Source organism: Stenotrophomonas sp. STEN083, assembly GCF_056759195.1.
In genome coordinates, this window is sequence record NZ_JBRRCU010000027.1 from 1 (window position 1) to 51,094 (window position 51,094).

General features: G+C 62.4%; 49 protein-coding genes. 29 read left to right on the forward strand and 20 right to left on the reverse strand.

Annotated elements, in window-relative coordinates:
• The first annotated feature begins 150 nt into the window (after positions 1-150).
• The 3 genes from ACVOK8_RS09995 (at position 151) to ACVOK8_RS10005 (ending at position 3,398) form a co-directional block, all read left to right on the forward strand.
• On the forward strand, positions 151-990 hold the full coding sequence (locus ACVOK8_RS09995; protein ID WP_481566670.1) for a TSCPD domain-containing protein: 840 nt from the start codon (positions 151-153) through the stop codon (positions 988-990).
• A gap of 62 nt (positions 991-1,052) precedes the next feature.
• Positions 1,053-2,462, forward strand: a complete 1,410-nt coding sequence (locus ACVOK8_RS10000; protein ID WP_481566671.1) for a hypothetical protein — start codon at positions 1,053-1,055, stop codon at positions 2,460-2,462.
• A 357-nt stretch (positions 2,463-2,819) separates the two neighbouring features.
• Complete coding sequence (locus ACVOK8_RS10005; RefSeq protein WP_481566672.1) at positions 2,820-3,398, forward strand: hypothetical protein; 579 nt, start codon at positions 2,820-2,822, stop codon at positions 3,396-3,398.
• A 169-nt stretch (positions 3,399-3,567) separates the two neighbouring features.
• On the opposite strand, the gene ACVOK8_RS10010 is transcribed toward ACVOK8_RS10005, so the two are convergent.
• Positions 3,568-4,308 carry a hypothetical protein gene (locus ACVOK8_RS10010; protein ID WP_481566673.1) on the reverse strand — a complete coding sequence of 247 codons (741 nt, stop codon included), beginning with the start codon at positions 4,306-4,308 and terminating at the stop codon, positions 3,568-3,570.
• 827 nt (positions 4,309-5,135) lie between these two features.
• Entirely contained in the window at positions 5,136-5,375 is a 240-nt protein-coding gene (locus ACVOK8_RS10015) for a hypothetical protein (protein WP_481566714.1), read from the reverse strand.
• On the opposite strand from ACVOK8_RS10015, the gene ACVOK8_RS10020 reads away from it, so the two are divergent.
• Together ACVOK8_RS10020 and yjjJ are read left to right on the forward strand one after the other, a co-directional pair.
• Positions 5,338-5,601 (forward strand): TFIIB-type zinc ribbon-containing protein, encoded by a 264-nt coding sequence (locus ACVOK8_RS10020; protein ID WP_481566674.1) that lies wholly within the window; start codon positions 5,338-5,340, stop codon positions 5,599-5,601. The two genes, ACVOK8_RS10015 and ACVOK8_RS10020, sit on opposite strands and share 38 nt — an antisense overlap.
• 238 nt (positions 5,602-5,839) lie before the next feature.
• Positions 5,840-7,231, forward strand: a complete 1,392-nt coding sequence (yjjJ, locus tag ACVOK8_RS10025) for a type II toxin-antitoxin system HipA family toxin YjjJ (RefSeq protein ID WP_481566675.1) — start codon at positions 5,840-5,842, stop codon at positions 7,229-7,231.
• Between the two features lie 69 nt (positions 7,232-7,300).
• Here the strand turns inward: yjjJ and ACVOK8_RS10030 are convergent, their stop codons facing one another.
• The gene (locus ACVOK8_RS10030; protein WP_481566676.1) at positions 7,301-7,747 is read right to left on the reverse strand and encodes a winged helix-turn-helix transcriptional regulator; all 447 of its coding nucleotides are present in this window, start codon (positions 7,745-7,747) and stop codon (positions 7,301-7,303) included.
• A gap of 96 nt (positions 7,748-7,843) precedes the next feature.
• On the opposite strand from ACVOK8_RS10030, the gene ACVOK8_RS10035 reads away from it, so the two are divergent.
• Entirely contained in the window at positions 7,844-9,082 is a 1,239-nt protein-coding gene (locus tag ACVOK8_RS10035; RefSeq protein ID WP_481566677.1) for an MFS transporter, read from the forward strand.
• A 114-nt stretch (positions 9,083-9,196) separates the two neighbouring features.
• Here ACVOK8_RS10035 and ACVOK8_RS10040 read toward each other — a convergent pair whose 3' ends face one another.
• Positions 9,197-9,643 (reverse strand): ester cyclase, encoded by a 447-nt coding sequence (locus ACVOK8_RS10040; RefSeq protein WP_481566678.1) that lies wholly within the window; start codon positions 9,641-9,643, stop codon positions 9,197-9,199.
• A 448-nt stretch (positions 9,644-10,091) separates the two neighbouring features.
• On the opposite strand from ACVOK8_RS10040, the gene ACVOK8_RS10045 reads away from it, so the two are divergent.
• Both ACVOK8_RS10045 and ACVOK8_RS10050 read left to right on the forward strand, forming a co-directional pair.
• Entirely contained in the window at positions 10,092-10,745 is a 654-nt protein-coding gene (locus tag ACVOK8_RS10045; protein WP_481566679.1) for an Ivy family c-type lysozyme inhibitor, read from the forward strand.
• Between the two features lie 30 nt (positions 10,746-10,775).
• Entirely contained in the window at positions 10,776-11,912 is a 1,137-nt protein-coding gene (locus tag ACVOK8_RS10050) for a hypothetical protein (RefSeq protein ID WP_481566680.1), read from the forward strand.
• Between the two features lie 175 nt (positions 11,913-12,087).
• On the opposite strand, the gene ACVOK8_RS10055 is transcribed toward ACVOK8_RS10050, so the two are convergent.
• Positions 12,088-13,206, reverse strand: a complete 1,119-nt coding sequence (locus ACVOK8_RS10055) for an alkene reductase (protein ID WP_481566681.1) — start codon at positions 13,204-13,206, stop codon at positions 12,088-12,090.
• 451 nt (positions 13,207-13,657) lie between these two features.
• On the opposite strand from ACVOK8_RS10055, the gene ACVOK8_RS10060 reads away from it, so the two are divergent.
• From ACVOK8_RS10060 to ACVOK8_RS10070, 3 genes are all read left to right on the forward strand, one after another.
• Positions 13,658-14,800 (forward strand): lipase family protein, encoded by a 1,143-nt coding sequence (locus ACVOK8_RS10060; protein ID WP_481566682.1) that lies wholly within the window; start codon positions 13,658-13,660, stop codon positions 14,798-14,800.
• A 76-nt stretch (positions 14,801-14,876) separates the two neighbouring features.
• Positions 14,877-15,536 carry a glutathione S-transferase family protein gene (locus tag ACVOK8_RS10065; RefSeq protein WP_481566683.1) on the forward strand — a complete coding sequence of 220 codons (660 nt, stop codon included), beginning with the start codon at positions 14,877-14,879 and terminating at the stop codon, positions 15,534-15,536.
• Positions 15,529-15,927, forward strand: coding sequence for a hypothetical protein (locus ACVOK8_RS10070; protein ID WP_481566684.1), 399 nt, complete (start codon positions 15,529-15,531; stop codon positions 15,925-15,927). Before ACVOK8_RS10065 ends, ACVOK8_RS10070 begins: the two co-directional genes overlap by 8 nt.
• Before the next feature lie 36 nt (positions 15,928-15,963).
• Here ACVOK8_RS10070 and ACVOK8_RS10075 read toward each other — a convergent pair whose 3' ends face one another.
• Positions 15,964-16,941, reverse strand: a complete 978-nt coding sequence (locus ACVOK8_RS10075; protein ID WP_481566685.1) for an HPP family protein — start codon at positions 16,939-16,941, stop codon at positions 15,964-15,966.
• 164 nt (positions 16,942-17,105) lie between these two features.
• Between ACVOK8_RS10075 and ACVOK8_RS10080 the strand changes: the two genes are divergently transcribed.
• Positions 17,106-17,909, forward strand: a complete 804-nt coding sequence (locus ACVOK8_RS10080; RefSeq protein WP_481566686.1) for a hypothetical protein — start codon at positions 17,106-17,108, stop codon at positions 17,907-17,909.
• 120 nt (positions 17,910-18,029) lie between these two features.
• Positions 18,030-18,725, forward strand: coding sequence for a TorF family putative porin (locus ACVOK8_RS10085; RefSeq protein WP_481566687.1), 696 nt, complete (start codon positions 18,030-18,032; stop codon positions 18,723-18,725).
• Between the two features lie 152 nt (positions 18,726-18,877).
• Here ACVOK8_RS10085 and ACVOK8_RS10090 read toward each other — a convergent pair whose 3' ends face one another.
• Positions 18,878-19,384, reverse strand: coding sequence for a hypothetical protein (locus ACVOK8_RS10090; protein WP_481566715.1), 507 nt, complete (start codon positions 19,382-19,384; stop codon positions 18,878-18,880).
• Between ACVOK8_RS10090 and ACVOK8_RS10095 the strand changes: the two genes are divergently transcribed.
• Genes ACVOK8_RS10095 through bioD form a run of 3 tightly spaced genes read left to right on the forward strand, consistent with a single transcriptional unit; the run spans position 19,275 to position 21,896 of the window.
• On the forward strand, positions 19,275-19,907 hold the full coding sequence (locus tag ACVOK8_RS10095) for a M23 family metallopeptidase (RefSeq protein ID WP_481566713.1): 633 nt from the start codon (positions 19,275-19,277) through the stop codon (positions 19,905-19,907). The two genes, ACVOK8_RS10090 and ACVOK8_RS10095, sit on opposite strands and share 110 nt — an antisense overlap.
• Positions 19,908-19,956: 49 nt before the next feature.
• Complete coding sequence (bioA, locus tag ACVOK8_RS10100; RefSeq protein ID WP_481566688.1) at positions 19,957-21,249, forward strand: adenosylmethionine--8-amino-7-oxononanoate transaminase; 1,293 nt, start codon at positions 19,957-19,959, stop codon at positions 21,247-21,249.
• The gene (gene bioD / locus ACVOK8_RS10105; protein ID WP_481566689.1) at positions 21,246-21,896 is read left to right on the forward strand and encodes a dethiobiotin synthase; all 651 of its coding nucleotides are present in this window, start codon (positions 21,246-21,248) and stop codon (positions 21,894-21,896) included. Before bioA ends, bioD begins: the two co-directional genes overlap by 4 nt.
• A gap of 256 nt (positions 21,897-22,152) precedes the next feature.
• Here bioD and ACVOK8_RS10110 read toward each other — a convergent pair whose 3' ends face one another.
• Entirely contained in the window at positions 22,153-24,501 is a 2,349-nt protein-coding gene (locus ACVOK8_RS10110; protein ID WP_481566690.1) for a membrane-bound PQQ-dependent dehydrogenase, glucose/quinate/shikimate family, read from the reverse strand.
• A 120-nt stretch (positions 24,502-24,621) separates the two neighbouring features.
• Between ACVOK8_RS10110 and ACVOK8_RS10115 the strand changes: the two genes are divergently transcribed.
• A complete protein-coding gene (locus ACVOK8_RS10115; protein WP_481566691.1) occupies positions 24,622-25,698 on the forward strand; it encodes an SPFH domain-containing protein in 1,077 nt (358 codons plus the stop codon).
• Positions 25,698-26,897: a TFIIB-type zinc ribbon-containing protein gene (locus ACVOK8_RS10120; protein ID WP_481566692.1), complete on the forward strand. Its 1,200-nt coding sequence runs from the start codon at positions 25,698-25,700 to the stop codon at positions 26,895-26,897. Before ACVOK8_RS10115 ends, ACVOK8_RS10120 begins: the two co-directional genes overlap by 1 nt.
• Before the next feature lie 263 nt (positions 26,898-27,160).
• Here the strand turns inward: ACVOK8_RS10120 and ACVOK8_RS10125 are convergent, their stop codons facing one another.
• Positions 27,161-27,520: a DUF1428 domain-containing protein gene (locus tag ACVOK8_RS10125; protein WP_481566693.1), complete on the reverse strand. Its 360-nt coding sequence runs from the start codon at positions 27,518-27,520 to the stop codon at positions 27,161-27,163.
• 631 nt (positions 27,521-28,151) lie between these two features.
• Between ACVOK8_RS10125 and ACVOK8_RS10130 the strand changes: the two genes are divergently transcribed.
• Entirely contained in the window at positions 28,152-29,168 is a 1,017-nt protein-coding gene (locus ACVOK8_RS10130) for a hypothetical protein (RefSeq protein ID WP_481566694.1), read from the forward strand.
• Positions 29,169-29,327: 159 nt separating this feature from the next.
• Here ACVOK8_RS10130 and ACVOK8_RS10135 read toward each other — a convergent pair whose 3' ends face one another.
• The gene (locus ACVOK8_RS10135; RefSeq protein ID WP_481566695.1) at positions 29,328-29,717 is read right to left on the reverse strand and encodes a DUF6165 family protein; all 390 of its coding nucleotides are present in this window, start codon (positions 29,715-29,717) and stop codon (positions 29,328-29,330) included.
• 131 nt (positions 29,718-29,848) lie between these two features.
• Between ACVOK8_RS10135 and ACVOK8_RS10140 the strand changes: the two genes are divergently transcribed.
• Complete coding sequence (locus ACVOK8_RS10140; protein ID WP_481566696.1) at positions 29,849-30,253, forward strand: hypothetical protein; 405 nt, start codon at positions 29,849-29,851, stop codon at positions 30,251-30,253.
• A gap of 146 nt (positions 30,254-30,399) precedes the next feature.
• Here the strand turns inward: ACVOK8_RS10140 and ACVOK8_RS10145 are convergent, their stop codons facing one another.
• Entirely contained in the window at positions 30,400-30,588 is a 189-nt protein-coding gene (locus ACVOK8_RS10145) for a heavy-metal-associated domain-containing protein (RefSeq protein ID WP_481545804.1), read from the reverse strand.
• A gap of 131 nt (positions 30,589-30,719) precedes the next feature.
• Here ACVOK8_RS10145 and ACVOK8_RS10150 point away from each other — a divergent pair, with 131 nt between their 5' ends.
• From ACVOK8_RS10150 to ACVOK8_RS10165, 4 genes are all read left to right on the forward strand, one after another.
• Complete coding sequence (locus ACVOK8_RS10150; RefSeq protein WP_481566697.1) at positions 30,720-33,212, forward strand: heavy metal translocating P-type ATPase; 2,493 nt, start codon at positions 30,720-30,722, stop codon at positions 33,210-33,212.
• 24 nt (positions 33,213-33,236) lie between these two features.
• Complete coding sequence (gene cueR, locus ACVOK8_RS10155; protein ID WP_481566698.1) at positions 33,237-33,692, forward strand: Cu(I)-responsive transcriptional regulator; 456 nt, start codon at positions 33,237-33,239, stop codon at positions 33,690-33,692.
• A gap of 211 nt (positions 33,693-33,903) precedes the next feature.
• Positions 33,904-34,476 carry an OmpO family porin gene (locus ACVOK8_RS10160; RefSeq protein WP_481566699.1) on the forward strand — a complete coding sequence of 191 codons (573 nt, stop codon included), beginning with the start codon at positions 33,904-33,906 and terminating at the stop codon, positions 34,474-34,476.
• A gap of 308 nt (positions 34,477-34,784) precedes the next feature.
• Positions 34,785-35,246, forward strand: a complete 462-nt coding sequence (locus ACVOK8_RS10165) for a hypothetical protein (protein ID WP_481566700.1) — start codon at positions 34,785-34,787, stop codon at positions 35,244-35,246.
• A 196-nt stretch (positions 35,247-35,442) separates the two neighbouring features.
• On the opposite strand, the gene ACVOK8_RS10170 is transcribed toward ACVOK8_RS10165, so the two are convergent.
• Positions 35,443-35,913 (reverse strand): YehS family protein, encoded by a 471-nt coding sequence (locus ACVOK8_RS10170; RefSeq protein WP_481510903.1) that lies wholly within the window; start codon positions 35,911-35,913, stop codon positions 35,443-35,445.
• A gap of 185 nt (positions 35,914-36,098) precedes the next feature.
• On the opposite strand from ACVOK8_RS10170, the gene ACVOK8_RS10175 reads away from it, so the two are divergent.
• Positions 36,099-36,422, forward strand: a complete 324-nt coding sequence (locus ACVOK8_RS10175) for a DUF6122 family protein (RefSeq protein WP_282271453.1) — start codon at positions 36,099-36,101, stop codon at positions 36,420-36,422.
• An 81-nt stretch (positions 36,423-36,503) separates the two neighbouring features.
• Here ACVOK8_RS10175 and ACVOK8_RS10180 read toward each other — a convergent pair whose 3' ends face one another.
• The 3 genes from ACVOK8_RS10180 to ACVOK8_RS10190 all read right to left on the reverse strand — a co-directional run bounded on the left by ACVOK8_RS10180 (position 36,504) and on the right by ACVOK8_RS10190 (position 38,819).
• Complete coding sequence (locus ACVOK8_RS10180; protein ID WP_481566701.1) at positions 36,504-36,968, reverse strand: hypothetical protein; 465 nt, start codon at positions 36,966-36,968, stop codon at positions 36,504-36,506.
• 110 nt (positions 36,969-37,078) lie between these two features.
• Positions 37,079-38,290 carry an NAD(P)/FAD-dependent oxidoreductase gene (locus ACVOK8_RS10185; protein WP_481566702.1) on the reverse strand — a complete coding sequence of 404 codons (1,212 nt, stop codon included), beginning with the start codon at positions 38,288-38,290 and terminating at the stop codon, positions 37,079-37,081.
• Positions 38,291-38,321: 31 nt separating this feature from the next.
• The gene (locus tag ACVOK8_RS10190) at positions 38,322-38,819 is read right to left on the reverse strand and encodes a lipocalin family protein (protein ID WP_481566703.1); all 498 of its coding nucleotides are present in this window, start codon (positions 38,817-38,819) and stop codon (positions 38,322-38,324) included.
• A 190-nt stretch (positions 38,820-39,009) separates the two neighbouring features.
• On the opposite strand from ACVOK8_RS10190, the gene ACVOK8_RS10195 reads away from it, so the two are divergent.
• Together ACVOK8_RS10195 and ACVOK8_RS10200 are read left to right on the forward strand one after the other, a co-directional pair.
• Entirely contained in the window at positions 39,010-39,258 is a 249-nt protein-coding gene (locus ACVOK8_RS10195; protein WP_481566704.1) for a hypothetical protein, read from the forward strand.
• Between the two features lie 88 nt (positions 39,259-39,346).
• Complete coding sequence (locus tag ACVOK8_RS10200; protein WP_481566705.1) at positions 39,347-41,767, forward strand: DUF3772 domain-containing protein; 2,421 nt, start codon at positions 39,347-39,349, stop codon at positions 41,765-41,767.
• A gap of 159 nt (positions 41,768-41,926) precedes the next feature.
• On the opposite strand, the gene ACVOK8_RS10205 is transcribed toward ACVOK8_RS10200, so the two are convergent.
• Positions 41,927-44,026, reverse strand: coding sequence for a phosphoglycerol transferase I (locus tag ACVOK8_RS10205; protein ID WP_481566706.1), 2,100 nt, complete (start codon positions 44,024-44,026; stop codon positions 41,927-41,929).
• Positions 44,027-44,467: 441 nt separating this feature from the next.
• Positions 44,468-46,162: an ABC1 kinase family protein gene (locus ACVOK8_RS10210; RefSeq protein WP_481566707.1), complete on the reverse strand. Its 1,695-nt coding sequence runs from the start codon at positions 46,160-46,162 to the stop codon at positions 44,468-44,470.
• 144 nt (positions 46,163-46,306) lie between these two features.
• On the opposite strand from ACVOK8_RS10210, the gene ACVOK8_RS10215 reads away from it, so the two are divergent.
• Positions 46,307-47,215 carry a DUF808 domain-containing protein gene (locus ACVOK8_RS10215; protein ID WP_481566708.1) on the forward strand — a complete coding sequence of 303 codons (909 nt, stop codon included), beginning with the start codon at positions 46,307-46,309 and terminating at the stop codon, positions 47,213-47,215.
• Between the two features lie 179 nt (positions 47,216-47,394).
• Here the strand turns inward: ACVOK8_RS10215 and ACVOK8_RS10220 are convergent, their stop codons facing one another.
• The 3 genes from ACVOK8_RS10220 to ACVOK8_RS10230 form a co-directional block, all read right to left on the reverse strand.
• Positions 47,395-48,057 carry a hypothetical protein gene (locus tag ACVOK8_RS10220; RefSeq protein ID WP_481566709.1) on the reverse strand — a complete coding sequence of 221 codons (663 nt, stop codon included), beginning with the start codon at positions 48,055-48,057 and terminating at the stop codon, positions 47,395-47,397.
• A gap of 4 nt (positions 48,058-48,061) precedes the next feature.
• Positions 48,062-48,616: an RNA polymerase sigma factor gene (locus ACVOK8_RS10225; RefSeq protein WP_481566710.1), complete on the reverse strand. Its 555-nt coding sequence runs from the start codon at positions 48,614-48,616 to the stop codon at positions 48,062-48,064.
• Between the two features lie 67 nt (positions 48,617-48,683).
• The gene (locus ACVOK8_RS10230; protein WP_481566711.1) at positions 48,684-50,225 is read right to left on the reverse strand and encodes a GGDEF domain-containing protein; all 1,542 of its coding nucleotides are present in this window, start codon (positions 50,223-50,225) and stop codon (positions 48,684-48,686) included.
• A 118-nt stretch (positions 50,226-50,343) separates the two neighbouring features.
• Between ACVOK8_RS10230 and ACVOK8_RS10235 the strand changes: the two genes are divergently transcribed.
• The gene (locus ACVOK8_RS10235; protein ID WP_481566712.1) at positions 50,344-50,976 is read left to right on the forward strand and encodes an NAD-dependent epimerase/dehydratase family protein; all 633 of its coding nucleotides are present in this window, start codon (positions 50,344-50,346) and stop codon (positions 50,974-50,976) included.
• Positions 50,977-51,094 lie beyond the last annotated feature (118 nt).

A 51,094-nucleotide genomic window follows, 5' to 3' on the forward strand; every position in this document is an offset into this window, starting at 1 on the left:
AAACATCGGGGATCCAAGACGCCCCCGCGCTGTAAAGTGGCGGCACAAGACCCCCCCCCCAAAGCCCGCCCCCGCGCGCCCCCGCGCCCCCCGGGGGGGGGCGCCGCCACCTGCATCGCAGCACCACAACGTATAACCAGGATTCGTACCATGGCCGTCAAGATCGACAAGAAAATCAAGGGTTACTCCGTCGTCACTCCGGACGACAAAGCCCGTGAAGCAGCAGCGGCCAAGGCCCCGGTCACGGTGGCCCAGGACGAATCCCCGATCGACAACATCGTGCATATGCACGAGCGCATCGAGCGCCCGGAAGTGCTGATCGGCAGCACCTACAAGATCAAATCGCCGCTGGTGGAGCACGCCTTCTACGTGACCATCAACGACATCGTGCTCAACCAGGACACCGAGCACGAACTGCGCCGCCCGTTCGAGATCTTCATCAACTCCAAGTCGATGGAGCATTTCCAGTGGATCGTGGCGCTGACCCGCATCATGTCCGCCGTGTTCCGCAAGGGCGGCGACGTCACCTTCATCGTTGACGAAATGAAGGCCGTGTTCGACCCGAAGGGCGGCTACTTCAAGGCCGGCGGCGTGTACATGCCGTCGCTGGTCGCCGAGCTCGGCTCCATCGTCGAAGAGCACATGAAGTCGATCGGCCTGCTGCACGACCCGGAAATGAGCGCCCACCAGCGCGCCCTCATCGCCGAGAAGCGCAAGCAGTTCGAAGAACGCTCAAAAAAAAACAGTGAAGTAAACGCAGCGCCGGCGCAAAGCGCGGCTGTAGCCCCCTCCCTTTCGCAAAGCGAAGGGGAGGGCCGGGGAGGGGTAGCTCTTGATGTTGCTGCTGACTCCGAAGCCAACCCCGAAAGCGCCGACAACGGCAGCTTCCCCGCCGCCGCCACCATGTGCCACAAGTGCAGCACCAAGGCGCTGGTGATCATGGACGGCTGCCAGACTTGCTTGAATTGTGGGTATAGCAAGTGCGGTTGATTTAAGTTCGTGATGATGTGATAAAGGCCCGGCGAGAGTCGGGTCTTTTTTTGGGGGGAGACATGGATCGTTGGAATGATAGGTTCGATAAGGCATTTTCCGGAGCCTCTTGGGATAGGTTCTTGGGTGCCCTTGAGAAGGTAAACGAGAATTACGCGGACAATGACGCCGATGCTATAGAGTTTGCTCGGATAAGAAAGGTAAAAACATACTTCGAGCAATTGGTTGCATCCATAGATCCTCAGTTGATGCCAGGGGCTTCACTTGAGCTTGTTGCGTCAAAGTTGGATAGATGTGCAGATTTGTTGTTGACCTACTATGAGAGCTCGTCGAGTTCGACGCTTGGAATGGTTAATGATGATCTCGATGAAGTTCTCACTCTGCTGCTGCCATATGCGACATTCAAGGTTCAATCAAAAAGCAAGTTAAAGGCGATTGCTAAGGAGTACGCAAGCTCCCTTTTCGAAGATCTTTCGAAGCTTCGTGCAGGGGCACAAGAGCAGGCGCAGAAGGTTGCTCTTGATGTAAAGAATGCGCAAATTGTGGTGGATGATATTACGAAGACTTTAGCGGCGATTAGGGGCGCTGAAGTTGAGGTTCTAAGTGGAGATGAATCGCTTGTTTTGAAGACCCGTACGGCCGCTTTGGAGATAAAGGAGAAGGCTGAGCTTGTCAGTCAAGAGCATGATCGTATATTCGTGCCTGACGTTGAATCTGGCGTATCAATCAAAGACGAGATTGATGGCGTCTTCAGTGATTTAAAGAGCAAGTCGGTTGAGGCGATTCGCGTTGCGGAGAGCGCTGGCTCTACGGTTGAAAAAATAAGTAAGTTTGAATTTTCAATATTTTCGGGAAGCGACGAATCACCTGGTCTTCTGAAAAGACTGGAGAAGTTTGAGAATGATCAAGTAGCGAAGTTCACTGCGCTATCTTTGAGAATCGAAGGTCTCCTGCCTGGTGCGGCAAGTGCGGGTCTTGCTAGCGCCTATCATGCGGCTAGATTGTCTTTTGACAAGCCGATAAGAAATGCATCTTTGCTGTTCTATGGTGCCATCACAGTGCTCGTTGTAGGGTCACTGGTCTATGTTGTGCAAGATGTATCGTGGGGTGCGATAAAATTTGTTCCAGTAGGTGATTGGGAAAGTGTTCTCCGAGGGCTTGTTAATAAGCTCCCGTTCTATGCGCCAGCTGTCTGGCTTGCATATTATGCGAGTAAGAGGCGCAGTGAGGCACAGAGGCTGCAGCAAGAGTATGCGCATAAAGAAGCGCTTGCTATGTCCTTTGATAGCTATAAACAGCAAATCAGTGAGCTGCAGCTAAAAAATGACGAGCTTATGGCTCTGCTTCTGAAAAGCTCCATTGAGGCTATTTCTTACAATGCATCGGCTACATTGGATGCGAACCATGGAGATAAGATGCCGCTGCAGAGCGCTCTGGATACGATTTTGGATCGACTTCCGGTGAAACCTTAATCTACCGCCGGAAATAGCGGTCAGAGAGAAGCAGGGGTCAGAGTCGGGTTTCTCGCTCTGGCCCTTTGTGGTTGTTGGCGACGACGTAGTCTAGGTGTCGACTCCCCGTGAACTAGGTCCATCGACTCTTACGGTCCTGGGTGCGTCGAGTTTTCCCGGGCTACAACGGTGCATTTCTCCGGGGCAAATATTGGATATGATCCAGCGCCGGGCACATCTCCAGATCCTTGGGGAAGGGGCGATGGAGCGCCGGCATTCCATTTCAACCACGGGGGATGTATGCGGCATGTTCTTATCGCGCTGTTCGTAGTTTGTATGTTGCCTGCCTGTGTCAGCACAAAAACTGTAAAAGCCGACATGCCAACGCTGCAGCAGGCGGGGCATCAGACGGTGATCGTCAGCAAGCGGGAGTTGCCATCGTTTGGTGCGGTGACTGCCGGCAAGGCGGGGTTTGGCTTGATCGGTGCTGCCGCCATCATTTCTGCTGGCAATACGATTGTCAGAGAGAACCAGATCGAAGATCCGGCCGTGGCGATTGCCGATGGGCTCAGTCGGGCGCTGGCGGAGAAATTGTCCGTGCCAGTACGCTTGGCGGATGGCCTGCTGGACTCGACCAATCCTGCTGCAATGGCCAAGCAGTACCCCGGCGCGGGTCTGCTGTTGGATGTCCAGACCGTCAACTGGAGCTTTGCGTACTTCCCGGCCGATTGGAACAACTATCGGGTCATCTACAGCGTGAAACTGCGTTTGATCGACACGCGCACGGGCAAGCTTGTGGCCGAGGGCTTCTGCGCGCGGGTCCCGGAGTACAGCGATGATGCACCCAGCCACGAGCAGTTGCTTGGAAACAGCGCCGCCGAGCTCAAGGCGCGCTTGAAGCGTTCTGGTGAGCAATGCCAGGAAGAGCTGAAGTCGCAAACTCTTGGCTTGACCTGATCAAGATTGATCAGCCGCGGCAATCTGATGCCAGGGAGAAAACAGGGGTCGAAAACAGGGGGCAGAGTCGGATTTACACTCTGACCCCTTTCTGCTTTTAATGGAGCCGACAGACGCGTGTTGGCCAAGGCCCTTTGGATCATCCGCAAGAATGATCAGCAGTACAGGACTATCTCCAGATCTCGGTTGTGATGTAGCTGTAGTCTCTGTTGTTGCAGGCCTCTATGGTTGCAGTCCCGTCGTGCATGCCGAGCGACAGCGATCTCGTGCCGCAGGTGACAGCACGAGATGCCCAAAGCCATCTTTGGTGGTGAGCAGATTCGCCCAAGCTGCAGCCAGGAAGAAAGTTGGCGTTCCAAGTGACAATGGAACCACTGACCCCTTCCCACTCCGCGTCCGCATGTACGGCGAATCCACCCGGATCTCCACGATAGACGGAGCCAGGGCCATCCATGACGATGCTCATGGTTGCATCGCAGAAGGCGCGTGAGGCGCTGGCGGAGGATTTGCTGCTGGATCCCGTTGTATTTGGCCGCGGGCCGCTTCCACCGCAGGAAAGCAGCGTTTGTGTCTCCTTGGTAAGAATTGATACCCCGGTGCGGGCTACTTGTCCTCCATATCTGGCGCAGTACTTGTCGAGTTTGGAGAGCGCATCCTTGGATTGGCGGGATGCGTCCAGCTCCAGTTTTCCGTCGGCCTCCACGGTATGTATGAGCTCCACGTAATCACCCGTATACAGGCGATATGTTCGCAATAGAACTGCCGATGTCCTTGTCAATGAGACATCGCGTGAAGTCGACTCCGACACCAGGGTGAAAGAATCCGCGATGTGTCGCTGCCCATGTTGCGCTGCGGATGCTTGGGCAATGGAGAACGCGAGGGCTAATGAAATTCCGATCTTGAAATTCAACCTACTCTCTCCTTGAGCTGCTGATTCGAGTCTTATGAAGGTGTGCTGGTGCGCCCTTGTTAGGTGTATTGAGCAAGCATCCCGAGTCCCGATGGACGCAAGAACGCCACCGGCAAGTTGATGCGCGTCGTCGTCACGCAATGAGACACAGCCGGCTTCCTACTGTGATCGAGGACAGGGGGCGAGAACAGGCGGTACAGTCGGATTCTCGCTCTGATTCCGCTTCATTTCAGTGTAGTGAAAACCTGAAAGCCAGCAAAAACCGGAGTCAAGGTCGGGTTTTGCGACTCGCATCTTCGCTCACAGTTCCAGTGAGTTGAAAGGTGAGTCGAACGGGGTCAGGTTCACTTCCGAGCCGGTAATTTGAACTGTGTATCTGCCCTTTGAGGCGATGCGGCCAAGCCGTAGGGAGTAGTCGCAATGACGATGAAAACCGGGGTCAGAGTCGGATTCGGGAAACAGGGGGCAGCGGGAAACAGGGGTCAGAGTCGGGTTTCCGCTCTGGCCTTTTGAATTGCTGCCAGTGACGTAGTCCGCGTGTCGGACTGAAAAACCGGGGTCAGAGTCGAGTTTCCCGCCCATGCGCTCTGTTCAGTAGAGCGGCCCTGACTCTGCGAGCTGATCGGTGCTGTTCTACAAGGTGCAGGCACGCAGGCAGGCGCTTTTGCGCTCGTAACATGAACGCTTCGCTTTCGAAATCACGCCGGTGGAACATCACCGTGGCACTATTCTCGAGCGACATGATTTGCCGCTGTGAATGGCAAGAAGGAGGTGTCTCAGTTGAGCGGGATGCACGCTCTCTTCTTCTCAGATGAGCGGCAATCTGATCATTGTGTAGTCGCAGGGATGATCAGAACTTGCTGCTCCCAATCGCTGGACAAAGCCATTTCACCGAGCAGCCTGGCTGAAGCGTTGAAGGGCTGCGTGACGTCCTTGAGACCTCCGGTACGCGGTTGCCAATCGTCGCCGGCATTGATCTGCAGCTGCGCCGTACCATTGTTTTCACTTATGCCCCGAAAGGAAGAAATGATGAAGTGCCCCATCTGCACGGACGTGAACTTGACCATGTCGGACCGGCAAGGAATTGAAATCGACTACTGCCCACAATGCCGCGGGGTTTGGCTGGACCGGGGTGAGCTGGACAAGTTGATCGAGCGATCCGTTGCCGACGCGCCACAGGCCCGCCCGCCAGAGCCGCGCAACGTCAGGCCGCCTCAATACGATTCGCGTGACAGTGGCTATTACAAGCACAAGAAAAAGAAAGGTCTGCTCGGCGAGCTTTTCGACTTCTAGCTGGAAAACCGGGGTCAGAGTCGGGTTTCCGCTCTGGCCTTGGTTCGTTAGGTGGTCTTGGGTTTCCCCAGATCAACTGGATCTGCAGCAGAGAGCACGCAGTATCGGGATTAAATCGTAAAGAAATAAGCCGGTCATGGCGTTCAAGTTTTGAACAATACGCATTTAAATCAGTGTATTGCAGTGCCAATTGTCATCTAGTATCGTTTCTTGAATCGTAAAGAAATGAGCGCTGATCATGGCCCGTCCTTCCTCCGTTAGCGTCCTGCAGCTGCTTGATCTGCTTCAGAGCGGCTATCCGGTGCCGGCCGGCGAGTTGGTCGAGAAGCTGGCCGTCTCCCGTCCCGTGCTGTCGCGGTTGGTGGCCGAAGCCGGTGATCAGGTACGCCGTGTTGGCAAGGCACGCGCCACCGCCTACGTGGCTACAGCTCTGGTCCGGCCCAACACGTGGCCGCTTTACCGGATGGGCCCGGATGCCAACATGGAAGAGCTGGGCAGCTTGCACGCGCTGCGTGGAGACGGCTTCCTTTTTGAACCTACGGGTGATCATCCGAACCTCATGCGCCAAGTGGATGGCCAGGCGGGCTACTTTCCGGGCCTGCCCTGGTTTCTGGATGACGTGCGCCCGCAAGGCTTTCTCGGCCGTTCCATGGCCCATCGATTGGGCCGGGCATTGGGTGTGCCGGTGGACCTGAAGAGCTGGCAGTCGCGCGACAACCTGCTCGGCATCCTGCATGGCGGCACCAGTATCGGTGACCTGCTGTTGGGGCAGGCCTCCATCGACCGTGCGCTGCTGGATGTGGATGCGCCACCTGACCGGGTGGACATGGACAGCCGGCAAGAGGTCTACGCCATACGCGCCAGGGAAGCCCTCGATGGCGAGGACGTGGGCTCATCTCCAGGCGGTGAGCAGCCCAAGTTCACTGCCACCGTGGTTACCGCTACTGGTCGTTACGCTGCCTTGGTCAAGTTCGCGCTGCCATCGCAGAGCCCGCTGGGCGCACGTTGGGCGGATCTGCTTACCTGCGAACACCTGGCACTGACCACGCTGCGCGAGGCAGGCTTTCAGGCTGCCCGCACGCAGTTGCTGCGCAGCGACGAGCACCTATTCCTTGAAGTGGAAAGGTTTGATCGCACTGCGGACGTATTGGGCAGGCGCGGCTTCGTTTCGTTGTTGGCGTTGGATGCGGCCTTCACCGGTGAGGGACCGCGCGACTGGGGTCTGGCTGGGGAGCAGCTCAATGGCGAGCGACTGATCAGCCGCGATACCGCCGAGAACATGGCACGGCTGCATTGGTTCGGCAGATTCATCGGTAATACGGACATGCATCTGGGCAACATCGGTTTCGAGCTGATCGACAGCGGTCCGCTTCCCCTGTGCCCGGCTTACGACATGCTGCCGATGTATATGGCTCCATCCGCACAAACCGGAAATATTCGTGCGCTCGCACCGATAAGCGTCCATGCGCCCAGCAGGGCCGGGCAAGCGGCATTCATTGCGTGGGCCGCACAGCTGGCTGTGCAGTTCTGGCAGCAGGTAGCGGAATCAGAGATTGCCCCGGACATTCGGGCCGTGGCGCAGCAGAACATCGACGTCGTCAGCCGCTACGCCCAGCGTTTCGGTAGCTGAAAGAAAACCGGGGTCAGAGTCGGGTTTTGGATGTTGCGTAGTTGGCAATGCGAAGTGCATCCACGCTCATCAACTCAACTTGCGCACCCGTGTGTCCGCAGGTGCCAACAACGCTCCATCAGCACCTTGCAACCGCATCAGCGGAACCGGCTTGCCGGTGCGCTTGTCCAGCAGCTGCGAATGCCGTTCGCCGCGCTGGTAGAGATGTTGTTCGCCCCACTGGCGCAGGGCAACCAGAATGGGGAACAGGCTCTCGCCCTTGGGTGTAAGCACGTACTCCTGATAGGCCGTGCCGTCCGATGCGGCATGCAGCTGCAGGATGTCCGCGTCCACCAGCTTGCGTAGCCGGTCGGTGAGGATGTTGCGGGCGACCCCCAGGCCGCGCTGGAAGTCGCCAAAGCGGCGCACGCCGTCGAATGCGTCGCGCAGGATCAACAGTGACCAGCGGTCGCCGACAAGGTCGAGGCTACGTGCCACCGGGCAAGGGGACTCATTTTCTGGGCTGCGGCGGGACATGGTGGCTCCTGTGGATGCGCTCATTGTAGTTGCATTTTAAAACCACTGTCCGCTAGCATCTATCTGGTTGCTATTTGCAACTGGATTGGGGCCGTCGTGAATTTGCCTTTTGAAAGCTCCCTGGAACACCGCGAGGCCACCACGCAGCTGCCTGGTGATGCGCTGCCGGCAGGTCTGGTATGGCTGTTCGCGATCGCCAGCGGGCTGTGCGTGGCCAATGTGTATTACGCGCAGCCCTTGTTGGACCTGCTGGCGGCATCACTGGGCATCAGCCTGGCCGCTGTCGGCAGCGTGGTGACTGCAACCCAGATTGGTAGCGCCTTGGCCTTGCTGCTGCTGGTGCCACTGGGTGACAGGATGGAGCGGCGCCGCTTGATGCTGGCTCAACTACTGGCCTTGGTGGTTGCGCTGCTGTGGGTGGGCTGGGCGCAATCGCCGTGGCTGTTGTTGGCGGGCATGTTGGCGATTGGTTTGCTTGGCACTGCGATGACGCAGGGGCTGATCGCCTATGCCGCGAGTGTTGCTGGCGACAACGAACGTGGGCGGGTGGTTGGTGCGGCGCAGGCGGGGGTTTTCATTGGCTTGCTGATGGCGCGGGTGGTCGCTGGCGGTGTCGCCGATCTTGGCGGATGGCGTAGCGTCTATGTCGTTTCCGCACTGGTGATGTTGCTGCTGGCAGGCTTCCTCCATCGCAGGCTACCGCGCTTGCCAGCGACCGAGGAGGCAATGCGTTACGTGCAGCTGATTGCTTCCATGGCTCGGCTATTGCGGCAGGATCGGGTGCTGAAGATCCGTGGAGTATTGGCATTGCTGATGTTCGCGGCGTTCAACATCTTCTGGAGTGCGCTGGTGTTGCCGCTGAGTGCGCCGCCCTATGGATACTCGCATACGGCTATTGGTGCATTCGGGCTGGTTGGCGTGATCGGTGCGCTGGGTGCCACTGGCGCGGGCCGATGGGTCGATCGCGGGCGAGGTCAAACCGTCACCGCGATGGCATTGTTTGTGCTGCTGCTGGCGTGGTGGCCGCTGTCGTTGATGCCAGTATCACTGTGGGCACTAGCCGCCGGCATCGTGCTGCTGGATCTGGGCGGGCAGGCGCTGCACGTGAGCAACCAGAGCATGATCCTCCGCGAGCAGTCGCAGGCACATAGCCGACTGGTCGGGCTGTACATGCTGTTCTATGCGATAGGTAGCGGGGCGGGTGCGATTGCCACCACGGCAACCTACGCACGAGCAGGCTGGAGTGGTGTCTGCCTGCTGGGTGCGGTGACCTGTGGCGTTGCGGGAGTGTTCTGGCTTGTTACCCGGCGCTACATGCCTGAGCAGCTGCGGTAGCGAGCAGCATCACCCGATGGCTGGTTGCAGTGGCCCGGTTGCGCGACGCCTACCCGGGCCACAAGAGCGAAGCTTCGGACACAAAGCGGTGTGTTGGACTGAGTGATATGAACCTCAGTTGCCAACGCCGATCTGCTTCATGAAAGCGGCGTTGTCCCAGTACAGGAATTCCTCCGTCATCTGCCCCTGTGCGTTCCAGTGCCCAATGGTGACCATTGGCAGGCGGTACTTCTTGTTGGTGGGTTGGATCACGGTGCCGTCGGCAAGAACCATCGGTTTGCTGAAGGTGCCTTCGATGAAGCCGGCGACTGCCGTCCATTCGGCATTGGCTGAGCCGAAGCGCACCGGGTGCTCGGTGATACGGTTGTCGGGCGCGAAGGTCCACATGAAGTCCAGTTCCTTGATGTGGTCGGGCAAGCCGGTGGTGGTGTGGCCGTCCGGGTAGTGCACGACGATGTCCTTGGCATGGCTCAGGTGCAGGTCATCCCATTGCTGCTTTGTGTAGACGCGGAAATCCAGGTCATCGAAGGTGGCGAGGTTCCTGGCCAGGGCCGACGGCATTCCCTGCACTGCGGGTGTTGCCTCGCCCACCCTGCTGGCAGGCCAGCTATTGGTTGGTGGCTCCGTAGCATGCGCGGCGACAACAGTGGTGAGTGCAACGGAAACTGCGAACGCGATTCGTTTCACGGCATTCATTGAACGACTCCTGCAGGGTGTGTGCTGAGGTAACGACGTTCGTGGTGTTCCAACCACTGCCGCAAAAAGTCGACCGGCCAGGCTGGAAGCAGAGGAAGAATGAGCCGCACCTGGTTTTGAGTGTGTGAAGCGGGCGCGGCGCTGGATTTCGCCTCATCGCCACTTCAAGTATCGGGATGGATGCCAGCCAGCCCCCCATTCAATTTCAGGACCCAGAAGCTACAATCGGCCGATTCCCACTGCGTGACCGGGAACTACATGGATGCAACGAATTGATTACTTGGGGTGGAACATGAAAGTCCGGATTTTTGGAGTGTCGTTGCTTGTGGGCCTGCTGCTGGGTTGCAAGCAGGTGCCGGCAGGTGAAGCGGAAGACATCGCTACTGTAGCTACGGTGCCCGAGTCGCCCGCCAAGGCCGGTGCAGATCCTGCCGGTGAAATCGTGGACACCGAGTCCTCACCTTATGAAGAGGGCGACCCCGAGGGTGATGCCTCGACACAGGCGGCTTTCGATCACGAACCCAGCTGCGAGGAAAACCCGCTGGCGACGCATTTCTTTACCCTTGTGGGTGGCAATACCGTGGACAACTGCGGACGTGCCGATCCCAAGGTGACTGCAGCATTCGATGAGCTGCTGAAAGAGGCTGCACAGGGCGACATCGCCGATCCGCATGTCCCACCGCAGCGCGAACGGCTGCTCAGTGGCCCCAGCGCACCCGGTATGCCAAAGACCCTGGGTAGCGAGACATGGTGGTTCTATACGGCGTGCCAGGCGCATCAGTGCGATACGCAGCAGCTGGCAATGCTCTACCAACCCGATCACGGCAAGATGGTTGGCCGCTTGGTTTCGCGTTGCAAAGTGTGGTGGGTGGGCAGCCCGACAGCCGAGCAGCGTGCGCTTATTGATGAAACCAAGCCGGTGGATCCTGCGCTACTGAATGATGAACCATGCGACGAAGAGATCTGAGTTCGACCGCAACTACCGGAGCGTCGCCCCATGAAGTTGCCATCCATGCTTTTCTTTGTGCTGATACAGGGCGCTGGCAGCGCGCTTGCCGCCGCGCCTGACCCACAGATAGAAGCCGGAAACAACGCTCTGTACTCGGTCGCGTTCTTCCTGCTGTTGTTCATCCTGATTGCTTGGCTGGCAACCCATCTTTCAAGGGGGAAAAAGCCGAAGCAAGCGCCGGCGCTGCCACGTGTTCCGGTGCGGATGCATTGGTATGACGGTACCCAGCTGCCAATCGCTGACTGGGAGCGGATTGGTGAGGACGCGCCGACGCTTATGGATGCCGAGGCCGTGCATATCCATCGCACCTCGGCGGCGAAGGAGTGGCTGGAGGCGCTGAACCATCAGCTTGGCGAGCACTATCGGATCACCGAGTCCACTGACTTCCTGTTGCTTTCAAACCTGATGGATCGGCCTGGCGAGGTCTTCCTCGCCAGCTGCCAGCGCCTGCTGTCGCGTATCAATCGCAGTTTGGGCGAGCTTGCCGTCCCACAGAACCAGGGCAAGCTCGTGGTGATGGTGTTTGCAGACGAGGAGGATTATTACGCCTACGTCTCGCACTACTATCCGGATGGCGGCGAGTACGCGATGTCCTCGGGCATGTTCATCAAGGCGGGATACGGCCACTTCGTGATGCCCTTGGAGATCCTCGATTCGATGGAGCCGGTGATCGCCCATGAGCTAACGCACTGCCTGCTGCAACACCTGCCGATTCCGGCGTGGTTGAACGAGGGCCTGGCAGTGAATACCGAGCACACCTTGTATCCACAGCTGGCCGCACCCGGCGCACAGATGTACTTTCCGCACGAGATCGCTGCGCAACACGCGGCTTACTGGAACGAAGAGAGCATCCAGGCGTTCTGGTCCGGGAAGTCATTCCTGGCTGCGGATGATGGCAACCGGCTCTCCTACGATCTGGCCAAGAAGATCACCGCGCTGGCGGCACGCGATGAGCGTGCATTCCGCAAGTTCGTGGCCGCCGCGCAGATGAGCGACGGCGGTTTGGGAGCGGCGCAGCACCTGGGCTATCCCATCCAGAACCTGCTCGAGGCGGTACTGGGTGAAGGTGAGTGGACACCGCGGCCTGAATCATGGAAACAAGGTGTGGAGCGAGGGCAGTTCTAGCTTGGCTGGGTAACCGGCCAAGCAATCGCACAAGGTGATGCACGCTTTGTAGGAGCGACGTCAGTCGCGAAGCTTGGTACCGTTGCGCGCCCGTGCACCATGCAATTGCATGGACTTGGCGGCCTTTGGATTTCCAGCTTCGCGGCTTACGCCGCTGCCACAGAAAGAGGGCGGATCAGGCTGCGGCGTTGTACGGTGGGTAGTCGATGTAGCCCTTGCTGGTGCCGCCGTAGAACGTGGTCGGATCGGCCTTGGCCAGCGGGTGGCCGTTACGTAGGCGCTCGACCAGATCCGGGTTGCTGATGAACGGTACGCCGAAGCCGGCCATATCGATCAAACCCTCATCGATCAGCGTCTCCGCTGATTCGCGGTCCAGTCCGCCGGCCAGGATCAAGGTAGTTTCCGGGAGCTTGCCGCGGATGGTCTTGAGCAGGTTGTTGAAGCCGGCTTGGCTTGGCGCGCTGCTTGAGTAGCCGGCCTGGTTCATCAGGTGCACGAAGCTCAACCTGCGCTTGCCGATGGCGTCGGCGAGCGCGGTGTAGGTTTCATCGGTCTGCGGGTATGCCGGCATGTCGAAGATGTTGCCGTACGGCGAAAGGCGGATGCCGGTGCGGTCCGCACCGATGCGCGCGACGATGGCGTCGATCACTTCCAGGGTGAAGCGGATGCGGTTCTCCAGCGTGGCGGCCGAGTACTGATCGCTGCGGTCATTGACCAGCGGGTTGAGGAACTGCTCGTGCAGGTAGCCGTTGGCGCCATGGATTTCCACGCCGTCAAAGCCCGCATCAATCGCGTTCTGCGCGGCCTGCGCAAAGTCGTTGACCACGCGCGCGACTTCCTCGGTGCTCAGCTGGCGCGGCGCGGGTGCATCGACCATGCCGGGCTGACCTTCTTCGTTGTAGCCGAAGGCTTTGGCGTTCGCAGGCTGCTTGCTGCTGGCGCTGACCGGCGTGCGGCCGTCGTGCTGGATCGAGGGATGCGACATGCGGCCGACGTGCCACAGCTGGGCGACGATCTTGCCGCCCAGCGCGTGCACCGAGTTGGTGGTCAGGCGCCAGCCTTCGATCTGCTCGGGAGTGTAGATGCCCGGGTTGAAAAGATATCCCTGGCCTTCGCGCGAGATCGGCGTGCCTTCGCTGACGATCAGACCAGCTGTGGCGCGCTGCGCGTAATAGAGTGCAACGCGTTCGTCTGCGATATCGTCCGGCGCGCGCGCGCGGGTCATGGGCGCCATGGCGATACGGTTGGAGAGGGTGGTTCCAGCAAGATTGTACGGTTCGAAAAGCGAAGTCATTTCGGTGTTCCAAGGAAAGCGATAGGGGGAGTGCATGGCCTGATAGCAGCGCATGAGGGCTGCGGCCCTGCAGCTGCCAGGCCGCTGACCCTGAAGACATGGGCATGCGCGCTGCTGCTCACAACGCGCTGAGATGGAAAGCAGAGTTGCGGTTTGCGGAATGTTCCGGATTTCCGACCGCACCTGTTTGGGGATGAAGCGTGGGTTCAGGTCGGACAGTAGGCGGCTAGAGATGAAGCCGATACCTCTTTTTGTAGGAGGGGCGTAAGCCGCGAAGCCGGTGGCCCGGACATCCCCTCATGTCTGTATCTGGTGGTGGTCAGCGCTTTTGGCTTCGCGGCTTACGCCGCTTCTACAAAAGCCGGGCCACTCACAGCCCGGCAGGTTGCAAGCAACCCTCACCCCGCTTTGAGCTAGCATCAGCGCAACCGGGAGCCAGGGACTGCCAAGCATGAAGATCGCCGTAGTGCGCTGTCTGTTGTTGGTCGCGTGGCTGCTGTTGGGCACCACGCCTGCGGTGGCGGCGCCCGGCAAACTGCTGGAGGCGGTTGCCACCGACGGCGCTCCCGCTGGCGCCAAGGCCTGGCGCATCCGCTACGAAACCACCGATGTCGATGGCGATCCCACCCAATCCACCGGCGTGCTGGTTGCGCCTGAGGGGCCAAGCCCGGTTCAAGGGCGCGACATCGTTGCATGGGCGCACGGCACCGTGGGCATTGATTCGACGTGCACGCCGATTCGTACCCTGGACCAGATCCCGGGGCTGGCCGACATGCTGGCCCGGGGTTGGGTGGTGGTCGCCAGTGACTACCCGGGACTCGGTACGCGCGGTCCGCATGCCTATCTGGCGGGGGACGCCGCCGCGGCAGCGGTGCTGGACTCGGTGCGCGCCGCGACGGCGCTGCCAGCCGCTGGTGCCAGCCGCAGCTTCGCGGTCTGGGGGCATTCACAGGGCGGCCATGCGGCGCTGTTCAGCGCGCAACGTGTGCGCAACTATGCGCCGGATCTGCAGTTGCATGGCGTGGTTGCGGTGTCGCCGCCTACCGATCTGGCGGCCAATATGCAGCGTGCCGATGCCACCGTTCGCGGGTTGTTGACCGCGTTTACTGCCAGGAGTTGGTCCAGGGTTTATGGCGTCGATCTATCCACCATCGCCAACAAGACCACGCGTGGGGTGATCGAGCGTGCCACCAGCGGCTGCGAGGGCGACCCGTTCTCGGCGGCGGCGCTGGTGCGCCTGCTGCGCTTGCGCGCGCGCCTCGGCAGTCTGGATCTGAGCGGGCGCGCACCCTGGGATGGCTTGATGGCGCGCAATTCGATCACGGCACTGGCTGCTGGTTCGGCACCGCTGTTACTGGTGCAATCCGATGCAGACGGCCTGGTGGCGACGCCGGTCACTTGGAACTTCTTCGAGCAGACCTGCAAGCGCGGTGCTGCCGTGAACTACCTGCGCCTGTCAGACACTGGCCATGCCACCACGGCGATTGCCTCGTCGGATCGTGCCATCGCCTGGATCGCCGAACGCTTCAGCGGGCAACCGGCTGGCAGCGACTGTGGACTGGCGATGAGCGCCGGCACAGCTGCCAGCGGATAATGCGGACTGCTTGCGGTCAAGAGCTTGTCCTGGCAGCGCGGTATCCCGCTGCGATTCCAATCACGGAGACTTCGTCATGTCGCTGCTGCTCTACGGTCATCCGTTTTCCTCGTATACGCAGAAGGTGCTGATCGCGCTGTACGAGAACGCCATCGCCTTCGAGTTCCGCGAGCTTGGCCCTGGCACGCCAGAGCACATCGGCCAATGGTTGCAGCATTGGCCGCTGGGCAAGTTTCCGCTGCTGCTCGACGGCGAGCGCAGCATCGTCGAAACCAGCATCATCATCGAATACCTGCAGTTGAAGCATGCCGGGCCAGTGCGATTGCTGCCCGAGGATCCGATGCAGGCGCTGGATGTGCGCTTCCGTGACCGCTTCTTCGACCTGCATGTGATGAGCCCGGTGCAGCACGCAGTGAACGGCGCGCTCAGTGGCGATGATGGCAAGCGCGACGAAGCCCGCGCCTTCAGCGCGCAGAAGCTGGAGCTTGCCTACGCCTGGTTGGAAAGCCAGCTGCCGGGCCATCGATGGGGTTGTGGTGAGGCCTTTTCGATGGCCGACTGTGCCGCAGCGCCTGCGTTGTTCTACGCCGATTGGACGCATTGCATCAGCGATGACTACCCGCTGCTGCTGGACTACCGCCAGCGCCTGCTGCAGCGCCCGTCCTTTGCGCGCGCGGTGGATGAGGCACGCGGCTACCGCCATCTGTTTCCCTTGGGGGCGCCTGATCGTGATTGATTCCAAGCACCGAGCTTGGTACTCGCGCTATCCGTGGTCGGTTGTGATCCGCATTGCGGCTTTCGTCACGCCCTTGCTGGCGCTGCTGTTGTACACGCGCATGGCCGTCGCGCATGCGTCTGCTCAACAACATCGCGGTGATACCGGCTTGGGTATCGCCCTGCTGTTGGGCGCTGTTGCATTGCTGATGCTGGTGGGATTCTTGGTGGACGCGGTGTTGCAGCTGGTGCGCCGACGGCACTGGAACTGGATCACCGATGCGCTGATCCTGGGCTTGCTGTTGATGCCCTTCGGCTGGGTGGCATGCAACTGGTTCGGTGTGGATGAATCGCTCGTCTGTCGCGTGCCGATCACCCTGTTTGGCGCCGTACTGGAACTGCTGTCGCTCTGAATCCTGGCAACGCGTGTTGTCAGCCGGCTGGCGGAATCAGGCGCTACCGAGCTTTGCCCAGCGCCCACCTTCACGCAGCGATACCTCGAAGCGTGCCCACTGCCGCAGCTCGGCAGCGGTTGCGTGGCCGATATCGCCAATACCATCGCCTGCCACCACCGCGAACACCAGACGGTCAGCAGAAGGGCCGGAGAGGGCAGGGGTCACCGAAACACGGCGCACACTCCAGGCGTGCCCCAGACGACCATTGCTGTAGCAGCGGCCGGGCTCGATCAGTTCCGGGTGCAAGGCGTCGCGTTCGGCATGCTGTTTGGCGAGTTCCAACAGCTCGGTCAGGTTCTCATCGGTGATATCGACGAAGGAGTTGAGCTGGCCGATGGCGGCGTGGAAATCTTCCTGGGTCAGATCCACATGGCGCTGCGAGGACGGCACGGTCACGGCTTGCTGACGGCGCCGGTGCAGATGCACCGGGTAGCGACGCCATGCGAAGCAGGCGTTGAACACAACTCCGGCCAGCAGGATGGCAGCGACATTGATCGCCACCGGAGTTAGCAGGTACTGGTAGCCCAACGCGTGCACATCGCTACCACCAATCACTGCCGCAAGCGCGGTAGCGCCGCCCGGTGGGTGGATGCAGCGCAGGTAGTGCATCGCGCCCACCGCCAGACCCACCGCCAGCGCGCCGGTCCATGCCTGCTCGGGGAACATCAGCTGGCAGCTGACGCCGATGAAGGCGGACACAAGATGGCCGGCAATCACCGCCCACGGCTGCGACAGGGCGCCATGTGGCACGGCAAACACCAGCACGGCGCTGGCCCCCATCGACGCCAGCAGGATCGCGCCACCGGCATGGTTGAAGCCGCCAGGGAAGCACCAATGGGTGATCTGGTAGACCACGCTGATGCCGATCAGTGCGCCCAGTGCAGAGATCCATTTCTCCCCGTGGCTGGTCTGGTTGCGCTCGATGCTCAACCAGCTGCGCAGGGATTGCAGGGGCTTGGTGTTGGATATCATGGCGGTGGATGGGCTGCGGGGACGCTATTTTGACGGATTTCCCGCTTGCCGCATGAGTCCAGATGAGTTCATTGGTCGTTGGCTGATGTGGATTTGTTTGATCGTTATGCCTTGGCTGCAGGCAATGGAGTGCTGTGGCGTTAGGATGCATTGCCTTCCTTCCCATGTTTGTACTGATGATCTTTGGACCGGTGATCTCGTGGCCATTCCTGCTGCTGGTGTTTGTGCTGCCGTTGGTAGGCGCCGCAGTAGCGATAAGCCTGCTTGTGCAGGCTTGGTACTTCCATAGGCACGGCGATGGCGGCTGGCGTGCATTCTTCAGCTGGAAGGTACGGATAAGCACCGGATTCGTTGTGCTGGTCGCGGCCTGGGTGGGCCTGCTCGGTTACAAACTGGCCCAGTTCAAACGGGAATTCGACATCGAGAGCTGGCAGCGACACAGCCGCGCACAGTTCGTGCTGGAGCGGGATTTCCAGTACGGCGAATTCCTCGTCCCCAAGGGCACGTTGGTCAATCGCTACGACCCTTTCGACAACGGCGATCCGCAACGCGCATTGGGCCTGCGTGGCCTGGACGCGCTGCGGTTCCCGGGTCCGGTACTGTTGGCGGGGCTCTGGGTCGAGGCACTGGAGACAACGCCCGGGCGAATGCGGCTGGCCATCGATCAGCGCATCAGCCCTGTGTATCGCACCGACCCGGATACTGGTGATTGGGTCATCGACCAAACGCGGCCCTTCATTGACTGCAAAGCCGGCGAGAATGTCTGGTTCAACGCGCCGTTGATCGACTACGACATCCAGGCCGAGTTCCTCGTCGGCGAGCCGGACGGTGCGACGGCGCGCTTCAAACCCAGCCAATGGCAGTTCAAGCATTGCGAGAGCGATTGGCTGCCGATGGAGATCAAGCCGGCGTTTGCCGAACCGATGCCGGCGGGGGCGACGCGGCAGGTGTTCCTGGGCGAGGACTGAGCGCTACGGTTTTACGTGGATTTGATGCCGGGACCAGCCTGTCGCCATCGTTGGTTTACGTCAGGTAGGTGAACAATTCCGCATCGCCGCGCAGTTCGCGTGGCCGCATTCGGATAGTCCATGAAACGCTCACGTTCTTCGCTGTACTTCGTTGCATTTGTTGCCCTGACCGCCAGTGCGAGTGCATTGGCCATCGACACCAGCGGCAGCGCCGCCTTGACCAGTGACTATGTCTGGCGCGGTTCCACGCAAAGCCAGGGTGATGCCGCCGTGCAGGCTGGCTTCCGCGTTGCCGGCGATGGTGGTTTCTACGCCTCCGCCTGGGGATCCAGCGTGGAGTTCGCGCCGGAAACACACGCCAGCAGCGAACTGGACTTCGTTGTTGGTTGGAACGGGAAGCTGGCCGATGACTGGGCATTGGATGCCAACCTGCTGCATTACCGCTACCCGGCAACAACCGTCGATCTGAACTGGACTGAGCTGAACACCACGCTGACCTGGAAGGATAACTATTGGCTGTCCATGGGTTGGTCGCCGGAGGCGCTGGGCACCAAGCAGGATGGTCTGTACACCCAGTTGGGCGTGCGGATGCCGCTATCCCCGCAGCTCCGTCTTGAGGCAGCCGCTGGTTGGTACCAGCTGCAGGATGCGGCGGGCGGTGGTTATGCGCACGGGCAGGTCAGCGCGATCTGGGCAGTGGCAGCGCCGATCGAACTGCGGCTGAGTGGGCACGTCACCGACCAGCACGCACGTGATCTCTTTGGCGATCAGGCCGCTGGCACGCGTTGGGAAGCTGCTGTGCAGGCGGCGTTCTGACAGCCCCCAGCTCTGTGAGCGCGCGCCGCTCTTGTAGGAGCGGCGTAAGCCGCGAAGCCAGGGATCATTGGCAGCCAGTTGCTCTGTGATCTGACGGTGTGTGAGCTTCGCGACTGACGTCGCTCCTACGAAATGGCGGTGGTGCCGATCCGTTAGCGGCTTTCGGCTGGTGCATGCGCTTTGGCGCTGCTTCGACCTTGCTTCCTGCAACCGGCGAAGGTCAAAGAGAGATGGACGCAGGCGATAAGCGCGATCACCACGGCAGCTTCGCCGCTGCTGGCCAGGAACGCCATCAGCATAATAATGAAACCAAAGATGGAAAGCGCATCGAACAGCAGGCGATTGAAGCGCCATGCCGCGAGCAGGATCAGCAGATACATCGCCACTGGCAGTGTGGGCGTCCGGACGATGAAGTAGAGAATTTCCATCTCGGGAATGCATGCTTGTTGGGTTGGTCGCGGCGAATTCTGGGTGCTTTGAATGTGCTGGATATGCGCCCAATGTGAAGTGAAATTGAAGTCGTGAATGCCTGCGCTTGGCGTCCACAAAGTGCTGGAAATACGCCACCAGCTGCTGTTAGCTTTCGCCTTACTGCAAACACTGCCAAGGCGAACTTTGACTTCTTCCGAACGAACCAACTGGCCGCGTATAGTGCGCATCGTCCTGCTGCTGGTGGTGCTGGCGTTGGCCGGCAGCTGGCTTTGGCAGCAACCTTTCACTGTGGTCGCCCGCGAAGGTTGGAAGCTTTCACGCCTGCCAGCACCAACTTCGATAGTCGTGCCGGTGCAGGGCATCAAGCCGCGGCAGATCGCTGATACCTTTGGTGCGCCACGCGGACGCGACCGCAAGCACCACGGTGTGGATATCTTCGCCAAACGCGGTACGCCGGTTGTCGCTGCTACCCAGGGCGTGGTGGCTGCAGTGCGCGACAGTGGCCTGGGCGGGCGTCAGGTGTGGGTGATCGGGCCGGCCGGGCAGCGGCACTACTACGCGCATCTGCAGGATTGGGCGCCGGGCCTGGCCTACGGACGCATCGTGCAGGCCGGCGATGTGCTGGGCTTCGTGGGCGATAGCGGCAATGCGCGCGGCACGCCACCGCATCTGCACTACGGCATCTACGGTGGCGATGGCCCCTTTGATCCGCTGCCGCTGATGCATGCAGGCCAGCCGCGCAAGCGGTAAGGTACGCCCCCTGCAAGCCGCCTTCCCGCGGCGTGGTCTGTACTGAACGATGCTGATTGATCAATTCGACCGTGAACACCTGTGGCACCCCTATAGCGCCCTCGGCAGCCCGGTGCCGGTGCTCAAAGTTGCCCGCGCGGATGGCGTGCTGCTGCAGCTGGAAGATGGCACCCAGCTGATCGATGGCATGGCCTCGTGGTGGTGCGCCATTCATGGTTACAACCATCCGCAGCTGAACCAGGCGGTGGTCGACCAGCTGGGCCGCATGTCGCATGTGATGTTCGGCGGGCTTACCCACGAGCCGGCCATCGCGCTGGGCAAGCAGCTGCTGCAGATCGTGCCCGAGGGGCTGGACGCGATTTTCTATGCCGACTCCGGTTCGGTGTCGGTGGAAGTAGCGCTGAAAATGGCGATCCAGTACCAGGTGGCGCGCGGCAAGCCGGGCAAGTGCAATATCGGCACAACGCGTTCGGGCTATCACGGTGATACCTGGAACGCGATGTCGGTATGCGATCCAGTTACCGGCATGCATGGTTTGTTCGGTACGTCACTGCCGACACGACGTTTCGTACCGGCGCCGCAGACACGCTTCGGCAACGAGTGGAACCCCGCCGATATCGCGCCGCTTGCGCAGCTGTTTGCCGAAAGCGCGGATGAGTTGGCCGCCTTCATCATCGAGCCGGTGGTACAGGGAGCGGGTGGCATGCGCTTCTACCATCCGCAGTACCTGCGCGAGCTCGCACGCTTGTGTCGTGATCACGATGTATTGCTGATCTGCGATGAGATCGCCACCGGCTTTGGCCGCAGCGGGCGATTGTTTGCCTGCGAGCATGCTGGCATCAGTCCCGACATCCTGTGCGTTGGCAAGGCATTGACCGGCGGTTACATGACGCTGGCGGCGACGCTGTGCACACGCGAGGTTGCCGACGTGATCGCCAGCGCCGAGCCGGGCGTTTTCATGCACGGGCCGACCTTCATGGCCAATCCGCTGGCCTGCGCGGTGGCGCTGGCCTCGGTGCAGCTGTTGCTGTCGCAGGATTGGCAGGGCAGGGTGGGGGCGATCGAGCGTCGTCTTGAAGAGAGTCTGGCGCCTGCGCGCGCCTTGTCGCAGGTGGCTGATGTGCGCGTGCTTGGGGCGATCGGCGTGATCGAATTGAAGGCATCGCTGCGCCTGGAACGCATCCAGCAGCGGATGCTGGACCACGGTATCTGGATACGGCCGTTCGGTCGGCTGGTCTATGTAATGCCGCCGTTTGTAATCGACGATGCACAGTTGCAACAGCTGTGCGACGCCATGGTCGCGCTGGTGGCCAGCCTGCAGGAAGAGGATATGCGCGCATGAGCGGCAAGATCGTATTTGTCAGTGGCATCGATACCGAGATCGGCAAGACCGTGGTCACCGGCTGGCTGGCGCAGCAATGGGCGGCGCAGGGCGAGAACGTGATCACCCAGAAACTGGTGCAGACCGGCTGCGTAGGTGCGTCGGATGACATCCTGCTGCACCGGCGCATCATGGGCACCGGCTTGTTCGAGGAGGACCGCGACGGCACCACGATGCCGGCCTTGTTTGCCTATCCTGCATCGCCGCATCTGGCGGCGCGTTTGGAGCAGCGGGCGTTGGATCTGACTGCCATCGAGTCCGCGACCGCGCGTTTATGCGAGCGTTATGAGACTGTGCTGGTCGAAGGGGCCGGCGGTTTGATGGTGCCGCTGACCGAGCAGTTGCTGACGATTGATTACGTTGCGGAGAAGAGCTGGCCAGTGTTGCTGGTGACCTCCGGGCGCCTGGGTTCGATCAATCACACCTTGTTGTCGTTGGAGGCGATTGCTGTGCGCGGTATTACTTTGCACGGTGTGGCCTGGAACAGCCGTGATGACAGCAGTAATGAAGTGATCGCTGCTGATAGTCGCGGGTTTATTCGTGATTGGGTGTTGAAGCGGTTCCCGGATGCGATCTGGTATGACGTGCCGAGAATTGATCTGGGCTGATTGGGTTCCTTGGGAAAGGCACCCCTCCCCGACCCTCCCCTGCGCGCTGCGCAAGGGAGGGAGCGGATCATGCAGCGCTGATTGGGGTTCTTGCGAAAGGCACCCCTCCCCAGCCCTCCCCTGCGCGTTGCGCAAGGGAGGGGGCTGATCAGTGCAGCTCTGAGCTGTTGCTTGCGCTCCCTCCCTTTGCCGAAGGCAAGGGGAGGGTTGGGGAGGGGTGCTTCTGCTCCCGCTCCTGCTTCAATCGCAGAAGCCCCTACTTCTTCAACTTGTAAGCCAACACATAATCGCCAGCCTTGGTCCCGGTCGAACCATGACCACCAGCCACCAGCAGCACCATCTGCTCGCCCTGGCTGTTGAGGTAGGTCATCGGTGTGGCCTGGCCACCGGCCGGAATACGCACATCCCACAGCACTTTGCCGCTGGCCAGGTCATAGGCGCGGAAGTTGTCGTCGGTGGCTGCGCTCATGAAGGCCACACCGGTGGCGGTCAGCATCGGTCCGCCAATGCCGGGCACGCCAATGCGGATCGGCAGCGGCACAGGTGAAAGATCACGGATGGTGCCGTTGCGGTGCTGGTAGGCGATCTTGCCGGTGCGCAGATCGGCGGCGGCAACCGTGCCCCACGGCGGGACTTGGCAGGGAACACCAATCGGCGACATGAAGGGCGTCATTTCCACCGCGTAGTCAGCGCCTTTGTTTTCGTTCAAGCCATGCTCGCCCTTGTTCATTGCACGGCCGCTGGTGTCTTGTTTGGGCACCAGCTTGGAGACGAAGGCCAGATAGGTGGGCATGCCGAACATCACCTGCCGCTGCGGGTCTACCGCCACGCTGCCCCAGTTGAAGGTACCGAAGTTGCCCGGATAGATCAGACTGCCCTGCAGTGTTGGCGGTGTGTAGCGACCTTCGTAACGCAGCTGCCGGAACTGGATGCGGCACAGCATCTGGTCGATCAAGCTGGCACCCCACATATCGGCTTCGCGTAGTGGTTTGGGCTCGAAGCTCAACGCGGACGTAGGTTGCGTGGGGGCGGCGAATTGGCCAGGGATATCCACGTACTGCGGTGCGGTGCGTTGGCCGATCGGCAGCAAGGGCTTGCCGTCGCGACGGTCCAGTACGTAGACGTCACCTTGTTTGGTGGGTTGCACCAGCGCTGGTACGCGGCCCTGCGGTAGATCCAGATCCATCAGCACCGGTTGTGCCGGGGTGTCCATGTCCCACAGATCGTGGTGCACGAACTGCTGCACCCAGCGCACCTGACCACTGGCAATGTCCAGGGCCACTACCGAAGAGGCATAGGTTTCTTCGGCCGGGCTGCGGTACATGCCGAGCTGGTCGGGGGTGCGGTTGCCCATCGGGAAGTAGGCCAGGCCCAGTGCTTCATCGGCGCTGGCCACCGACCAGCTGTTCGGCGAGCTGGGCGTGTAGACCTGGTTAGGGTTGTTCGGGTCCAGTGGCGCGGTCTGGGTGGGGTTGCCCGAGTCCCAGTTCCACAGCAGTTGGCCGCTGTGCGCGTCGTAGGCGCGGATCACCCCGGATGGCGAGTTGATCGCATAGTCGTCGTTGACCGCACCGGCGATGATTACCTTGCCACCTGCTATCAGCGGCGGCGAGGTGGAATAGTAGTAACCGGCCTGCTTGAACGGCATGTTGTGCAGCAGGTCGAGCACGCCGTTGTTGCCGAAGTCGCTGCAGTGCTCGCCAGTCTGTGCATCCAGCGCATGCAGCTTGGCATCGGCGCTGGGCAGGAACACGCGGCTGCTGCAGATGGTCGCGTTTGTTGCTGCCGCAGACGGGCTGGTTGCCGGCTCGGTGTAGTACGACAGCCCGCGGCAGGTCTGATGCTGGCGCTGTGGTTCCATGCCGGCACCCGGATCAAACTTCCACAGCACCTTGCCGTTGTCGGCATCCAGCGCGAACGCCAGGCTGTGTGGCGTGCACAGATACAGGGTGTTGCCGATCTTCAGCGGGGTGACTTCGTAGGTGGTCTCGCCCACGTCCTGCGGCAGGCGCACGTCGCCGGTCTGCATCTGCCAGGCCAGCTGCAGCTGGCCGACATTGGCCGGGGTGATCTGTGCCAGCGGCGAGTAGCGTTGGCCGTAGCCACTGCGGCCGTACGCCTGCCATTCGCCGTCCGGCTGCGCGCTGTCGCCCAAGGCTGGGGTGGCGTTGACGATGTCCATCGGCAGGCGGCCATCGATCTCATGCAGATGCCGCGGGATGCCGGCGAAGGCAACCGCCGCCACGCCCAGCGAGGCCAGCAGCACCGGCCAGCCTGCCGGGCCGGTATAGCCGCGTGGGCTGGAACGGCGCGAGGCCGGCAAGGCCATCAGCAGGCCGAGCAGGGCCGGTACGCCCACACGGGTGGCCAGCGGCCACCAGTACAGGCCGGCCTCCCACAGCGACCAGCCCAGCAGCACCAGCAACCAGCCGGCGTACAACCAGGTTGGCCAGCGCCGGTGTCGCCACAGGCCCCAGGCCACCGCCAACAGCAGCAGGCCGCTGAGCAGGTAGAACGGGCTGCCCTGCAGGATGAGCAACCAGCCGCCACCCACCGCCAAGGCCAGCCCGAACAGGCCCGTCAACAACAGGGTCAGAACACGCATGGCGTCCCCACAGCATCCAGAAGTTGCGGCCATGCTGCGCCACGGCATGTCTGCATGGCGTCACGCGCGTTCTTAACATTCCCGCCGTAGAATCGGAGCCTTGTCGACTGGGGACTGAGCATGAGCATTCTGGATTTCATCAAGAAGGAACTGATCGAGATCATCGAGTGGACCGATGACTCGCGTGACACGCTGTCCTACCGCTGGCCGGACGATGACCGCCAGATCAAGAACGGCGCGCAGCTGATCGTGCGCGAGTCGCAGATGGTGCAGTTCGTCGCCGCCGGCCAGTACGCCGATCTGTTCGGCCCGGGCAAGCACACGCTGAGCACCCAGAACATCCCGGTGCTGTCGACCATCCTTGGTTGGAAGTACGGCTTTGAATCGCCGTTCAAGTGCGACGTCTATTACCTCAACACGCGCCTGTTCACTGGCAACAAGTGGGGTACGTCCAATCCGGTGATGATGCGCGACGCCGATTTCGGCGTGGTCCGCCTGCGCGCGTTTGGGACCTACGATTTCCGCATCGTCGACTCGCCCAAGTTCCTCAAGGAAGTGGCGGGTACCGACCAGAATTTCCGCCTGGATGAGTTCGCCGACACCATGCGTTCGCGCATCGTCAGCGTGTTCACCGAGGCCTTGGCCAAGGCCGGCGTGCCGGCACTGGATGTGGCCTCGCGCTACTCCGAGCTGGGCGAGGCCTTGCTGCCGATCATCAACCCGGCGATGACCGACAAGTACGGCATCGAGATCACCAGCTTCATCCTGGAAAACGTGTCGGTGCCGCCGGAAGTGGAGCAGGCCATCGACAAGCGCTCCAGCATGGGTGTGATCGGCAACCTCAACGACTACGTGAAGTACCAGATGGGCCACGGCATGGGCGAGGGCGGCGAAGGTGCCGCCGCCGCTGCGGTGCCGGCACAGATGGCGATGGGCTTCGGCATGGCGCAGGAAATGATGCGCAACATGCAGACCGGCGCACCGGTGGTGCCCGGCGCGGCGGTACCGCCGCCGTTGCCGGCTGCCGGTGATGCCGTCGCGCTGGACGTGCTCACCCCCGAGCAGGCGGCGCAGGCATTGTCTGTATCGGTCGAGGACGTGATGGCCTCGATTGCTGCCGGCGACCTGAAGGCACGTAAGATCGGCAATGCCACGCGCATTGCCCGCTCGGCACTGGAAGAGTTCCTGCGCGGCTGATGAACAACGCAACAGTTGGCAAACATCCCTGCCCGGAATGTGGCGGGGATCTGCAATGGAACGCCAGCAAGCAAGCCCTGGCTTGTCCCTACTGCGGCACCATCGTGCCGCTGTCGGAGGCAGCCGAGGGCATTGGCGACGGCAGTGCCGGCGTGGTCGAGCAGGATCTGCTGGCCGCATTGAAGCGGCTGCAGGACGAGGCGGCGTTGCCGCCGCAGTTGCCGCCGCAGCCGCAGGGCGGCGTGGTTGGCATGCTGCGGAGCATGGCTGCCACCCCGGCCGAGCAACGTGGCTACGGTGCACAGCCGCGCGAGGTGCAATGCCAGAGCTGTCATGCGATCTCGGTGTTCGTCGATGGCAAGGTGGCCGATCGCTGCGAGTTCTGCGGTTCGCCATCAATCATCGACCACGAGTCGCTGGGTGATGCGATCACCCCGCAGAGCGTGCTGCCGTTCAAGATCAGTGATGGCCAGGTGCGTGACATCATCCGCAAGTGGTATGGCACGCGCTGGTTTGCGCCGAGTAAGCTCAAGCGCGCGGCGTTGACCGATACGCTCAAGGGCATGTACCTGCCGTACTGGACGTTCGACGCGCAGGTTGCCGCGCATTGGACTGCCGAGGCCGGTCACTACTACTACGTCACCGTCAGCTACCGCGATTCCAAGGGCAATACGCAGACCCGGCAGGAACAGCGCGTACGCTGGGAACCGGCTTCCGGTTCGCTGCAGCACTTCTTCGACGACGAGCTGGTGCCGGGCACGGTGGGTGTGCATCCGGAACTGCTGGCCAAGATCGGCCAGTTCCCGACCACGACTGACCTGAAGCCGTATACGCCCGAGTTCGTGCGCGGCTGGACGGTTGAGCGTTATCAGGTGGATCTGCGCCAGGCCGCGCAGAAGGGTGAGGCGCAGATGCAGGAGCAGACCCGCTACCTGTGTTCCGAGCGGGTGCCCGGTGACACCCAGCGCAACCTGCAGGTGCAGGCCACGTACAGCAAGCGCACCTTCAAGCACATCCTGGTGCCGGTGTGGCTGGTCAGCTACACCTATGGTTCGCGCAGCTTCCAGGTGCTGGCCAATGGCTACACAGGGCAACTGGCGGGTGAGCGTCCTTACAGCGCCTGGAAGATATTCTTCGCGGTGCTGGCGGGTGTGCTCGCGTTGCTGGTGCTGGTGTACGTGCTGGGGATGGCGCAGTAACGACGCGTTTGTTGCTGTCGTCGTTCACCGAGTCCGGGCTGCAACTGCCGGGCCTTCTGGCTTCTGGTTTTTTGTAGGAGCGGCGTAAGCCGCGAAGCAGGCACATCATCAGTTGGCACGGATGCTGGTTGCTCCAGCGCTATCAGCTTCGCGGCTTACGCCGCTCCTACAAAAGCGCAGCGATCACACTCGACCATTCCGGCAAGTCTCATGTGTTCGACAAGCTGCCGCGCTTACCCGCGTTGCGGAGCTGCACCGCAGGCCTAATCGCCCAGATGCAGCACCGGCATGAAGCCGCCATACACCAGTCGCTTGCCGTCGAATGGCATCGGATTGGTGGCCGGGTCCATGCGCGGGTCCTCCATCATTTTCTGCATGCCGGCATCGCGGGTAGCCTTGTCCGGCCACTCTATCCATGAGAACACCACCGCTTCATCGTCCTTGGCCTGCACCGCGCGGTAGAAGTCGGTCAGCGTTCCGCGTGGCACATCGTCGGACCAGCATTCGGTCACGCGCAAGGCACCGAACTCGATGAACAGGGCATCGGCGATATGGGCGTGTTCGATGAATCTGGCTTTGTTGGCCAGCGGCACGGCGGCCAGGAAACCATCTACGTAAGACATGCTGAGCCTCGCAGGGTGAGCGGCGTGGGGCCGCCTTCGGTGAAACAGCGGTAATGCGCAACCTCAATTGTGCGCCGGGCAATGTTTCGGACTTGCAAAAACTCCGTTGCGAACCGCCCCGGCATGCGGCGCAAGCGTGGTTCTGTGGCCTGGCGCACAACTGATCGGCGACGGACCGCCCGCGGCATTGATATTGATCAGGGTCGGCTTGCGTCGGCTTGTCGACAATGGCCTTGCTTCGGGTAAGGCAGGGAACATGAACGGGCTTGGCAGAATGGTGTTGCGGGCTACGCTGGATGGCGTTTCCAGCCGAAGATGCAGGCGTCGCGCTGAAGCGGGCAGGGTGGCAACAGAGTGTTCAATGAATGCCCATCGCTGCCGTTATGGGGAGACGGCTCGTTCAATGGCGGCGTTGGCAAGCTGCCGCGCGCGGCTGAAGGCATCCTTCGTTGATCAGATCGCGCCATTGCTTTTGCGCCAGCAGCCGCCGTGAGCGCGTAGGTGTTGGGCGAACCGGCTGCGTCAGGCGAGGTTGTCTGCTGCCCCGCCAGCCACGCATGAACGCCACAGGTCAATGACATACCCAAAAGATCGCATACCGCCAGCGTTGGCTGGCACCAGGAGAGTAGTGATGCAATTTGTTTCCCGTAATGCACTGGCCGCCGCGCTGGCTGCGCTGTGCCTGCCGGCGGTGGCCTGGGCGCAGGACGCCGCGCCGGCCACCAAGGTGTCGGCGCAGATATTCATCAACGCCAGCCAGCTGGATCGTGATGGCGTGGTTACTGACGATGAAGGCCTGGCGCTGGATCTGAAGCGCACCTTCATCACCGTTGATCATCGTTTCAATCAGCATTGGACGGCGCAGGTCACTACTGATGTGCAGTGGCTGCGCAACAGCGATCCGACCGATGTGTGGCTGCGCCATGCCTACCTGCAGCGCAGTTTCGGCAAGGGCAACTGGCTGCGGCTGGGCAATGCACCGCTGCCGTGGATCCAGCAGGAGTCGGCGCGTGATGGTTATCGCTATGTCGATGGTGCCTTGATCACCCGCAGCAAGATGGGCAACGCGGCCGATTACGGTGTGCATGGCCAGTACACCCATGGTGCCTTCACCTATGCCGCCTCGGTGGTCACCGGTGGCGGTTACCAGAAGCCGCGCCTGGGCAATGGCCCGGACGTCGAGGCGCGGGTGGGTTGGGCACCGGCCAAGGGCGTTGAGCTGGCCCTGGGCGGCTATCGCGGCACCCGTGCGCTGGATGCGGGTGACATGCCGCGGCAGCACACCGCGCAGCGCTGGAATGCGATGGCCAGCTGGGTAGGCGAGCGTGGCCGGATCGGCGCGCAGTTCTTCCGAGCGGAGAATTGGACCCGGGTGGTCAAGCCGGGCAGCGATGACCAGCGTGGCTGGTCGATGTGGGGCAGCTACCAGCTGAGCCCGAAATACGCGCTGCTCACCCGGCATGAAGAAACCCGGATGAGCCTGGACATCGATCCGCGCACTCGCGAGCGGTATCACTTGATCGGCGTGGAGTGGAAGCCGAACAAGTACCTGCGTCTGGCGGCGGTGGCCAAGCAGTTGAAGCAGGAAACGGCGACAAAATCGCTGGAAAGCCATGAAGCCGGCTTGTGGGCGCAGATAGCGTTCTAAGCGTGAAGCGCTGAGCCTGGCTTTGCTCCTCCCCTTTGGCGTAGCCAAGGGGGAGGCTGGGAGGGGGTTGGCTTTTGCCTGGGGCTTTGCGGTTGCTGCGAAGAGCCCCCCTCCCCAGCCCTCCCCTTCGCTGCGCGAAAGGGAGGGGGGCTTGGTGGCTTATTCGCCCTGGTACTGCTTCTCTTCCACCAGCGCCGAACCGGCAACACGGTTGATCTCGTTCTTGACCACGATGCGCTCGCCATTGGTGCCGTACACGCCGCGCGCCAAGGTGATGAATTCCGCGCCGAAATCCTGTGCGGCTTCTTTCTCACGCAGGTGGTCCTGGATTTCCCACATGCGCTCGTTGATGGCCTTGAGCTGGTCCTTGAGCGCGGTCAGCGACGGGCGCGCTTCCTGCTGCGACAGCCACAGCGGCCACAGGCCCTGCAGCTCGGTGCGCACGTTGGCCAGCTTGGCGGTATCGGTGATGCGCTCGGCCTTGATTTCGAGGATGGTGATCTTGTCGATCAGTTCGCCAATCGATACCGGGGTGAGTAGGGTCTGCACGTTGGGGCCGCCGTTGATTCCTGTAATGGCGGCAATGATAGCGCTCTGCCAAAGGTTGCCAATGAACCGGTATTGGCGTCCAGGCAGCGGCGATGCGCACAATGCGGGCCCATCCCGATCAGGACTTGCCGATGCTGCTGCGTTCTTTCGCCACTGCTGTATTGATGCTGGGTGCTGCCAGCGCGCACGGCGCCGAGGGCCTGCAGGGCGCCTGGCAGCTGCAGTCCGGGGAGTTCATCAACCCGGAAGGAAAGGTCGTGGATTACGCCAGCCAGAAGCTGGCCGGCACCAAGATACTGGCCGATGGCCGTTTTGCCTTCACCACCACCAGCGATGGCAAGTTCTGGGCCGGCGGCTCGGGCACCTATCGCAGCGCGGACGGGCAGTATGTGGAAACGCCGTTGATGGCGTCGTATCCGCTGGAAAACGGCGGCAGCTACAGCTTCCGCTACACCCTGGAAGGCGATGTGTGGACGCTGGAGCGCTGGGACGGCGAGCGCCGGGTTGAGCGCGAAGTGTGGAAACGCGCGCGCTGAGAGGGTTTTGGAGCTGATGGTCTTGTGGGAGCGGCGTAAGCCGCGAAGCCGATGGTCCATGGCGATCCGGCGATTCCATGCGCCGGAAGTCCATCAGCTTCGCGGTTTACACCGCTCCCACAAACCACAAATCATGAACGCGGTGCTTACTGCGCCGGGAAGCCCGCTTCCGCCAGCACCTTGGTGAAGCTTTCCACCGGCTGGCTGGACTCGATCTTCACGTTCCTGCCGGGCAGGTCGATGTCGACCGTGGCGGCCGGGTCCACATCCTTGATGGCGGCCGTCACGCTGCGTGCGCAGCCGCCGCAGGTCATACCTTCGATATGCAATTTCATGGGGTTTCTCCGTTGGGGTGCGGTGAGCTTGCAGCTTGCCATCATGGCAAGGTCAAGCGATAAAGAGCGCTTGACCCTCCCATCGTTGGAAGCTTTAAGGTGCCTCCAACAATAGAAATGGAGACGTGCCGATGAGCAGCATCGCCAGTCCGGGCAAGCAGAGCGCCGGTGCCACCACCGAAGATCTGATGATCGAAGGCATGACCTGCGCCTCCTGCGTGGGCCGGGTCGAGCGTGCGCTCAAGGCCATCCCCGGGGTCAGCCAGGCCAGCGTCAATCTGGCCACTGAACGTGCCAGCGTGCAGACCGACGGCAGCGTACCGCGCGAGGCGCTGGTGCAGGCCATCCACAAGGCCGGCTACGAGGTTGCCGCCCCCGCCGCGCAGGAATTGCTGATCGAAGGCATGACCTGCGCGTCCTGCGTTGGCCGCGTCGAGCGCGCGCTGAAGGCGGTGCCCGGCGTGCAGTCGGCCAGCGTCAATCTGGCCACCGAGCGTGCCAGCGTGCAGGGCAGTGCCGATCCGGCCGCGTTGTTGGCGGCCGTCGAGAAAGCCGGTTATACGGCCAGCGTTATCGGCAGCGCCGGCAGCAACGAGGATCAGCAAGCGCAACGGCATGCCGACGACCTGCGTGTGCTCAAGCGTGACCTGTGGATAGCGGCAGCGCTGAGCCTGCCGGTATTCCTGCTGGAAATGGGTGGGCACCTGATCCCGGCCTTCCATCACTTCATCGCCGGCACGCTGGGCACCCAGAACAGCTGGCTGCTGCAGTTCGTGCTGGCCACGCTGGTGCTGGTGTTCCCGGGGCGCCGTTTCTACCAGAAGGGCATCCCGGCCCTGCTGCGCGGCGGACCTGACATGAACTCGCTGGTCGCGGTAGGTACGTTGGCGGCCTATGGTTACTCGCTGGTGGCGACCTTCCTGCCCAGAGTGCTGCCGCCCGGCACCGTCAACGTCTATTACGAAGCCGCCGCGGTCATCGTCACCTTGATCCTGCTCGGCCGCATGTTGGAGGCCAAGGCCAAGGGCCGCACTTCCGAGGCGATCAAGCGCCTGCTCAAGCTGCAGGCGAAGACGGCGCGTGTGCGTCGCGATGGCAGCGTGGTTGAGTTGCCGCTGGAACAGATCGCCAGTGGCGATGTGATCGAAGTGCGTCCGGGTGAACGCATCGCGGTGGATGGCGAGGTTGTCGACGGCGACAGCTATGTCGATGAATCGATGATCAGCGGCGAGCCGGTGCCGGTGCAGAAAGCGCCGGGCAGCAACGTCATTGGCGGCACCGTCAACCAGACCGGTGCGCTCGGTGTGCGTGCCACCGCCGTCGGCGGGGCAACGGTGCTGGCGCAGATCATTCGTCTGGTGGAACAGGCGCAGAGCGCCAAGTTGCCGATCCAGGCGTTGGTTGATCGCATCACCCTGGTGTTCGTGCCTATCGTGATGGGCCTGGCCTTGCTGACCTTCGCGGTATGGCTGATCTTCGGCCCGGATCCGGCGCTGACCTTCGGCCTGGTCAACGCGGTGGCGGTGCTGATCATTGCCTGCCCGTGTGCGATGGGCTTGGCGACACCGACCTCGATCATGGTTGGCACCGGCCGTGGCGCCGAGCTGGGCGTGCTGTTCCGCAAGGGCGAGGCGCTGCAACTGTTGAAGGAAGCGCAGGTAGTGGCGGTGGACAAGACCGGCACGCTGACCGAAGGCCGTCCGCTGTTGACTGACCTGAAGCTGGCCGAGGGCTTCCAGCGCAACGATGTGCTGGCACGCGTGGCGGCAGTGGAAGATCGCTCGGAGCATCCGATCGCCCGCGCCATCGTCACCGCTGCGCAGCAGGAAAACCTGCAGTTGCCGGCCGTGGACGCATTCGAATCGGTGACCGGCTACGGCGTGCGTGCGACTGTGGACGGCGTGCGTGTGGAAGTTGGCGCTGATCGCTTCATGCAGAAGCTCGGCTTGGATGTGGCGGCATTCGCTGCCGAGGCACAGCGTCTGGGCGAAGAAGGCAAGAGCCCGCTGTACGCGGCGCTGGATGGCCGCCTTGCGGCGATCATCGCGGTCTCCGATCCGATCAAGTCCGATACCCGCGCCGCCATCGCCAGCCTGCATGCCTTGGGTCTGAAGGTGGCGATGATTACCGGCGACAACCGTCGCACCGCTGAAGCCATCGCGCGCCAGCTCGGGATCGACGAAGTGGTTGCCGAGGTGCTGCCGGAAGGCAAGGTCGACGCGGTACGTCGGCTCAAGGCCGAGCACGGTCGGCTGGCCTATGTAGGCGATGGCATCAACGACGCGCCGGCCTTGGCCGAAGCCGATGTCGGCCTGGCGATTGGCACCGGCACCGATGTGGCGATTGAAGCGGCCGACGTGGTGCTGATGTCCGGCAGCCTGCAGGGCGTGCCCAACGCCATCGCGCTGAGCAAGGCGACGATGGGCAATATCCGCCAGAACCTGTTCTGGGCCTTCGTCTACAACGCCGCCTTGATTCCGGTCGCGGCCGGCGTGTTGTATCCGGTCTGGGGCATCCTGCTGTCGCCGGTGTTTGCGGCCGGTGCGATGGCCTTGTCATCGGTGTTCGTACTCGGCAACGCGCTGCGTCTGAAGCGCTTCCGCGCCCCGCAGATCGAAGCCTGAGGAGTGATGACGATGGAGGAAGGCATGAACATCGGCCAGGCCGCCAAGGCCTCCGGCATCTCCGCCAAGATGATCCGCTACTACGAGGACATCGGCCTGATCGGGCCGGTGGCACGTACCGACGCGGGTTATCGCCTGTACGCACCGCGTGACATCCACACGCTGGGCTTCATCAAGCGCTCGCGTGACATGGGTTTCAGCGTGGAGCGTATCGGCGAACTGCTGGAGCTGTGGCGCGACCGTTCGCGCCACAGCGGCGACGTCAAGCGCATGGCGCTGGAGCATGTGCAGATACTGCAGCAGCGCATCGCCGAGTTGCAGGGCATGGTGCAGACCGTGCAGGCACTGGCCAATTGCTGTGCCGGTGATGACCGCCCGGATTGCCCGATCCTGCGTGATATCGAGACCGGCGTGCCGCTGCACGGCGAAGCATTGCCGACCACGTTTGGTGGCATCAGTGCAGGAAAACGCTCGCGCTGATTGCAGCGTGAATTTGCATAAATGAACAAAATGCGAGGTGCGCGCGCTGCGCGCGTGCCAGAAACAGGCTGAATAAAAGCCAAAAATCGCTGTTTTATTGCGTGGCTTGTTTCAGGGTTTGTTGGGGCGTCTAACGGAAAACTTACATCCGGACGCAGACAGCTGTTTGCTGTCGTGCCATCAAGCTCAGTAATGCAGAGGTAGTACCCCCATGAAGACTTCGTTGATTGCCCTGGCGCTGGTTGCCGCCCTTCCGTTCGCCGCTTCGGCTGCTGACGGCCTGTCCTACAACTATGCAGAAGCCGACTACGCCAAGACCTCGGCCGACGGCAAGGCTGAAGGCTGGGGCGTAAAGGGTTCCTACGGGTTCCTGCCGAACTTCCACGCTTTCGGCGAATACACCCGTCAGGAAATCTCGCACACCAACCTTGATATCGAGCAGTGGCGCGTTGGCGCCGGCTTCAACAAGGAAATCGCGCCGAGCACCGATTTCGTTGCCCGCGTTGCCTATGAAAAGTTCGATCCGAAGTTCGTCGACCTGGACTTCAACGGCTACAGCGCTGAAGCCGGTATCCGCACCGCATTCGGCAAGCACGCCGAGGTGTATGCCATGGCTGGCTACGAAGACTTCAGCAAGAAGCACGGCGTCAACCCGGATGGCGACTTCTACGGCCGTCTTGGTGGCCAGGTGAAGTTGAACCAGAACTGGGGCATCAATGGCGACATCAAGATGACCGGTGACGGCGACAAGCAGTGGACCGTTGGTCCGCGCTTCAGCTGGTAAGACGTACTGACGCCTTGGCGTCATGCTGCGAAGAAAGGCCCGGCTATGCCGGGCTTTTCTTTTGGGCTGGTTTTGGGTTTTGGGTTTCTAGCTAAAAGCTTCCCCTCACCCCAACCCCTCTCCCGCACGCGGGAGAGGGGCTAGTGCACTGCGAGCGCGAGCAATACGAGCCCCTCTCCCGTTTACGGGAGAGGGGTTGGGGTGAGGGGAAGCTTCTAGCAAGCAGATCCAAAACAGCATGTAACACCACTGCAACCAAACTGCAGCAAAGTGCGCCTCAACCGGCATCGGCCGGAAGGACCCTGCGAATGAAGACCCGCCTGCTGCTTGCCGCGATGCTGTTGTCGACCACCCCACTGGCCTGGAGCCAGCAGCGCGACTACCTGCCGCTGGAGCAGCGCCTGAGCGCCGAACAGCTGCAGCAGGTCGGCTTGAGTGCGCAGCAGCTGCAGCTGCTCAATCGCATGCTCAGCGAAGCAGCGCCATCACCGGCACCAGTGGCCGCTGCCACGCCCACGCCGGCCCCCATGCAGATTGGCCTGGAAGAAGGGCCGGTGTACAGCAGCGTGCAGGGAACGGTGGAGGGCTGGGAGCCGGGTACGGTGTTTGTGCTGGCCAATGGCCAGCAATGGAGGGTGCTCAAAGGCCAGATGCGCCTGCGTACCGCCTTGCAGTCACCGGAAATCGAAGTGATCCCGGGCATCGCCGGGCGCTGGTTCCTGCAGGTGGACGAAGACCTGCCGAAAGCGCGGGTTTACCGGATTCTGTAAACGGTCAGACTGATTCGGGTCTCGTGGCTCTTGCAGCTCTTGTGGGAGCGGCATCAGCCGCGAAGCCACAGTTATTGCCGAGGCAGCGGTCAACGCCATACCGCCCGAAGAGACTCTCCGGCGCAGATGCATTGTCAGCTTCGCGGCTTACGCCGCTCCCACAAGGGAGCTGTCGCTCCCACATCCCTTAGTCGTTTTACGCCGGACGCACGCGCTGGGTCAGGCCCTTGAGGAAATTGCGCAGGGCCTGGTCGCCGCATTCGCGGTAATTCTTGTGGTCTGGCTGGCGGAACAGGGCCGACAGCTCCGGCTTGGACATCGGGAAGCCAGCGGCCTCGAAGATCGCATGCATGTCCATATCCTTCAGCTCGAAGGCCACACGCAGCTTCTTCAGCACGATGTTGTTGGTGATGCGCTTTTCCGGCGGACGCTGCGGCTGCGATTCGTCGCGGCCACGGTAGTGGTAGATCAGGCCGTCCAGGAAGCGCGCCAGCACCGCGTCCGGGCAGGCTTCGAACAACGGCTCGTCGTCCTTGCGCAGGAAATCGTGCACCTGTGCAGCATCCACTTCAAAGCTGGAATCGGCCAGGTGAATGGTGTCCACCACCATGCTGTCGCTGAGGTCGAGCATGTAGCGGATGCTGCGCAGTACGTCGTTGTTGATCATTGCCACTCCGGAACCACCGCGGCGGAGATGCCGGCGGGGGCATAGTGTAACGCCGCACCGGCGGGGCCCCAGCCTACAATCGGGGCTGGTTCAGCAAAGTCCGCCCGCATGCACCCTCATCACGCCCCTGTTTCCGCGCCGCCCATCTGGGCCCGGTCTGCCGCACTGTCGTTGGCGGGTCGGCAATGAGCTCACGTGCGATCCTGCACCTGTGCCTGCATGTGGCGGTGCCGGCCTTGCTGGCCTGGTTGTTCTGGCGACCGCAGTTCGGCAAGGCCTGGTTGTTGCTGCTGCTGGGCTGGGTGATCGACCTGGACCACCTGCTGGCCGACCCGATCTACGCCCCCAACCGCTGCAGCATTGGCTTCCATCCGTTGCATACCGCGCCGGCCATCGTGCTCTATGCGGGGTTGACCCTGCCCAAACGCACCCGCCTGTTCGGCATCGGCTTGTTGGTGCATATCGCGCTGGATGCGCTGGATTGCCTGTGGATGCACGCCGGCCGCTAAGCGGTGGGGCGGGCTTATCAGCCGCCGATAAGTGGTGCGCGGCACGGCTTGCCAGCCGCTAATTGGCGGCGTTCGGGCGGCTTACCAGCCGCCCCAGGGACCGGGGCCAAAGCCCGGGCCGCGGCCATAGGGGCCGTAGCCATAGGGACCAGCGCCCTCGCTCTTGCTCATATGGATGTTCAGGTTCACCCGGCGGCTCTCGCCCTCGTCGGTGTTGTAGTTCTTGCCCAGGTTCAGGTCCACGGCCTGCCAATTGCTGTTGCCGTAGGCCTTGGAATAGCCGATGCCGGCGCTGACCGCGCCGTGTACCTGCAGTTTGTCGTCCATCACCTGGGCACCGGGGCTGTCCTTCTTCTCCAGCCCGCGACCGCTGTGGTCGCCGTAATAGGTACCTGGCGCATCGCCCTTGTAGGTTTCGCCCAGGTAACGCATCGGAGCCTGCGGCACGCTCAGGTCCAGCCCACCGGTTGTACTGCCAGCATCATCCTGCGCCATGGCAACGACGGGGGCCAACAGCAGGACGGCGATCAGGGATGTGCGGATCATGTTGCAGGTGCTCCGGTACAGGGGCCGCACCATGATGGTGAGGCAACTTGGAAGCTACCAGAAAAGGCTTGAACAATGGCTGTCGATCCCCGTCAGCGCAGGGGAACCTCTCAGCCCAGTCGTTGGAAGCCGAACAGTCGTGCCAGCGGGTGCCTGCGGCCTTCGATGGTAGCCTGTACCAGGCCGGCGCCGAGCATCGAATAGGTGATGCCATTGCCACCATAAGCCATGGCGAAATGCACGCGCGGGCCCCACTGGGGATGCGGGCCGAAGAACGGCAGGCCATCTTCGGTTTCGGCAAAAGTGCCGGCCCAGGCGAACGCAGGCTGGATGGAAAGTTGCGGAAACAAACGTCCAAATTTGGCTGCAAGGCGGCGCGCCTTGCGGTCCACCAGCGCGTCACGACGTGGCGGCAGGTCGACCGTGTCGTCCTCGCCACCTACCAGCAAGCGGTCGTCCGCGGTGCAGCGCAGGTAGAGATACGGGCGGGCGGTTTCCCAGATCAAAGTGTCACGCAGCGGCCCGAGCACCGCCGGCGGCAATGGGTCGGTGACAAAGGCATAGCTGCTGCGGTTGCGTGCCACGCGCTGTTTCAGCCAGTCCTGCGCGGCGTAGCCAGCGGCAACCACCAGATGTTGGCAGCTGATGCGCAGATCATCGGTGGTGCGTAGTTCTACCCGCTGGCTGCCGGCCTCCACTGCTGCAACGCTGCTGCGGTCATACACCTGCGCGCCTTGAGCCAGCAGCCGGGTCAGGAGCCGGTGCGTCATGCGATAGGGATCCATGCGCGCGGCCGGAGTACTGCGGATAGCGCCAGGGGCGGCAAACCCGTATTCGTCGGCAACACCTTCGGCATCCAGCCAATCCACTGCGAAACCGTGCTGGCTGCGCAGTTCGTATTCCTCCAGCAGCGGCCGCAGGTGTCGCCGTCGGCTGGCGTAATACAGGCTCTGTGCGCTCTGGAAATCTACCCCGCGGACCTGTTCGGCCAGCGCCTTCAGTTTGTCGATGGCCTGCGCGCAGCTGCGGTAGGCCAACAGTGCGGCATCGATGCCATGACGCACGGCCAGCTCGCGCAATGGCGTGTCGATCTCGTACTGCAGCAGGGCAGTGCTGGCGGCGGTGGAGCCCCAGCCGATGTCACGCTGCTCGATGACGGCGACATCATGGCCGTGGCCGACCAGTTGGTCGGCGATCAAGGCGGCAGTGATGCCGCCGCCAATCACCGCCACCTCGCAGCGCAGATCCCGCTGCAAGGCAGGGAAGGCATGCATCAAACCGTTCTTGATGGCCCAGAACGGGTAGCCGCTTTTCAGGTCCATGCACAGCTCCGATCGTCAACGGGGCGGTAGCTCAACCGGCGGTCGGGTGGCCGGTATGCGGGGTATGGATCAGCGGTCCTGTATCAAAGCCCTGCTGCTGTGCGTATGCGATGTAGTGATCGCGGGTGGTTGCATCCATCTGCGGCAGGCGCGCGAGTAACCACAGGTACTTGCGGTCGGGGCTGCCGACCAGTGCGGTGGTATAGGCCGAGTCCAGCTGCATGATCCAGTAGTCGCCCTTGGTGAAGGGGATCCAGCGCAGGCCTTCCGGCAGGAAGCTGACTTCCAGTTTGCTGTTGCTGTCATCGACCGCGGTTGCCTGGCCGATCGATTCTTCCAGGCTGCCGTTGTGCAGGCAGCGGTTCTGCACGCGCACGCTGCCATCGTCGTTGAGCGAATAGTGGGCACTGATATCGGTGGCATCCTCGGGCTCGTGGCGCATCGGCAGGCGCGCTACTTCATACCAGGTGCCGAGATAGCGCTGCAGGTCCACGTGCGGAACAGTTGCCAGGGAGGAGTGTTGTGTCATGGTTGCCCTCTTCGGCGATGGCGCGGTTGCTGCGCCGGGGCCACAGCTATAGGCCACTGCCAGTTAAGGGACTGTGCCGGGCGGGTTGATTTGCCATTCACTGAATCGTTGCCATCAGCGGCGGTGTTTCTTCGCGCCGGGAAAACATGGCTGCGCTAGGCTGGCGGCATCCGAAAAACAGGAGTTCTCCATGTTTGTCGTGATCCTGCTCAAGGGGCAGAGCCGCTATGCGCGCGAGCGCTGGGAGCAGTTGCCGGAAGTGGTCGAGTACGAGGGGCAAGGTTTCTGCCTGCGTGCCGGACCACGCCAGCCGCAGCCCACCTCACAGGTGTGGGAGCCGGTGGCGATCTACGCGCCGGGCGAGTTGACCGAGGACGAGTTCCAGGAAATCTATGAGCTCAACCGCCACCACATCGTCGAGCTGTCGCTCGAGTACTGAGGAATCGGCACGGTTTTGCAGGATGTGAACGCGCACTGACATATAGTTCCCGGCAGGCGCGGTGGTCCGCGCGATCCGGTGTCCTGCCTTGCTTGCCCAACGCTTTCTGCATCCCTTGCGCGCGCTGTTGTTTGTCCTGCTGGTTGGCCTGGCTGCCGGCAATGTGGCTTGGGCCGCGCCCGATGCTGCGGCGGCTGACAGCAGCCCGCAGACCCGTATCGAACAGGCCTCGCGCACCGTCGCGGCGGTCAAGCGCGCGGTCACCGATGCCGATGCGCCGGAAACCCTGAAAACCCTGGCCGAGCGTGCCAGCCAGGCGCAGCGCGAGGCCGAGGGCAGTGTCGCCGCGCTGCAGCCGGAGCTGGCCCAGCTCGATGCCCGCATCGAACAGCTTGGCCCGGCGCCGGAGGGCGGCGAAGACGCCGGTATCGCCCGCCAACGCAAACTGCTCGATCAGCAGCGCAGTCAGATCGATGCCGACATCAAGCGCGGCAAGTTGCTGGCCGAGGACGCCAAGCAGGCCAGCGAGTCCATCGAGAAAATGCGCGCCCAGCAGTTTGGTGAGCAGTTGGGCCGCAAGGTGGCCTCGCCGTTGTCGCCGGCACTGTGGCGCGAGTTTGGCGAGCATCTGCCCGATGATTTCGCGCGCTTCCAGTCGTTGTACCGGCAGGCCAGCAATGCGCTGCTGAAAGCGGCCGGCAAGCAGGGCTGGGGCATGCCGCTGTTGGGCGCCTCGCTGGCCTTGCTGATGTTGTTCCCGCTGCGGATCTGGTTGCGCCACCTTGGTCGTCGTTATGCGGCGTCCGAGCGCGCCCCGGACGGGCGTCTGCGTCGCACCGGTCTTGCGGTGTGGCTGTTGTTGGTCGGCACCTTGCTGCCTGGTCTGGCGGCCACGGTGCTCGTGGCCAGCCTGCGGGCAATCGATGCCATCGCACCGCGACTGGAATCGGTGGCCGACATGTTCGTCGTCGCCACCTTCGTGGCGGCCTTCATCGGTGCGGTGGCGGCCAGCTTGCTGGTGCCATCACGGCCGACCTGGCGCCTGCTGGACATCGATGATGTCGCCGCCGCCCGCCTGCGCCGCTTTGCCTGGGGCGCGGCCAGCCTGACCTGGCTGACCATGTTGCTGCGCGACGTCAATCGCGCAGCGCGCACCTCGGCGGTGGGCACGGTGACCTTGGATGGTCTGATCGCACTTACCTATGTGGTGTTGATCATGAGCATGCTGGCGACCTTGGCCGGCCTGCATCGACGGCGTGCGGCAGCGGCCGCACAGGCCGAAGCGGAGAACACCAGCAGCGGCCGCTCGCCGCGCGCACCGCGCAGCGGTTGGCTGATCGTGGCGCGGCTTGGTGGCTACCTGAGCATCTCCGCGGCGCTGGTGGCGACCTTGCTGGGCTACCTCAACTTCGCCATGTTTACCGCCCAGCAGATGGTCTGGGGGACGGTGATAGTGCTGGCGACCACCTTGCTGACGCGCTTCGCCGATGATTTCGCGTTGTGGCTGTTGGCACCGGACAGTGCTGCCGGGCGCATGCTGCGGTTGTCGACCGGCTTGTCCGCCAGTCGCCTGGAACAGGCCGGTGTGTTGCTGTCGGCCACGTCACGGCTCGCGCTGGTGATGCTGGGCATCACCGCTTTTGTCGCACCGTTCGGCAATGTCAGCGCCCTGTACGGCTGGCTGGAACGTTTGTCGGCGGGCATCAAGATCGGGGGCAACCTGCTGACACCCGGTTCGATCATCAGCGCGGTGCTGGTGCTGGTGTTGGGCCTGGCGCTGATGCGGGTGGTGCAGCGCTGGTTGGTGGATACCTATCTGCCCAAGACCGAACTGGATATCGGCGCGCGAAACTCGATCAGCACCGTTGCCCACTACCTCGGCATCGTGCTGGCTGCGCTATGGGCGCTGGCCGCACTGGGCATTGGTTTTGAAAAGGTAGCGCTGCTGGCCAGTGCCTTGTCGGTGGGTATTGGTTTCGGTCTGCAGGCGATCACCCAGAACTTCGTTTCCGGACTGATCCTGCTGGCCGAGCGGCCAGTGAAGATCGGTGACTGGATCAAGATTGGCGATCAGGAAGGCGATATCCGCCGCATCTCGGTGCGTTCCACCGAGATCCAGGTGGGCGATCGTTCCACGCTGATCGTGCCGAACTCGGAACTGATCACCAAGACCATCCGCAACATGACCATGGCCAATGCACTGGGCCGTATCCAGGTGCAGTTTTCGGTGCCGCTGGGCACTGACATGGGCAAGCTGCGGACCTTGCTGCTGGGGATCTACGCGGCCAACGAGACGGTACTGATCGATCCGGCACCGTCCTTCTTCATTGATTCGATCAGCGGTGGCCAGGTGGCGGTGAACAGCTTCGCCTATGTGTCTTCGTCGCGGAATGTGTATGGCACCCGCAGTGAGGTGTTGTTCGCCTTGCTGGAGCAGACCGCCGCCGCCGGTATCGCCCTGGTTACCCCGACCGACATCCATCTGGTGCGTGATCCCCCGGAGGCCTAGGTAGTGCCGAGCCATGCTCGGCAGGGGCTTTACCGGCGATTTGTAGGAGCGGCATCAGCCGCGAAGCTGATGGTCAGTCAGATTGCAGGAAAGTTGGCCGCTGCAGCATTGCCAGCTTCGCGGCTTACGCCGCTCCCACAAAAGCAGCGCAAATGTCGATCACGATCGCGGATGGCCGCTGGTCCGCACCAGCGCATAGTCGGCGATCGCCAACTGCTCTGCGTGACTCAACCAGGCGCGGATCTCCAGATCATCAATCTCCCGGTCCACGCCCAGCGGCATGCGGATGCGGCCTTCGGCATCGGGCTGTACCCATTGCTGTGCCACCACCACATTGCGCTTTGATGCCACTGCTTCCACCCAGAAGCCACGCTGCGGACGCTGTGCGGCATACAGTTCCAGCACGTATTGGCCGGGACTGGTGTGACGCGGCTGGCGGCTGATCATGCGTGATTGACGCACGCTGGGGCGTGGTCCGCTGAAGGCCTGCAGGGGCGCATCCACGGCGATGCCACGGCGCAGCTGCGCATCGCGGTATAGACGCATGCCCTGATCGCTGTCGAGCAGCAGCGCGCACCATTGGCCATCGGCCGAACCATCTTCAAACGCTGTGCAGCGATCGACATAGGCCAGACGATGCTGCGGATCGGCCTCGTCGAACTTGCGTGAGGTGTTTTCCAGGTACACCGATTTCAGATCCCACTGCTGGTCGTATTCCAGCAGCACCGGTGGCTGCACCTTCTGTACCCCGACCAGCACCTGGTCGTCATCCAGTCGCAGCATTCGCGTCTGCTCCCCCAGCCACAGCGAGCGCGCGAAGGCGCTATAGCGTGCGTAGCTCCTCGTATCACCATTGGTAGCCGCTACGCTGGCGCTGGTCGCAGGCGTCGGCCTCAACAGCGAGCGGCCAAAACCGATTGCATCGATGGCTGGATCCAGCAGCTGCAGCGCGGTAGCGCCTGAATCCAGGGTGGTGCCTGCGGTGACGCTGATCTGCCGTGGCTGCAGCTTGTTGCCGAGGAACAGCAACAGGTTCTCGCGCTTCTGCTTCTCCAACACATGGCTCAGGTCATTGGGCATGGCCAGATGATCGGAGGCGACCACCACCAAGGTGTTGTCGGCGAACTGGCTGCTGCGGATGCGATCGACGAGACGCGAGATCAAGCGGTCGCTGCACTTGAGTGCATTGAGCAGGCCGATGTTGCCGTGCGCACTGCGGTAGCGCGTGTTCTTGCAGGCTACCGGCAGGTGCCCGGCCGGGTGGTGGGTATCCATGGTCAGTGCGGTCAGCATGAAGGGCTGGCCGCGCTCGGACAGTTCAAGGAAGCGCTCGTAGGCGCGCTCCAGCAGCACGTCATCGTGCACACCCCAATTGGAAAAATGCCGCTTGGCGATGTTCTGCTGCTGGAACCATTCCAGATCGCGCACGTCGTCGAAACCGTGTGAGTTCAGGAAATCCGCCTTGGCCGCGAACTGGCCGTTGGCACCGCCCAGGTAATGGTTGCTATAGCCCTGCTGCTTCAGATAGTCGCCAAGGCAGAAGGCTTCAGGCAGGAATCGCCCCATCCGGCCCATGCTGTTTTCATCGCCCTGCGCGGTGGTCAGCGGTACGCCGCACATGGATGACACCAGGCCGGCGATGGTCCAGCCACTGCCATCGGCCGAGGCGATGTTACGGAAATCCAGACCTTCGCCGGCCAGCCGGGTCAGGTTGGGCATCAGCCCGGGAAACACGTCTTCGTTGAAATAGGTGCGTTCCAGGCTCTCGCCGTAGATCCAGACGATGTTGGGCCGCTGCGCCAAGGCCTTTGTTGGCAACTGGTATTCGGTGGCTACCGCGCTGTAGTCCACCGGCTGCATCTGCAGATAGATGCGTTTGCCATCGGCATACAGTGGGCTGAGCAGCAGTGTTGTCAGCAACAGTGCGGCAAAGCCACCGAACACTGCCACGCCATGATGGGGACGCTGCAGGCGACGCACGCGCAGCAACAGCAACGGGCTCAGTGAGATGATCACCAAGCCAATAAAGCCGATGATGTAGGCGCTGAAATCGCCGACGCCTGCGCCTTCCATATCGCTGCGCAGGTGGTACAGCGTGGCAGAGTTGATGCCATCGCCGCTGAGCTTGTCTATCAACCACCAGCTGCTCAGTGCCAACAGCAGCAGCGATAACAGGCCCGCCTTCAAGCGCGCCAAGGTGGGTGACAACATCAACAATACAAACAGTGCTGCCAGAGACAGCCAGATGATCCAATGCATGCGGTCACTTGGGTAGTGGAGACAGGGGCGACGACCTCGGCCGTCAGCGCTCTACACACTGTTGTTTCAGTGCTGTGGCAGAAGCATCTGGATCTTGCCTGCCGTAACCTGACTGAAATGTTGGGACGGCGCAGCTGCATTCATCATCAGTTGCATGCGCTGTGCATTGCACACTCAAGGCTGTGAGCCGTAGTGAGAGAGTGTGCTTTTCAATCTGATTTCATCTGTTGGCAACTTCAGCTGTCACTGCTGCGTTGCCACGAAATTGGCCGCGTAGCTTGGCAAGTGCGGTGCAGCCGGGAATTATCGAAGGAGGGCGGCTTGCGCCTGCTCATGCGGGATCAAGGCCCGAATGCACCTATTGTGCTGTTGCGTGTTTGCATGCTTAAGCTGGTTCCGGGCGCGCTGCGCTTACCCAGGCTATAAGTGCTGTATCTATGCTCAGCGATGGCCGCGCTCTTCGCGCGCGCGTGCTCTGGTGCGCCTATCAAACAGCAGTGAGCTGACGATCAGCCCCAGGCCGATGATCACACCCAGCAGGAACAGCAGCATTGCAAAGGCTGGGTAGCCGAACAACGTCCAGCGTGTCGGCACGCGCATCAACAGTGTCGATGACAGCAGCAGAGCAGCGGTGATCAGGCCGGCGGCGATGCGGTTGGCCACCTTCTGGATGTTCTCCATCAATCGTGATTCGTCCAGCCCGGTTACCTTCATCTGCAGCCGGTTCTCGGCCAGCACACTGAGAATGTCGGACATGCGACGTGGGCCGTTGCGCAGCAGTTGCTGCAGTTCCATCGCCTCGCTGGCCAGGTTTGCTGCCGAGAACGACTTGCGGAAGTGCGCGCGCATCACATGCTGCAGCTGCCGCTCGACGACTTTTCGGGTTTCCATCTCAGGCGCGAGGAAGCGGCACACACCTTCCAGATTCAGCAGTGCCTTGCCCAGCAGGCTCAGCTCCGGTGGTGTGCGCAGGTTGCTGGAGGTGGCGATGCGCACGATTTCCAGCACCACATGTCCCTCGGACAACGTGCCGTTGGCAGCGTAGCGGGCAATCATCTGCCCGGTCTCGCGCAGATAGCGTTCCTCGTCGTAGTCCTCAAGGCGGGTGCTGATGCCGATGATCTCATCGGCCACTTCCTCGCCGCGGCCATCCACTGCGGCAAACAGCACTTTGAGCAGGCGCTGGCGCAGCCGTGGCGGCACATGCGCGACCATGCCCAGGTCGAAGATCGCCAGCTGGCCGTCGGGGGTCACGCGCAGATTGCCCGGATGCGGGTCGGCGTGGATTTCGCCGTGCACGAAGATCTGGTCCAGGTAGCCGCGCACCAGCGCGGCAGCCAGTGGCACCATTGATTGCTCGGTACGGCGTACCGGTGGGATCGCATCCACTCGCACGCCTTGCACCAGTTCCATGGTCAGCACCCGGCGTCCGCACAGGTCCCATACCGGTTGCGGTATCCACAATTCGGGGTACGGTGCCAGGTGCTGGCCGAAGCGGGCCAGATTGGCAGCCTCGGCCTCGTAGTCCAGCTCCATGCGCAAGGTCTTGGCGAACTCGCCCAGCCAGTCGGAGAAGCGCACCTTGCGGCCGACCCTGGTCAGGTGATCGGCGGCCGTGGCAAAGCTGCGCAGCACACCGATGTCCGAACGCAGCTGCGCGGCGATATCGGGCTTCTGCACCTTGATGGCGACCTGCCGGCCATCGTGCAGCTCGGCCTGGTGGACCTGGGCGATGGAGGCGCTGCCCAGCGGCTGCGGGTCGAACCAGGCAAACAGCTTGCTGACCGGCGCGCCCAGCTCGTCCTCGATCACCGCGCGGATCTGCTCTACCGGGATCGGCGCGACTTTTTCCTGCATGCGCTCAAGCGCGGCCACATATTCTGGCGGAATCATGTCCGGGCGGGTCGACAGCACCTGGCCCAGTTTGACGAAGGTGGTGCCCAGCGCTTCCAGATCAGCGACGAACTGAGTGGGGTTGCCGGTGGCTGGTGGCTTGCCCAGGCGCGGGATTTCGCCATCCAGCGAGATCCCGGAGAACACCCCGGAATGGCGGTAGCGCAGCAGCAGGCGCACGATCTGCTGGCGCCGGCTGAGGCCGCCGACGGTGGTCGGGTTGTCACTGCTGGTCGGGTCCATCAAGCGGGGTTCTCCCAGGCGGCCGAAGCTGCAGTGTGGCTGCAGCCGGGTTGCAGAAGGGTGAATACGTGCGGTTGCGCACCGAACGGGGCGCGAATGAGTGAGAATCCTTCCTTCCCCTGTCCTATGACCTTACGGTGACCCATGGCTGGAGCCAGCCTGTTTGCCCTGCTTGACGATATTGCCGCGTTGCTGGATGACGTCTCCATTCTCACCAAGGTCGCTGCCAAGAAGACCGCTGGCGTGCTCGGTGACGATCTGGCCTTGAACGCGCAGCAGGTGACCGGCGTCAATGCCAACCGTGAATTGCCGGTGGTGTGGGCGGTGGCCAAGGGCTCGCTGATCAACAAGGCGATCCTGGTGCCGGCGGCATTGGCGATCAGTGCATGGCTGCCGTGGGCGATCACCCCGCTGATGATGATCGGCGGTGCCTTCCTCTGCTACGAAGGCGTGGAGAAGCTGGCGCACAAGTTCCTGCATTCCAAGGATGAGGACGAGGCGCACAAGGCCGAACGCTTGAAAGCCATCGCCGACGAAAAGGTGGATCTGGTCGCCTTCGAGAAGGACAAGATCAAGGGCGCGGTTCGTACCGATTTCATTCTGTCGGCGGAGATCATCGTGCTGTCGTTGGGGGTGATCTCGCATGCGCCGTTCAGCCAGCAGGTTGCCACCTTGATTGCGATTGCACTGGGCATGACGGTGTTCGTCTATGGCCTGGTCGCTGGCATCGTCAAGCTCGATGACGTTGGCGCTTGGTTGCTGGACAAGGGCCGCGCGCTGGCGGCAGTTGGCCGTGGCCTGCTGTATGCCACGCCGTGGTTGATGCGCGGGCTGTCGATTGCCGGCACCGCGGCGATGTTCCTGGTTGGTGGAGGCATCCTGGTGCACGCGATTCCCGCCCTGCATCACTTCATTGTCGGGCTGGCACCGGCCAATCTGGAGTGGCTGGCCAATGCCTTGGGCAGCGTGGTGGTTGGCGTGATCATCGGCGCGGTGGTGCTGACTGCGGTGACCCTGATCCAGCGTATGCGCGGGGAAAAAGCGGCGCATTGAGTTGATTTTTTAGGAGCGGCGTCAGCCGCGAAGCCGATAGACCGACCGTTGTAGGAGCGGCGTAAGCCGCGAAGCAGAGAATTCTTCAGGCATCAGCAATGCAGGCCCGCATGAGAGGTATCTGAAAGATTGTCAGCTTCGCGGCTTACGCCGCTCCTACAACAACCGCCGCGCCACAATCACGCCGCGCCCTGCTCCAACTCCCGCAACTGCTGCTGTGCGCGTGCCAGCGATTGCCCGGACAGGCTATCCAGCAGCCGCTGCAAGCGATGGCTGGCTGGCAAACGCCGCATCATCCCGCGCGCAGCCCAGATGCTGGCCAGCATCACCACTAAGCCAAACCCCAAGGTGCCGAGGAACCACGCTGGTGCCATCGCATACAGGTCCAGCCCCAGCCATTGCACGCAGGCCCACTGCAGGGCCAGCAGCCATAGGCAGAACCAGGGCAGGCCCAGGGCAAGTTCGGTGAGCGCGGTGAAGCGGCGTAGCCGCGCCAGTCGTTGCTGTTGGATCAGTACCGGTGCCTCGGCAGCATCTGCATGTACCGCCAGCAAGGCACGGGTGATCGATACCCAGATCGCCGCGATGCCGTAGACATGCAAGGCCAGCCCGGTCAGCAGCAGGTGCGGCACCTGGCGGTGCTCAACCCAGAAGCTCGCGGCCAGCACGGTGACTGCGATCCACACCAGCAGCCATGTCAGTTGCAGGCCACTGAACCAGCGCAGGCGGCGCCGCACGCTGGCCTGGCGTGGCTGCTGCCATACCTGCAAGGCCATCACTTCCAACTGGTCGATACGTTGCGCCTGCTGTTCCCAGGCGGCTTTGAGTTCGTCGAGTTCCATGCTGTCAGTCTCGCGAGTTGGGGGCGATGGTTGGGGCAGAGGCGGGGTCATACTGGCTGCGCAGCTGTTGGCGAAGGCGGTGCAGGCGGGTGGCGGCGTTGCTGGCGCTGATGCCGAGCACATCGCCTATTTCGCGGTGGCTGCAGTCGTCCAGGTGAAGCAACAGCAACGCGCGGTCCAGTGCCGGCAAGCGGTGTATCAGCTGATTGAGCTGGGCCAGGCTGGCGTTGTCCTCGGCGTTGTCGGCAACACTGGCCAGGTCGTCATCCAGCGCGACATCGCTATGGTATTGCCGGCGCAGCTCACGGCTGCGCAGCTGCGAGATGGCAGTGTTCAAGGCGATGCGGTACAGCCAGGTGCTGAACTGTGCGCGCTGCGGATCAAAGGCTGGAAAGGCGCGCCAGGCCTGGGTGCTGATTTCCTGGATCAGGTCGCTGCGGTCTTCGCGCTGCGTGCAATAGCAACGCGCGACCTTGAGCACGATGCCTTGATGCTGGGCCAGCAGCAGGGCAAAGCGTTGTTGCAGCGCGGCGATGGGGTTGGTCGCGGTGATGTCCATGCCCGGGTGATTCGCACCAGCGCAGCAAATATCACAACCGTGGGCAGATTGTTGTTGCGGCCGCCGCTCAGGCGGCAGGCAGGACCTGATTGCGGCCTACGCGTTTGGCCGCGTACAGCGCCTGATCGGCGCGCTGCAGCAGGGCCTGCAGGGCTTCGCCGGGCTGGGCCTGGGCGACGCCGGCGCTGAAACGCACCTGCACGCGCTGTTCTTCATGCAGGAATGGGCGTTGCGCCAGCTGCTGCTGCAACTGCTGCAAGGTCTCCAGCGCGGCAGCGCGGTTGAGCCCGGGTAGGACCAGCACGAACTCGTCGCCGCCGAGGCGGGCGATGCAGTCGCGGCCGCGCAGGCGTTGCTGGGTCACCGCCACCAGGTGCCGCAATGCCTGGTCGCCGCCAGCGTGGCCGTGCTGGGCATTGGTCTGGCCGAAGTGGTCCAGGTCGATCATGGCCAGGCTCAATGGCGTGCTGTGGTCGGCCAGCAGCTCGCCCAGCTGCTGCTCCAGGCCGCGGCGGTTCAGGGCGCCGGTCAGCGGGTCGGTGCGCAGCTGGCTACCGGCTTCTTCCAGCTCGCGTTCCAGCTGCTGCACGCGCTGCTCGGCGGCCTTGGCCTCGGCGCGGGCGTTGGCCAGATGGTCGCGTGCGCGTGCGGCTTGTTCCTGTACCCGGGCGGTGTCCTGCAGCACGTCCTGCAGCAGCTGGGTCAGGTCGGAGATGCTGCGGGTCTGACGTACGGCAATGGCATAGCTGGCAATGCGGTCGTGGTATTCGCCGGTTTCGGTGACCATGCCGTCCACCTGCTGCACGAAATCCACCATCAGGTCCTTCATCGCCTGCTTGGATTGATCGATGCCCTCTCTTAGCAGTCCTTGCCGATAGATCACTTCGCGCAGGTCGTTGCGGGTCTGCTCCAACGAGCTCGCGTCCAGCGGCCCGGCCAGCAGCTGCCGGATCGAACGGATCTGGCCCTGCAGCCAGCTGTCGCCATTGAGCAGCTCGGAGATGTTCTCCAGCAGCATGTCGAACAGGTTGAGCAGCAGATCACGCTGTTCCTGCAGACTGTTGCTGCGCACGCCGACCTGATGGCAGAGCTCGCGCAGATGCATGGCCACCGGTTGCAGGGGCTGGCCGCTGCGCCAAGCGCGTAGTTCCTCGCCCATGCGCTGGGCCTGCTGTTCCAGTTCCGGCGACTGCTGCATCAGGCTGGCCAGTACCGCGCCGAGGGTGTCGCGCAGCATATCGCGCAGTTGCTCGGCTTGGCTGTTGCTGGTGTGGGAGGCTTCCAATTCAACGGTGCGGATGTACTTGTCGATCAGCTGCCGCAGCAGCCGGCCGTAGCGCTCCCAGTCCTGTTCGGCATGGGCGCTGTGCAGGCGTTGGCCCATGTCGCCAAGCTCGCCGGGCAGGGTGCACATGCCCTGGGCGAAGGCCGCCAACACCGGCTCGGGCGCGTTGGCACCGATGAACAGGCGTTGCAGCATGGCCATGCCGGCGCCTCCGTTGGCCACGACCTCGACCGCCGCAGCTGCCTGCGGCGCGCTGCGGCGGGCGAGGATGCGGCCCAGCCCGCCGCTGCGGGAGGTGGAGGAGTCGTCGGGGCTGTCGGCCATTGCGCAGGGGTCCGGGCGGGTTGTGGCTGCGCCTGTGCGCAGCCGGAGGTGGTGTCCAAGCCCCATTATCGGCAAGGTAACAGCCGGCTTGAATGGCAGCCGATCACAGGAGCACATCATGCGGGTATTGCTGGCTGGCGCGACCGGCCTGGTCGGGGCGCAGGTACTGCAGCGGTTGCTGGCCGAGCCGCGCTGCAGTGGCGTGGTCGCACCGACCCGACGCCCGCTGGCGCGGACCGAGCCCAAGCTGCTCAATCCGGTGCTGGATTTCGCCGAACTGGTGACGGTGGCGCAGGGCTGGCAGGTGGACGCGGTGATCTGCGCGCTGGGATCGACGATGAAGCAGGCGGGCTCACGCGAGGCCTTCCAGCAGATTGACCATGGCTATCCTTTGGCGATCGCGCGGGCGGCACGCGCCAATGGCTGCGAGGTGTTTGTGTTGAATTCGGCGGCCGGCGCCAATCCGCGTTCGTTCGTGTTCTACAGCCGGGTCAAGGGCGCGTTGGAGCAGGATCTGCGCGCGCTGGGGTTTACCTCTTTGACCTTGGTGCGCCCGGGCCTGATTGGCGGCGACCGCGCCGAGCGGCGTGCCGGCGAGCATCTGGCCAGCGTGGTGCTGGGCGCGCTGGCACCGGTGCTGCCACGTGCATGGCGGATCAACCCGGCCACGCGGATTGCCGATGCCTTGGTGGAGGCGGCATTGAATCCGCAGCCGGGTGTGCGGGTGGTTGGGGCGGCGGAGTTGGTGTGACTCGCTTGGGTGGCGTTGTTGTAGGAGCGGGGGGCGGCGGCGCCGCGCCCCCGCGGGCGCGGGGCGGGGGGGGGCGCGGGCCGCGCGCCGCGCCCGCACCCCCTGCCACGCCACAACC

Coding starts and splice junctions, on each gene's coding strand:
- ACVOK8_RS09995 (WP_481566670.1), top strand. CDS start 151: ATGGCCGTCAAGATCGACAAGAAAATCAAGGGTTACTCCGTCGTCACT.
- ACVOK8_RS10000 (WP_481566671.1), top strand. CDS start 1,053: ATGGATCGTTGGAATGATAGGTTCGATAAGGCATTTTCCGGAGCCTCT.
- ACVOK8_RS10005 (WP_481566672.1), top strand. CDS start 2,820: ATGCCAACGCTGCAGCAGGCGGGGCATCAGACGGTGATCGTCAGCAAG.
- ACVOK8_RS10020 (WP_481566674.1), top strand. CDS start 5,338: ATGAAGTGCCCCATCTGCACGGACGTGAACTTGACCATGTCGGACCGG.
- ACVOK8_RS10015 (WP_481566714.1), bottom strand. CDS start 5,375: ATGGTCAAGTTCACGTCCGTGCAGATGGGGCACTTCATCATTTCTTCC.
- yjjJ (WP_481566675.1), top strand. CDS start 5,840: ATGGCCCGTCCTTCCTCCGTTAGCGTCCTGCAGCTGCTTGATCTGCTT.
- ACVOK8_RS10030 (WP_481566676.1), bottom strand. CDS start 7,747: ATGTCCCGCCGCAGCCCAGAAAATGAGTCCCCTTGCCCGGTGGCACGT.
- ACVOK8_RS10040 (WP_481566678.1), bottom strand. CDS start 9,643: ATGCCGTCGGCCCTGGCCAGGAACCTCGCCACCTTCGATGACCTGGAT.
- ACVOK8_RS10050 (WP_481566680.1), top strand. CDS start 10,776: ATGAAGTTGCCATCCATGCTTTTCTTTGTGCTGATACAGGGCGCTGGC.
- ACVOK8_RS10055 (WP_481566681.1), bottom strand. CDS start 13,206: ATGACTTCGCTTTTCGAACCGTACAATCTTGCTGGAACCACCCTCTCC.
- ACVOK8_RS10060 (WP_481566682.1), top strand. CDS start 13,658: ATGAAGATCGCCGTAGTGCGCTGTCTGTTGTTGGTCGCGTGGCTGCTG.
- ACVOK8_RS10065 (WP_481566683.1), top strand. CDS start 14,877: ATGTCGCTGCTGCTCTACGGTCATCCGTTTTCCTCGTATACGCAGAAG.
- ACVOK8_RS10075 (WP_481566685.1), bottom strand. CDS start 16,941: ATGATATCCAACACCAAGCCCCTGCAATCCCTGCGCAGCTGGTTGAGC.
- ACVOK8_RS10080 (WP_481566686.1), top strand. CDS start 17,106: ATGTTTGTACTGATGATCTTTGGACCGGTGATCTCGTGGCCATTCCTG.
- ACVOK8_RS10085 (WP_481566687.1), top strand. CDS start 18,030: ATGAAACGCTCACGTTCTTCGCTGTACTTCGTTGCATTTGTTGCCCTG.
- ACVOK8_RS10090 (WP_481566715.1), bottom strand. CDS start 19,384: ATGCGCACTATACGCGGCCAGTTGGTTCGTTCGGAAGAAGTCAAAGTT.
- bioA (WP_481566688.1), top strand. CDS start 19,957: ATGCTGATTGATCAATTCGACCGTGAACACCTGTGGCACCCCTATAGC.
- bioD (WP_481566689.1), top strand. CDS start 21,246: ATGAGCGGCAAGATCGTATTTGTCAGTGGCATCGATACCGAGATCGGC.
- ACVOK8_RS10110 (WP_481566690.1), bottom strand. CDS start 24,501: ATGCGTGTTCTGACCCTGTTGTTGACGGGCCTGTTCGGGCTGGCCTTG.
- ACVOK8_RS10115 (WP_481566691.1), top strand. CDS start 24,622: ATGAGCATTCTGGATTTCATCAAGAAGGAACTGATCGAGATCATCGAG.
- ACVOK8_RS10120 (WP_481566692.1), top strand. CDS start 25,698: ATGAACAACGCAACAGTTGGCAAACATCCCTGCCCGGAATGTGGCGGG.
- ACVOK8_RS10125 (WP_481566693.1), bottom strand. CDS start 27,520: ATGTCTTACGTAGATGGTTTCCTGGCCGCCGTGCCGCTGGCCAACAAA.
- ACVOK8_RS10130 (WP_481566694.1), top strand. CDS start 28,152: ATGCAATTTGTTTCCCGTAATGCACTGGCCGCCGCGCTGGCTGCGCTG.
- ACVOK8_RS10140 (WP_481566696.1), top strand. CDS start 29,849: ATGCTGCTGCGTTCTTTCGCCACTGCTGTATTGATGCTGGGTGCTGCC.
- ACVOK8_RS10145 (WP_481545804.1), bottom strand. CDS start 30,588: ATGAAATTGCATATCGAAGGTATGACCTGCGGCGGCTGCGCACGCAGC.
- ACVOK8_RS10150 (WP_481566697.1), top strand. CDS start 30,720: ATGAGCAGCATCGCCAGTCCGGGCAAGCAGAGCGCCGGTGCCACCACC.
- cueR (WP_481566698.1), top strand. CDS start 33,237: ATGAACATCGGCCAGGCCGCCAAGGCCTCCGGCATCTCCGCCAAGATG.
- ACVOK8_RS10160 (WP_481566699.1), top strand. CDS start 33,904: ATGAAGACTTCGTTGATTGCCCTGGCGCTGGTTGCCGCCCTTCCGTTC.
- ACVOK8_RS10165 (WP_481566700.1), top strand. CDS start 34,785: ATGAAGACCCGCCTGCTGCTTGCCGCGATGCTGTTGTCGACCACCCCA.
- ACVOK8_RS10170 (WP_481510903.1), bottom strand. CDS start 35,913: ATGATCAACAACGACGTACTGCGCAGCATCCGCTACATGCTCGACCTC.
- ACVOK8_RS10175 (WP_282271453.1), top strand. CDS start 36,099: ATGAGCTCACGTGCGATCCTGCACCTGTGCCTGCATGTGGCGGTGCCG.
- ACVOK8_RS10180 (WP_481566701.1), bottom strand. CDS start 36,968: ATGATCCGCACATCCCTGATCGCCGTCCTGCTGTTGGCCCCCGTCGTT.
- ACVOK8_RS10185 (WP_481566702.1), bottom strand. CDS start 38,290: ATGGACCTGAAAAGCGGCTACCCGTTCTGGGCCATCAAGAACGGTTTG.
- ACVOK8_RS10190 (WP_481566703.1), bottom strand. CDS start 38,819: ATGACACAACACTCCTCCCTGGCAACTGTTCCGCACGTGGACCTGCAG.
- ACVOK8_RS10195 (WP_481566704.1), top strand. CDS start 39,010: ATGTTTGTCGTGATCCTGCTCAAGGGGCAGAGCCGCTATGCGCGCGAG.
- ACVOK8_RS10205 (WP_481566706.1), bottom strand. CDS start 44,026: ATGCATTGGATCATCTGGCTGTCTCTGGCAGCACTGTTTGTATTGTTG.
- ACVOK8_RS10210 (WP_481566707.1), bottom strand. CDS start 46,162: ATGGACCCGACCAGCAGTGACAACCCGACCACCGTCGGCGGCCTCAGC.
- ACVOK8_RS10215 (WP_481566708.1), top strand. CDS start 46,307: ATGGCTGGAGCCAGCCTGTTTGCCCTGCTTGACGATATTGCCGCGTTG.
- ACVOK8_RS10220 (WP_481566709.1), bottom strand. CDS start 48,057: ATGGAACTCGACGAACTCAAAGCCGCCTGGGAACAGCAGGCGCAACGT.
- ACVOK8_RS10225 (WP_481566710.1), bottom strand. CDS start 48,616: ATGGACATCACCGCGACCAACCCCATCGCCGCGCTGCAACAACGCTTT.
- ACVOK8_RS10230 (WP_481566711.1), bottom strand. CDS start 50,225: ATGGCCGACAGCCCCGACGACTCCTCCACCTCCCGCAGCGGCGGGCTG.
- ACVOK8_RS10235 (WP_481566712.1), top strand. CDS start 50,344: ATGCGGGTATTGCTGGCTGGCGCGACCGGCCTGGTCGGGGCGCAGGTA.